Consider the following 57,671-nt stretch of genomic DNA (forward strand, 5'->3'; position numbering starts at 1 on the left):
AATGTGTCATTTGCTACATATCTGCAAAGCCCAACATCTCCTCTCAATGCTGCAAAACATTTATTATAGTATGCAATAAGACCAAAACCTGTCGTGCTTGTAGCTCCCTCAGGACATCCAAAAACACATTCATACCAGTGTCCACCAGCAGTTTGTTTAAATACAATAAAAGCCGTAACTTTATTTGTTGCTGAGAAAACAATTGCATTAGTTGCTAATTCGTCATCTGTTCCATCAAATCTAATAATAGGTTTGTTATTTAAAACACTATTAACAAATATAGGTTGCTTGTTACTTGTAGATTGAGTGGCATTATTGCCATTTTCGCTTAAGTCGTTCCATTGTGTAACATTTGAGCCGCTTAAAACAACTCCGGCATCGGCAGCTAACCATAACTTTAATCCGCTTAAAATTTTAGGATTAAATGTAGTAAGTTTATAATCATTTGTCCAGCTTGTATAAGCACTACCGTCGTATGCCCGGACATGCCAATAATAAATATTGCCCGAATGGAGAACCGGGAGTTGGGAGTTGGGAGAAACAAGCCCCGTGAAATTCTGAACATCCGAAGTAAACAAAATATCTGCAGCAACCTGTAAATCGTAACTCACTGCACCGGGATTTGTATTCCACTGAAAATTTATAACTGTGTCGGATACAATGGCGTTATTATGCGGATAAATATGAGAAAGAGGTTGAGCGGATAGTGAATAATTAATAATTAATAATGAATAAAATATTATCCTTTTAAATCTCATAATTTTTATTGAATTGAAAGAACAAATATACGAAAATATTGTATAATACCCAAAATAATCAGTAGAAACTTTTTTTATAATTAGAGTTTGTCCAGAATGTCCGATTTCTTCGTTATTCTCGTTTTAAAAATCAGTCATTTACTTTAGTAAACTCCTGATTTTTAAAACTTCGAAAGCCTCGAACTCGGACATTCTAAACCAAACTCTCGACTTTATGAACAGGCATTAATTAAGTTTGTTTATAAACTAATTTTTCCGCAAATATCGAAGATTATTGCTGAAATAAACTCTGCGAGTATCAGCGTAATCTGCGGGAAATAAAATTTTCATATTTTCGACTTTATGGACAGATACTAATTAGAGTTTGTCTATAAAGTCCTACTTCTTTGTTATTCTCGTTTTAAAAACCAGAGGTTGTCAAAAGTGCTCTGTGTAACTCTGTACAGAATCTCTGTGGCTCTCTGTGTGATTTTTTATATCAATACGATAATTCACAAAACTCATTTTGTAAATTATCGGGTTAAAATCTAAATTGATTTTTAATTTAACACGATAATTTTTATAACCATAAATTTGCAAAAGCCATAAATTCCGCGAACTTTGTACTCTTTTATTGAAAAATGAGGGTGTCTCAAAAGGCAAAATTTGTGATTTTTTTCTTTGTGCTAATTTGCGCCTTACTTTGTGTTCCTTTGTGGTTGAATGTTTTATATTAACCGTCCGTCAATTGACGGACACGAAGTTTTTCGCAAAGGCACTCAAAGGACTTTTGAGACAACCTCGGATTATTAATTTGAATTTTTCGCAAAAAATAAAAATCAAGAAAACAAAAGTTATTTTTAAACCTTTTTACGAAATTATTTGACGTAATCTATACACTTGCAATAATTACAAATTTTAGTACTTTTGTATTTGCATTTTTTTATACTGAAAATTGGATGAAGTCGTAAATTTAGAAAATTTTTATTTGTGAAGCTGAGCTTTCAGGAAATTGGAGATGGCTTTTGGGGAGAGTTGAGTTATTTAAAACAAAAAATTCCCACAATTAGTTTTACAAATGTAGGGAAAGATGTTGAAGATTTATTAAAAGCAATTTATGAATTAATAAAAAGCAAACCATGGATTACCATTCCTGAAATGTCTCACGAGCTTGATATTAATTCAAGAACAGCAGAGCGATATATTGCAAAATTAAAATTAATGAAAATTATTGAAAGAAACGGAGGCAAAAAAGCCGGAAATTGGAAAATAAAAAAACAATTTTTAAAATAAAAACTTAAAAAATAAATTAATTTTAAAAATCAATCATAGATGCAAACAATTATCTACGAACCAAATTCGCGACAAAGAACAAATTTTATAAAAATTTATTTCACATTATTTAAAAATATAATAAATAATAAGGAATTAATATTTCAGTTATTTAAACGCGATTTTTTAATGTCATACAAGAAATCATTTTTGGGAATGGGCTGGCTTATATTTACACCGGTTTTAGGAATACTTTCTTGGGTTTTTATGAATTTTTCGGGAATACTTGCACCAGGTGATGTGGGGACTTCGTATACAGCTTATGTATTAATAGGTACATCTCTCTGGGGATTATTCATGAACATTTATAACGGCACATCACAGGCATTAAATTCTGCATCGGGTTTCATCATGCAGGTAAAATTTCCTCATGATATTCTGGTTATTAAGGAATCCTTACAGCAACTATGTAATTTTGCAATTATGTTCATAATAAATATAATTGTACTTTTTTTAGTTGGTGTCATTCCAAGTTGGAAAATTATTTTTTTACCGATATTACTTATTCCGATATTTCTTGCAGGAGCATCTATCGGATTATTTGTTTCCATGCTAAGCATTATTGCAGTTGACCTTCAAAAATTTTTTTCTTTTATGATGAGCTTGCTTATGTTCTTAACTCCCATAATATATTCAGATAAACTTGAACTTAAATCTTATGACACGCTGCATAAAATTGTTGCATTGAACCCGATGACGTATTTAATTTGTGAAGTAAGAAATATTATAATTCACGGTAAAATTGAACATTTAGCTATGTATTTTTATTCGGTATTGTTTATATTCATTGTTTTCTTATTATCCTGGCGTGCATTTTATATTTCGGAAGAAAAAGTTATTGAAAAAATGATTTGAATATTGTGAATATGAAAAAGTTGTTATTTATATATCCAACAATGATAACAGAGGCTCCAATGACTTTGGCAATGTTATCATCGGTAGCCAAACAAGAGGGGTGGAATACTAAAGCATGTATTAATACTTTCAAAAGGCCACTTACAATAGAAGATTTTGTATTTTCTGCCAAGAAGTATGGTGCGGATTTAGTTGGTATTTCAATGATAACTTTTGAAGTTTTATTTGTTTATAAACTTGTAAAATCGCTTAAAGATGCAGGATTTAAAGTCATTATTGGTGGTTCTCATCCAACAGATGTGCCTGAAGAGTGCATAAAATATGGTGCAGATGTAGTAATTGTTGGGGAAGGGGAATATGTATTAAGGGATATTTTAAAGGAATGGCCTGATGTTAAAACAGGCATAAGAGAACGAAAACCTTATATTAAGAATTTGGATGATTTATCTTTGCCGGATTTAGATATTTTTGATATTAATGATTTTGGAGATAAAAATGGCTTTATTAAGGGATTTCATCGAATATATACCAGCAGAGGATGTCCTTCTTTTTGTACCTTTTGTGATTGGCAAGTTTTTAAACAAGAATGGAGAGTTCTGTCCGTTAAGAAAATTATTGAGGACATAAGAAGGCGCAGTGAAAAATATGATTTAAATTCATTTGCTATTGCTGATGATTGTTTCACTGTTGACCATAAAAGAGTTTATGAGTTTTGTAATGAAATTGTTAAAATTACTCCGAAAATAGAATGGCGAGCTAGTTCTAGAGCAAATTTGGTGAATGCCGAACTTTTAAAGGCAATGAGAGAAGCAAATTGTTTTTCAATTGCTTTTGGCTTGGAAAGTGGGGATGCCGAAACCTTAAAAAAAACAGCCAAAAGTGTTACTCTGGAAGAAAACATTCGCGGACCATGGTTAGCTCATGAAGCAGGTTTGGAAGTTTATGGATGTTTGATGACTGGATTTCCTTGGGAAACGACGCAAAGCATTCAAAATCAGATAGACCTTATTCATAAAACATGGGATGCAGTTTCATTATTTCAGGTATCAGGAAGTTTAATGCCATTTCCAGGTACTGCTATTTATAAAAAATATGCGAAAGAGTATGGTTTTGAAAAATATTGGTTGAACCCGAAATACCAACAATATGGAATTCAGGTTTATCAGAATGCATTAAATCCATTAAAAAGCAGCAACTTTTACCAGCGTTATTTATTTGATGATACCTACATAAAAGAAGAAACATTTTTTAAATATTCTCCAGAATATAAAAATAAAATTAAGGAATTAGTTATTGAAATAGGACGACACAATTTGCTATTTATGTTTCCTAACCAAAAGATTAAACAAAAGTATTTTTTTCAGTTGTCAAAAGCATCTATGTTATTTTCCAATATTTTTCCTGGTTTAGAAAAAAAAATTGGAGGTTTCATATTTGATATTCTTAGCAAGAATAAAAGAACTTCAATTGAAAATTTAAGAGATAATCGTAGAGGAATTGTAAAAAAAAGAAAACCTCAGAAAAAGGAAATTGATATTAAAGCAAAAAATGTTTAAAAGAGTTACATATAAATAAAAATTGTAATTTACATGGTTTTATATAAACATAATAAAATGCAAAAAAATGGAATTTATATTTAATTGTACATTAGTAGTATTATATAAATAAATATATGATTGTATTATTGAAATATTAATTTTTTATCAAGATTTTTTACAAATTTATTTATCATTAATTCATGTATTGTAAGTTTTTAATTCAGGCGAGAATTGGTTCGACACGATTTCCTCAGAAAATATTAACTGATATTTATAATAATTTAAATTTAATTGATATTGTCTATAATCGTTTATTGGTATCTAAAAAAGTTAATACTTCAGATATTGTTGTTTTAACTACAAATAATGAGAAAGATAATATATTAGTAAATTATCTAAAAAATAATAATATCGAATATTATAGGGGAGACGAAAAAAATGTACATGGGCGATTTTATAAGTATTTACTACAATTAAATCCGAAACCACAATTTTTTTTTAGAATATGTGCAGATAATCCATTTATTGAACCATTATTCATTGATGAAATGTTTGATTTTATTAAAAAAGATAAAAATAACAATATAGATTATATTTCATACCATACAAAAGAAAAACTTCCTGCTATACTAACCCATTATGGTTTTTTTTGTGAGATGATTAAATATGATTCTTTTATTGATTCGTTAAAATTTGTTAATGAATATTGTGTAAATAATAATTGTAATGATTATAAAGAGCATGTAACACCTGCATTTTATAAAACAAAATATTTCAATTCGACTTTTCTTGAAATGCCAGAAGTTTTAAACAAAAAGAATTTAAGATTAACTTTTGATTCTGCTGGTGATTATGAGGTTGTAAAACTAATCTATAATAAATTAAATACATTAAATTTTAATTACCTAGATGTTTTGAAAATTATTGATGGTGATAAAAAATTGATTGGTAAAATGAAAAAAAATATTATACAAAATACAAAACAAATAAATTAAGGTTTAATGTTAAAAGCAATATTATATGATTTAGGTGATGTTTTTTTTGAAGCGCATTACTGGAGAAAATGGAATTTCGAGCAATTAACTTCTATGTCTTATTTTAAAGGTAAATTTAAAGAATTCTATGAGCTTTATGAATCTTTTCTTGAACCTGTTTATAAAGGCGAAATAAAATATAAACAAGCATTCATGAAATTTTTAGATCACTTAAATGTTCCAGATAGTAATGAATTCTATAAAGTTTCATTTGAAAAGAAATTGTTTTTTGAGCAAAATAGAATTTTATTTAACGGCGTTAAAGAAACACTTTGCGAATTAAAAAAAAAGTCAATTTTAAATATTGTAATTACAGATAATGAGTCAAGTGAAATTCAAATACGAAAAGACATAATTGAAAAGTTTAAAATCAATCAATACATTGATAAAGTAATTTCATCAAAAGATTTGAGAATTAGCAAAACGAACCCCATTATATACAAAATTACTTTGGATTTATTTGAATTAAATTATGATGAAGTTTTATTTATTGCACATGATAAAAATGAAATTGATGGAGCCATTCAAGTAGGTATTAAGGTTGTTGAATTTAATAATTATTTGCAAGAATCAACAGATGCTGAATATAAAATTGAAAAATTTTGTGAGATTATTGAAATTATTAGAAATTCTAATTCAAAATAATTGAAAATATATTTTTAAAATTTATATATAAATAAAAATTGTAAATTTTGTAGTTTTAGATAAACATAAAATAAAATGCAAAAAATATATAAACAATTATTTGATTTAAATCGCTCTTTGGTCGGAAAGGATAATGATAAAGCTTTGGAAATTATTAATTCAAATATTTCATTAAAACTATATAAATTTAAATCCGGTACAAAGTGTTTTGATTGGACTATACCAAAAGAGTGGAAATTAAATAGAGCTGTTTTAAAAAATTTAAAAGGAAATATTATTATTAATTCCAATGATAATATTTTACATGTTTTAAATTATAGTACTTCATTTAAAGGTATTGTAAAAAAAGAGGATTTACTAAAACATTTACATACAAATCCCAAACTTCCGGATTCGATACCTTATAGAACTTCATATTATGATAAAAGCTGGGGATTTTGTTTGTCACATAATCAATATCTTAAATTAAAAGACAAAGAATATTTTGTAGATATAGATTCGGAATTTATGAATAGCCATTTAAGCATAGGTGAAGCTACAATTAATGAAGGATGTAAAAAAACTATTATTTTATCATCTTATATTTGTCATCCTCAACAAGCAAACGATGGACTATCTGGCGTTATTTTATTATTATATCTTTACAAACTACTGTTAAAAGAAAAAAAATTAAAATTTACATACAAATTTTATTTTCTTCCTGAAACAATCGGGACAATTGTTTTATTGTCAAAAAAAATCATTAATCCAAAAAACATCGAATATGCAATTGTTTCGACATGTGTTGGCCATGGTAAAAAAATAACATACAAAAAAACATTTATAGGTAATCATAGCATTGATAATATATCAAAATTTGTTTTAAAAAAATATGATAATAGAATTGCTGATTATACTCCGGTTGGAAGTGATGAAAGGCAATATAGCAGCCCAAACATTGAAATCCCATGCGCATCAATTATGAGAACTCCTTATTACGAATTTGACGAATATCACACATCTTTTGATAATCTGAATTTCGTATCTTTAGATTTAATAAAAAAAACAGCTGATATTTATAAAAAAATTATACTGTTGTATGAAAAAAACAAAAAAATAGTTTCGAAAATACAAGGTTGCGAGCCATTTTTATCAAAATGCAATTTATATAGAAAAATAAGTGTACCCGGGCATAATGATGAATCCATATTAAGAAACTGGATATTGCACCTTTCAAATGGCAACAATAACGCGATAGACATATGTGAAAAATCTGGGTATTCTTTAGATAAAGTGGGAAAAAACATAAAAATATTAATTGGGAAAAAATTAATAAAATATTTATTTTAGTAAGTTGAAGATGATTTTATAAAGATTAATTATAAAATATATTTATTATGATTTTAAAAGAAAAAACAGAAAATAATAATTTTTATTTTATAGCAGAAATAGGTCAAAACCATCAGGGGAAAATAGATATTGCAAAAAAAATGGTTGACGAAATAAAAACTATTGGTGGTGTATCTGCAATCAAAACGGCAAAAAGAAACTTAGATGTGTGTTTGACTGAAGAAATGAAAAGGATGCCTTATATAAATCAAAATTCTTTTGGGAAAACTTATTATGAGCATAGAAAAAAATTAGAACTTAGCGATGAAAACTTTTCCGAACTAAAGAATTATATTGAAAAAAATGGATTTGATTTTATTAGCAGCTTCACTGATATTCCAAGTTTACATTTTTTAATTGATTTGGGTGTTAAAATTTTAAAAATTGCTTCACAAAGAGCTACAGATATAGAGTTATTAAAAGAAACCGCTAAAACAAAATCTGCAATTATTTTATCAACAGGAATGTGTAATTTAAGTAATGTTGATAAAGCTGTAGATGTATTAAAAGATAATGAATTATATGTTTTGCAATCTACTAGTTCATATCCTTGTTCTGACTATGATTTGAATTTAAATATAATCTCATTATATAAAGATAGGTATTCTGGTATTATTGATGGTGTTGGTTTTAGTGGGCACCATACTGGTATTGCCCCAGACATTGCTGCATATATGCTTGGCGCTAGAATATTTGAAAGGCATTTTACTTTAGATAGAGCAATGAAAGGTACAGATCATGCAGCTTCTTTGGAAGGAAGAGGTTTGGAACTTGTTACAAAATATTTGAATCAGGTAAAAATATCTATAGGTTCTTCTGAAAAAAGAATATTACCTTGTGAAGTTGATTCTATTAGAAAACTCAGATGTGATTTTATGTAAATAATAATTAGTTTTTTGATTTCAACAATAAGTTTTTTTTAAAATTATTTGTAAATGCTAAATGTCAATAGTATGAATGAGCTGCATGCAATAGAAGTAAAAGGATTATATAAGAAATTTTGCAGAACCCTGAGAAGTAGCATGAGGTATGGAGTAATAGATACATCTAAGGGAATACTTGGTTTACCCACAAATTCTCATAAGTTAAGAAAAGATGAATTTTGGGCATTGGAAAATATTAATTTTAGTCTTAAAAAAAATGAATCTCTTGGTATTATTGGTTTGAATGGTTCCGGAAAAACAACATTACTTAGATTATTAACAGGTATTTTTCCTCCTGATAATGGAACTATTGAAGTTCGCGGAAAAGTTGCTTCTATGATTGCAGTAGGCGCAGGGTTTCATCCACACATGACAGGGAAGGAAAATATATACTTAAATGGCTCTATAATAGGAATGACTAATAAGGAAATAAAAGAAAAATATGATGAGATTGTAGCTTTTGCTGAACTTGAAGAATTTATTAATTCTCCGGTATCTACTTATTCATCGGGAATGTATGTAAGGTTGGGATTTGCAATTGCGGTTCATACTGAACCAGATATTTTGTTGTTAGATGAAATATTAGCTGTTGGTGATTTATCTTTTATCAATAAAGCATATAGGAAAATGGCAGAACTAAAGAAGAAAAGTTCTACTATTTTTATTAGCCACAACATGGATCAGGTTCACAGAATGTCCGATAGAGTGATGTTATTAAATAATGGTAAAATAATAATGGAAGGAGAAACTAAAAAAGTTATTGAAGAGTATCAGAAATCTATTAGAGAAAAGGAAATGATTACTTTAAATAAAGAAAATGCAATTTTAAGTGAAACAGTAAAAACAGAATACATTGATGTGTTGGATTATGGATTAATTGATGGAAACAACAATAAAACAGACAGAATACAAGTGGGCGAGGATTTGATTGTTTTTACCGATTTTGTTTCTAATATTGATATTGAGGATTTTGATTATGGTATCGGAGTATTAAATTCTAAAAGTGAAAATATATTGTATGGCTCCGCTTTTCACTCGAAAGTAAAGTTTGATAAAATATTTGCAGGAAAAAGATATAGAGTTTATTTAAAATTTAAAAAGTGTAATTTAGCATCAGGTATTTATAGTATAAATTTCGGAATGAGAACTTTATCTTCTTTAGAGTTTTTGTGGTGGAATAGAGGTATAACTGACGATACGAAATTTACTATCCTTGCTAATGTTAAAAAGCCAATGATTGTCGAAGGGTTTGAAGAACCTGGTGTTTACATAGAACTTGAAAAAGAATTTAGAATAGATGATTTTAAAAAATGAAAAACTTTGTAATTTCATATCAAAAAGAATTATGGATTGATAGCTTAAGAGATATTTTTATTGCGGACCCTTGCATTTCCTATTTATTAGAAAAAAACAACGAATTAAAAAATTACAATAATATTGAAATTGCAAAATATTCAAGGAATTCAAAAGATGATTTAATTAATGATGCCAATTATGTTGATGAAAAATATGGAAAATATATTCAGATAATTGCACGAAGATTAAATTATATTCATAAAAAAAAACACACTGTTAAATACTGGAAAAAAGCTCTTTCTTTAGGTCTTATAAGATATATTACTGCTTGCTTTGATATTTATACTATTATTAATAAAAATTTTGATTCGGAAAAACATATATGTAATATTTTATCACCAAAATCATTTTACACACCTTATGATTTCGAGGAACAAAGAACGCTATTTCAAAATTCATATTTTGGCTTCGAGCAATTAACAAGTGTTTATATGAACCTTTTTTATGCGGGTTTATTTAAAGAGGTTAAAATAGAATATAAAAAGTCAGAAGAGCATTTAAAGTTTTCAGAAGAAGTAAAAAAATATTTAATAATTTTTTATAATAATTCAAAACCAAAAAACATTTATTCGTTTGTTAATAAGTTATTAAGAGATACTTTTAAGATACTAAAGTCATCGTTACGACCGAATAGAAGCAATTTAATATACACAATATTACGACAACCCTTCCTTGCAACAAAAACATTCAAGAGACTTTTCTTAATAAAGAAAATAAATATTGAAAACAAAGTTAAAGTTGGAATTTTAGATTGTTTTTTTTCTTGGGAAAATCTAATTAATTTGATAAAAAGAGGTGACGGTAAAATAGAAAAAATAGATTGGGAAATTAAATCAATTAAAAAGAGCAAAAAAATATATTTTAATGATAGAAAGTATATTTCCGAGTTTGAAGAAGATTTTGATGACTTTGATAAATTCTTTTTTTCTTCAATGTTTTATGGACTTCCTAAGTTTTTCATTGAGAATTATGATAAAATTGAAAAAGAATATAATAAAAAAGCAGATTGTTACCCCAATATGAACTACATTGTGGGCGAGGGATGGATTAGCAATACGTTCACATCTTTATTTCTTGCCATTTTTCAGGAAAGAAAAGTTAAACATGTAAACAATGAGCATAATAGTTTTATGCATTTTCCGGCAGGAAGTTTAATAAATCATATTATTGAAATGTCTGATATATATGTTACTCTTGGTTGGGAAGATAATTTAAATCCAAAAACAATAAAGGGGGCATCATTATATCAATTTACTTTCAATCAGAAATGTAATATGGAGCATAAAATATTATATTTTAGTGCTCTTATGGTATTCAAAATACCTCATATATCTGCTACTTATGGAAATGACCAAGAAAATGTTTTAAAACATATTAATTTCATAAAATTATTTTTTAACAATTTGAATAAAGAAACTTGTTCGCAGATAAGTTATAGAAAATATCCGGATTCTTATATTAAACATCTTTTGAGTTACAATAAGGAATATCTCCTGAAAGAACAACTGAGAGATGTTAAATTTGCTGATGAAAACGAACAATCAATAATTCAAATGAGAAAGTCAGAGCTAATTATTGTTGACTATCTATCTACAGCTTATATTGAAGCATTATTAATAAACGAACCAACAATTGTATTGTTTAATCAAGATACATATTATATGAATGACGATTATAAAACTTTTTTTGATAAATTAATTGAAGGGGGGATATTTCAGACAAATCCAATAGATGCCGCAAAACTTGTTGAAAAAATAAAAGATAATCCAAATGATTGGTGGTTTAGCAATAAAGTACAAAATGCAAGAAAAGAATTTTTAGATGCTAATATAGGCAAACCTGAAACTATGATTAATTTGCTTTTGGAATTTTCAGAAAAATAAAATTTTAAAAAGTAATAACTTTTTATTTGCAAATCTAATCAATATAACGAATAAAAACACTATTTTTGTCAAACTCTTATTGAAAGTTTAATATAAACTCATGAGAAACAATAAAAAATTTGCTTTAATTACTGCATCAACAAAAGGCATAGGAAAAGAAATTGCAAAAGCTTTAATAAACAAGGATTATTTTGTATTTATTAATTATAATAAAGATGATGAATTTGCAAATAAATTAAATGTTGAATTTAATGATAAAAGGGACTGTTATAGAATAATAAAAGCTGATATGTCAAATACAGATGGAATGGAGTTTCTTTATAAAAACATTATATCAATAACAAAAACATTAGATTGTATTATTCTGAATGTAGGAGCAACTTGTAAAAAATCTTTTTCTGAAATTACAATAGAAGAATGGAATAAAGTATTTAATGTTAATCTGGCAATACCCTTTTTTTTAATTCAAAAATTCAAACAAAATATAAATAATAATGGGAGAATAATTTTTATTAGTTCAGTTTTAGGTTCTATTCCACATGCAATTTCTATTCCTTATTCAGTATCAAAAGCAGGCATAAATATGCTTGCTAAGTCTTTAGTCAGGGAATTTTGCAATAAAAATATTACTGTAAACGCAATTGCTCCTGGCTTTATAGATACTCAATGGCAAAAAGACAAACCTCATGATTTAAGAACTAAAATTGAAAATAAAATTGCACTAAAAAGATTTGGAACACCTATGGAAGTTGCAGCAGTTTGTATGTGTATAATAGAAAATCAATATTTAAATGGAGCTATTATCCATATTGACGGCGGCTATGATTTAATTTAAATAAAGGAGATTAACACGTGGTTAATTTTAGTCAAATAAAAGAAATTTTGAATAAACAAAATTCCTCAATGAATATTTACAAAACATCTTTTGATAAGATTGCATTTGAGGAAAGAGTGAAATTAAAATGTTTTCATTGTAAAAGATATAGTGTAAATTGGACTTGTCCACCTAAAATTATAGGTGTTGATTATAAAAAAATATTATCAGAATATGATAATCTGGCAATAATAGCAAAATCTTTCGAATATAATAATCTGACTAATTTAAACGCATTACGTTTTAAATCAACAAATGAACTTCATAAAGAAATGTTGGAAATAGAAAAAATACTTTTTGGGAAAAATGAAATAATGGCACAATCTTTTATCGGAGGGTCATGCAAACTTTGTAAAAACGGATGTGGAAAAGAAAAATGTAATAACCCCGAAAAAGCAAGAATACCAATAGAAGCATTGGGGATTAACGTCATAAAAACACTTGAAAATATTGGGATTAAGGTTGTGTTTTCTTCAACAAAACATTTTTTTAGAATAGGATTATTAACTTGGTAAATTGGAGGGTTAGATTTATGAGATATATTTTATTAGCTGCTGGTAAAGGAACAAGATTAAATCCATTAGCAAAAAATTGTCCTAAATGCATGTATAACCTTGATAAAAATATGACTGTCATTGAATTTATGATAGGCAGCATAAAAAAATTCGATATGAATGCTGAATTTGTTATTGTTACTGGGTTTATGCAAGAAAAATTAGAAAAACTTATTAAAAATGTTATTTTTATTTATAATCCTTTTTATAAAATAACTAACAGCATTGCATCTCTTTGGTTTGCTAAGGATTATATTGAGGGAGATATTACAATAATTAATGCAGATATCATTGCAGAAAAAAGATTAATTAAAAATATTGTAATTAAAAAGATTGAAGGAGCAAAAGTTTTAATAGATAGTTCTATTAAACAAGATGGTGATTATAATGTTCAAGTAAAAGATAATAATGTTGTTGTAATGAGTAAAGATTTAAAAAAATATTTTGGAGAATATGCCGGAATTACTAAATTAGATAGAAACTCTTCAAAAAAACTTTGTATTGAAATTGAAAAAATGATTAACAACGAAAATTATGACCAATGGTACGAAAACGCACTTGTACAAATGATATTTGAACAAGACTTTAAACTTGAGTTTATTGACATCTCGGATTTTGAATGGACGGAGATAGATACTGTTGATGATTTGTTAAATGCAAAAGAAATATATTTAAAAGAAAGTTGATGGTTTTTTATATAAATTAGAAAGCCTTCAAAACTCCACATTTATTTATCAATGAATATAAAAATCGGTTTTTTTACGATGCTTATTATTGGCTAAAGTTTTTTTTAATGTTTTTTAATTTGTTAATAAATCATCTGAATAATTTAAATTTAATATGAAATATCCCTTTTTAAGAATGTTTAAATCTTCAAAAGAAAAGCCAATTTCATTAAAAGGGGAATTGCTTTGCCGAGAATATATTGAATATAATAAAATCTGCGAAGAGAAACACACAAAGGAAATGATGGAAACAACATTAATAAAAGGATGTGATGTTTTAAAAGAAATAGGCGTAAAATATTGGTTGGGAAAAGGCACTTTACTGGGCTTTCATCGCGAAAATGATTTCCTTTCAACTGATTTAGATATTGACGTTGACATTTATACTGATAAAGATGTTTATAAAATAATTAAGAGCATGCCTTTTGATGTTTTATTCGTTACATCAAATAACAATAATTATATGCAATTAGCATTTTTGGATAAAGAAACAAATGTGATTTTTGATATTTATTTTTGGTATTTATCAAATGATAAAATTATCAATCGTTGTTGTTATGGTTATTTTTGGTTGCCTTTTGATAAGATTGACAATTTAAGTCATATCACGTATAATGGCAAAAATTATCCAGCACCAAACCCGGATTGGTATTGTGAGTTTTGGTATGGAGAAAATTGGAAAACGCCTGTAAAATACGAAAAAGGGTGGCACGAATATTATAAAAATGAATGTAAGGGACTTATATATACGGGAACAAAAAATATAAGATATTTAAAATATTTTAACGAATAACTTTCGTAAATAAATGTTATGCTCAAGAAAGCCCGTTTAATAGCATTTTACCTTCCTCAATTTCATCCAATACCCGAAAATGACAAATGGCATGGGAAAGGATTTACTGAATGGACAAATGTTACAAAAGCAAAACCATTATTTAAAGGACATTATCAACCGATTTTACCTTCAGAGTTAGGTTTTTATGATTTACGTGTGCCCGAAATAAGAATTGCACAGGCAGAATTAGCAAAAGAGTATGGAATAGAAGCATTTTGTTATTGGCATTATTGGTTTGGAAATGGCAAAAGAATTCTTGAACGACCTTTTAACGAAGTAATAGAATCGGGAGAACCTGATTTTCCTTTTTGTTTGGCATGGGCAAATTCCTCGTGGACAGGAATATGGTATGGCATGTCCGACAATACATTGCTCGAACAAACATATCCGGGAGCAGAAGACCACAAATCTCACTTTTATGCAATGTTGAATGCTTTCCGTGATAAAAGATATTTCAAAGTCAATGGTAAACTTTTATTTTTTATTTATGACCCATTGCGGCTTCCAAACTCAAAAAGATTCATGGAATTATGGCAGGAATTAGCAAAGAAAGAAGGGTTGAATGGATTTTATTTTGTTGGCGCCACACATTACAATGAGGTTCTTGAAGATTATGATGCAACAACACATCTCGACCCTTTCGAATCCCCTCCTTTAAAACACAATATTTTTGATAAAATAACTTTAAAGTTATTTGGTAAAGATAGTTACAATGTTAAAAGATTATTTAAAAGAATTCCCCGAAGAGTTCAGCTATATGAAGAATTAGCAAATTATCTTGAAAAAAAACAATTAAAAGAGAATGAATTTCCTCTTATTGCACCAAACTGGGACAATACAGCAAGATGCAAGGAAAATGGTTCAGTATTGCATAATTCAACACCTGAACTTTTTGAAAAAATGCTGCAAAATGCTATAGGAAAAATAGAGCATATAAAAGAACCCGATAAAAGAATTATATTTGTTGAAGCTTGGAATGAGTGGGCTGAAGGAAATTATTTAGAACCTGATATGAAATTCGGCAGAGGTTACCTTGAGGTAATAAAAAGAAATATTTTTATAAAATGAGAAATAAAAATTTTAAATACAAAGTATATAAATACGCATTAAATAAATTCCCTGAAAGAAAACTTTTCTGTTCTCTCCCATTTAAGCACATGGAAATTTTTCCTGACGGACAAACTAATTTGTGCTGCTATATTAAAAAAAGTCCGGGTGTTGTTAAAAATGATAATTTATTGGAAATATATAATTCAAAAGATGCGCATGAAATAAGAGAAAGCATACTTGATGGAACTTTCAAATACTGTGATTTGATTTCATGTCCTCATTTTTCATCAGGAAATCTGCCTTTGCAGGACAGTTGTAAAACCGAACCGTTTAGCAGCTATATAAAAAATCATACAACAAAATTAGATGAACTTAACTTATGGCTTTCTTTTGACAGCAGATGTAATTTAAACTGCATCACATGTAGAAATGATTTGATAAAATATTCAGAAGAAGAAAATTTGAAAGCCGAAAAATTCATGCAAATAGTTAAAAATAATTTAACCGAGATTCATAACCTGGGTATAACCGGCAGTGGAGACCCTTTTGCAAGTCAGGTATTCAGGGATTTTCTTTATAATCTTGATTCTTCTCAATATCCCGATTTGAAGATTTTTATTCTTACCAATGGTTTATTGTTAAATGAAAAAACATGGGAGTTGATGCATAAAGCACACTCAAGCATTGCGTCCATTCAGATTTCAATTGATGCTTCAAAAAAAGAAACTTATGAGAAAATAAGAATTGGCGGCAATTTTGACAAACTGCTCAGCAACGTTAAATTTGTGAGCCAATTAAGAAAGCAGGGAAAGATAAGTGAGTTTATTATTTCATTTGTAGTAAATGCATTAAACTATAAAGAAATGAAAGATTTTATTAATTTAGGAATAGAATTTTCATGCGAGCAGGTTTATTTTTCATTTACGTGCGATTGGGGAGTATTGTCAAAAGATAAATATAATGAATTAGCAATACACCTGCCTGAACATAAAGAACATTATTTATTTTTAGAAGAATTAAAGAATCCGGTTTTCAATAATTCAATTGTTAATCTTGGAAATATAAAATATTTAAAATTAAATCCGCTTTTGCGAAACTCATTATTTTCATGATAAAATTTCAGGAACAATTAACTTTCAGCAATAATAATTTCTCATAAATATTCCGAACCGGAAATTCATTTTAACATAATAATATTCGCAATACTAAAATAACAAATAATCTAAAACCCAATGAAAAAAAAAGCAATATGCCAGATTACAAAAGAAGAGCTTCCGATAAGCGAGCTTGTTCCAGCTTTAATAGTAAGGGAACCATTAGTAAAATTAATTAAAAAGCAATATCCCGGGTGGGATGAAAATGGATATATTTCTTCTAAAGAGTTAAATAAGTTCCGTAATGAATATGTTAAAAACATTGTAGAAGTTGAGAAAGGCGAACTTACAGAAATCGAAAAAGAAGTTATTGAAAGTATAAAAAACGCAGAAATATTATCCAAAAACTTAAGTGAGGATACGCCCGAAATTTCAACTTTTGGTGAAAGAACAGCCGATAAAGTTGCTTCATTTGGCGGCAGCTGGAAATTTATCGGAATATTTGCTTTTGTATTGATAGTTTGGATTACAATAAATACAATTGCATTATTTCAGCAGCCATTTGACCCGTTTCCATATATCTTATTAAACTTAATTTTATCGTGTCTTGCCGCAATTCAAGCACCTGTAATTATGATGAGTCAAAACCGGCAGGAAGCAAGGGACCGTATTCGTGCACAACACGATTATCAGGTTAATTTAAAAGCAGAAATTGAGATACGACAATTGAACGAAAAAATAGACCATCTTATACTTGTCCAGAATCAAAAGGATGCAGAAATTCAGCAAATACAAATAGAATTGCTGAACGACTTAATTGAAAAAGTTGAAAATATTGAAAAGAAAAAGAATTAAAGAGCATTTGATATTACTGAGCAAAGCGATAAGAAATAATTTCACCTGACTCTGCGGAAATAACAAAATGAGGTCCGCCGCCAACCATTCCTTTGTCTTTGAGAAAGTAGTCAATATACCATTTGCCGTCGGTTAATTTTGATTCAATATTATAAATAGATAAATCGCGATATGCTTTTTTTGCATTTTCTTCTGCAATTTTCATTGCTTCTTTTTTGTCAATCATTTGTTTTAAAGTTTAAGTTAAATAGTAAGTAATTCTGTATTTTATATTTCATCAAAACTGCCACATATTGTTGCCTGAGGAGCAATACCGCCTGAAGCTCCGGGTAAACCTCTGTTTCCTGCAAGGTGAAGGCGTGCATTTCCAAATGAATGATTTGAAATATCTGTAAGAGAAGGGAACGCACCTTTCATTAAAATAGGGACTCCGTTTGCAGCTGACCAAGCTTCGTCTTCAGGACTGAAGAATGGTGTGCCCCAACAAACCCCAACATTAGGATGAGTATGATATCCTCCAACAACAACTGAGTCAGCAACTGTTGCCGGATTGTTAAGCGTGAGTCCTGCTTGCGCTCCTCCTGATACTGCTATTGTAGATAGATTTCCTGTAAGGAGATTCATATAAACAAAGCCACCTTCTTCATGTGCTGTTGTTGCGGTTACTGCACCTATAGCCGGGTTACATGCATTTCCAGCATCTGCCGGATCGTCACTATGTGAAGCCCAAATTGTAATTGCAACATTTGAAGCTTCCCAAGCAGTGTTTAAAGCAATTCTCACAGTAAAATTGTCGAGCATTTCATCGCCAGTGGGTGCTCTTCTTCCTAAAAGTTCAATGCACTTAGCCCAGTCGTTCCAAGATAATTTTCCTTTTATATCATTAAGTAATTGTTGATTGTTTAATACAACTCTTTGTTGAAGCATTGTTGTTCCTTGTATTGCGGTTTTATAATCTGCATAAGTGGTATTGTTTGCAGAAACAAGTGTTTGTAATGATGTTTGTAAAATAAATTCGGGAGCTAAATCGCCTTCATTTCCCGGACCTAAATAATTTGCTTCGGCAATAATTTCTCTTGCAAGCATACTTGCAGTGTCGCCTTCTATACGTCCATCAAGAGAAAGACTATAAATAGTTTGATATTCCACCACGGCATTTACAAAAGATTCATCGATTACTGCTGGAGTGGGGTCAAGACCAAGTATGTCTCTCATTAAACTTATTTCTGTCACATCTGTATGTCTTGCCTGATTATAAGCAATTGCATCTTGTATTTGTGTTGCAGTAAGGGCAGTAACTGTTCTGTCTGGGGTTGTTGGTGCAACAGCAAATTCAGCATTAATTACTGTGCTTGTTCCACCTTGTTGAATTGTATGAGTGAGTTCATGCGCAATCAAATGTTTTCCGGTTGAACTTTCAGGATTATATTGTCCGCTGTTAAAATAAATATCGTTTCCATGAGTGAATGCATGAGCTCCTATTTCTTTGTTCATTTGAACTGCATTTGAATCGGTATGAACTTTTACATTGCCAAAGTCCGCTCCTATACGGTTTTCCATAAATGAACGTGTTCCGTCATCTAAAATATTTCCTGAACCTTTTGTGTTATTGATTTGTTCTTCCAACCATGAATTATCACTATCATTAGCTTCCTCTTTTTCTTTTCTCATAATCATTGCCTGCAATTTTTCTTCCTCTTCTTCTTGTCCCACTGCTTGGGGTTCAGACATGCTCATTACTTTTGCCGCAACATTATCGGCTTCCTGTTCATATTGGTCATTTGGCTCGCCAATAGTAAGTTTCGGCTGAATTGTTATTTTTGAATTTGATTTTTCCGAGCCGACATTATTTGCATTCGACTTGGAATTATTTTCGCTTTTCCTATTTGTTGCAGATTTTTTCATAAATGAGTTAATGTTTTTTATTTCTTTTTCTTTGCGTCTTGGCGAGAAACTTTTTTTCTCGCCAAGACGCAAAGTTCTTAAAATACTGATTCTATCCCAACTTTAAACTTTAAACCTCAAACTTTAAACTATTTAAACAGTTCTTCCTTCTTTTATCAATTCTTTTTTTATGCCTTCCTCAATATCCTTTGATGAAACAGTGTTTGAACCTTTATTAATTGTCATTAGAGAAGCATAACGAATTATGTTCATAATTGCTCCTCCCGAAATTTCGTGTTGATTTGATAATGCTTTCAGGTCAAGCTTTTTATCGAGCAAACATGCGGGGGAAAATCCTTGTTCCCATATTTTAATTCTCTCTTCTGGTTTTGGCATCGGAAAATTTATAACCGATTCGAAGCGGCGGACAAATGAATCGTCCATGTTGCTTTTCATGTTTGATGCGAGGATAACTATTCCATCAAAATATTCTATGCGCTGCAAAAGATATGATACTTCCTGATTTGCGTATCGGTCGTGCGCATCTTCAACTTTAGTTCGTTTTCCGAATAACGCATCGGCTTCATCAAAAAACAAAATCCAGTTTTTATGTTCTGCCTGCTCAAAAACTTTCGAAAGATTTTTTTCTGTTTCGCCGATATATTTTGAAACCACCATTGACAAATCAATTTTATAAACACTCTTGTTTGTGTATTTCCCCAGCAAGCAGGCAGTCATTGTTTTTCCTGTACCAGATGGTCCATAAAATAAACTTCTGTGACCGGGACGAAGTTTTAGCTTTAAATTCCAATCATTCATCAAAGTGTTACCGTGATTTATGAATGCTTTTATTTCATCAATTTGTTTTAATGTTGATGAATCAAGAATAAGGTCATTCCATGTGTAATCAGTAGAAATAAGCTTTGCGGGAAAATTAATACTGAAATCAGGTTTGTATTCTTTGCCGGTTGTTAAAAAACTCAGATATTCATTTGAAATTTTTAATGCGTTGCTTAACTGAGTTTCACTTTCAAAAGTTGAATCGAGTTTCAGGATATTATATTTTGCAAAAAAATGCTCTTCACTGAAAAGCTGATATAATGAAAACCGCAATTCTAAATTATTTCCGGCTAAAATATAAATAAGCGTTTCACCTGTTGGAATAAAGCCACCGTGATAAATTCCTTTTAAACCGCCAAATTCAGTGAATCCCCTATCGTATTTTTCATTTTTAATATAAAATTTATCAAGAAGTTGAGGATTAACGTGAGGAGCTAAACTTAATATCAATGCGAGGCGCTCACTGAAATTCATATTGTAATGACTTATGAAATTTGCATATAGCGAACTGTCTGCATCAAAATTATGAGGTGTGATTTCAAATGCGCTTTTGTATTTGCATTCTTTTTTGAGCGTAAGCAAAATCCTTGTATCAATAAGCTTTTCAAGCCAATTTAAATCAAGTTCTATATCTCTTGCGTTATTTTTTAAATTGTTCACCATTCTGTATTTATGTGTTCCTGCATCCACGGTAATTTTACTGTATTTGTTGACCATGGCAGCATATCTAATAATACATCGTAACTGTTGCGTTCAACCACCAGCAGCCAACCGCTTTTGATTTTTGATAATTTCCCTTTTCTATTTAAAAATGATTTTTGTAAACCTTCAATAGATGTGTTTTTCAAAGCTGACCAGTGAGTAATTATGCTTTTTAAAAAATCTTTTATTTCTTTTTTTTCTTTTGCTGAAAAATGAAATTTTCTTTTAACGGGTATTTCTATATTCCATCCGCAAATAATTTTATTAAGCAAAATTCGGTATTCTGGAATTTCGGTTTCTTTGTAAACCATATAATCTGTCAAACCGATTGCCTGCTCTTGCTTGATTTCGCTGATAAATTTATTGTCTTTCGTATATCCGAGATTTTTAAATAATTCGGGAAGAAATTGCCAAAGTATTATTAATCCTGAGTTTTCAATATGAATGCTTTCAATATTGTTTTTCTGTAATTCTATTATGTCTTCCGATAAGTTTAAAGCTTCAGCAGTTTCGCTTTCTTTAAAAATATTTTTTGTGAAATTGTTTTGAATTATTTCTGAAAGTTTTTTTTGCAGCAATTCTGATTTTTTATTGTCGGAAATATTAGCATTTTTATTTTCAATAGAAACAATTTCTCTTTGAATTTCCTTGTAAATGCTTTCATTTTTTAATGTATAACTCTTTTTTTTAGAAAGGTTTTTTAGCAATAAATCAAAAATAATATCCATGTAATTATTTGCTGAAGAAATTCCCAAACTATTAATTGTGCTTAGTAAATTCCTAAAATCGTTGATAATACTGGGAGTTTGAGGATTAATAATTCTTTCTTCAAAATTTATAATCAACCATTCAATAAAATCAGCAGAAAATTGTAAAACAATTCTTTTTCTTAAAACATTGTTTTTGCAATAATTTTCGACAGTTTCAAAAAACTTTTCATGGCTGTTTTTTACCGAATCTTTAATTTGAGTTTCAAGATTGCTGACAGAAATATTTTCTGCCCACCATGGAAATGTTCCGGTTTCAACAAAATTAATAAAAATTAAAAATGGTATTTTGGTTTCATTTAAATCGTTTTCGTTTGATTTTATTCCTGTTTCTTTAAATTCATTTATTTTTTCTTGCAATTTATTTTTAATTGCGTTAACAGAATTTTCAACAAAATCCTTATTTATGTTATTTATTTTTCCGACATTTATTTCTAATTTATCAATTAAATGAAATGAATCGACAGGGGAGAGGAAATCAAAAAAATCTGAAAGCTGAGGTATAACCTGATTTTTGAATAAATCGGAAATCTTTTGCTGTGTTTGAAAAGCATCAACATCCGAATCAATATTTATTTTCAGGATTTGTTTGTTGATTGTATGATGCCCTTTTTCAGTCATAAATTTGGCTATAAATATAATTTGCGTTTAAAATTGCCACAGATTCACAGATTAATTATACGTAATGTTTAAATGTTCTTTGGTGTAATTTATTTTTTTTAAAATAATAATTTTAATCTGTGAATCTGTGGCAATTTTATTTTATCCTTTTATATCATTCATTACAGAAATAAATTTATTTAATGAATTGTTGTAATTTACGATGTAATCATTTTTCATGGAATCATCATCAGGAATTGGCGCAGCCAAATTCATTAACCAATCCTTATATGCGTTTTCGAAATTTGTTAATTTAATGCTGTCAACAAAATGTATGTGTGGAATTATATGTGCAGGTGTTTCCATGAAAACCTGTTTTAAGATGAAATTCTTAAAATCTTCGTCATTAAATTTGTTAACTGTTGAAGGAAAAATCAAACTTATTCTGAATGAATAAGGGTCAATTCCTTCGTCAATGTGATTATTCAAATCATCTTTGTATGGAGTAAGTAAAGAATTTTTAACAGGGTTTCCGTTAATTATTGTGTTGTATTTAGGACGGAGTAAATAATTGTCGACTAAATGAAATCCTTCAATGTTTATTACATCCGAACCGAGAAAATTTACAACAATATTTATTTGTGCTGCTGCATCTTCTTTCGTATCGAATTGCTCAACTCTTTTTGCAATTGTTTTTCCATCATAATCATCAACCAGAAGAAAATAATATTTACCGGTTTTTGTTTTATTTATTTTATAGTTCGATTTATTTTTTCCGTGTAAAACCACTTCATCTCTGCATTTTTCAAGCTCTGTTAAATTTTTAAAATGTTTGGTGCTGCTTAAAAGAATATTTTTATCGGTATCTGTAAGCCGGAAGCGGAGTTCGGATATTCCATCATCGTCCTTTTCTTCATAAACTTCAAAAAATGAATTTATGTCGCTGGTCAGGTTTCTTCTTGTATAGTCCTTTATTCCTAATAATTTGCAAAGACGTTTTTTTAATCCCTCAACATTTTTTGTATCCCACGCATCAGGATTTTTATTTTCATCAAGAGCCATATAATTAAAACCTTTTGCTCTGTCGCTGCTTATGGCAGGGTATTCCGAAAGAAATGAAATTTTGTCCTGAATTAATTTATCTGCTGCAGTTGATTTATTTTTTGAAAAAAGCAAAAGTGAATATTCGGAAAAACTTTCACAAAACCGAGCCATTAAATGTTCTAAAAAGCGGTTTCTCCTTTCCAGATAAACTTTATTATCGGTATTTTCGAAAATTGTTTTAAGAAATTCAATGTATTTATTTGAATCATTGCTTGTGAATTCCTGCCATGCCGTAACAAATGCCTCATCATTTTCTTTTTCTGGATTTTCATCAATAAAATCTTTGAAGAGTGGTGCAATATTCGGAATGTCATATAATGACTGATGGAAATATGTTTTGTCAATATCTTCACGAAGAGAAAATAAATCTTTAACGTGTGCGAGCTGTGATAAATAATTTGCAAGCAGCTGTTCGAAAAATACAAGATACGCTTTAAGTTGTTTTGCCTGCGATTTCCTTAAATCGGAAACTGTTTCGGATAATCCATCTTTTCCTATTCCGTAAGTCAAAGGAAAATTTTCTTCTATTGAAAAATAACTTTCAATATCATAGTTTATTCCCTGAGGTAACCCAATATCTTCAGTCGAATATAGAGTTTGCGTTTGATTTGCGGATTTTAATGTTTTGAAAATTTCTTTTGATTTTATTGCATCAACAGGAATTATTTTTTCTTTTTTTGAAATGTTAATTATTGATTCTTCTGTGCTAAGCTTGGGTTTGTAAATATCGGAATTTTCGAGTTTGATGAAATTCTTTTTATTTTCATTCACAGCCAGACCATCTTTGTAATCGGAGATTCTGAGATTTTTTACAGCAATAACACCTTCTATATCCATAATGATATTTATAAGGTCGGATGTAAAAATGTATTTTTTTGTATTAGTTTCAAATTGTTCATCTTCGATAAAACCGTTTTTCAAAAGTGGTCCTTCAAATATCTGGTCGGGAGTTTTTCCTTTATTTATTAGTTCTTCAAGATTTGTAGCTTTAATTTCAGGACTTATAAAATCGTCGAGGGCAAAATATATGTTTGCCAAAACTTCTTCGGGATTCATTTCGGGAACTATTTCGACGTTCATATTAACGGCAATTTCCTGAATTTTTATTAAATCAATTTTATTGAAGTCCTCACAAATATTTCTGTATGTATTTAATAAAACTCTTGCTTCACTTAAAATTCGGGTAATTTCAATTATTTTATCATTGAAAAAAGTTATTATGCTTTTATTTTCTTCGGTATCTCCGGTTAATATGAAACTTTCGTTTATTGCCTTTTCTATTGATGTTACAATTGTTGTATTTTTTAAATCAAGAGAAGGAAGAAATGTGATTTTTATTTTTAAAGATTCGGTTATTGTATTATTTTCTGCTGAGATTTTTAGTTCTGCTTCGTAATAATTTGGCTGCTTTTTATAGGATGTAATAATTGTGTCATCAGTAGGGATGGTTTTTTTTATGAGAGAAACAATTGTTACTTCATTAATTGTTATTTTTTTTCTCCAGCATTTATTCAATTTATTATAAGAAGGAAAAATGACTTCAATATTTACTTTTTTATTTTCTGGAATATTTGTATTTAATTCCCATTCTACTATCTCACTGTTTAAATCGCCTAATTTTTCTTGTTCGTTAAGTTCGATACAAACATCATAAAGTCCTTTTAAATTAACAGGAATGCTTCCCGTATAATCAAGAATTTTATAATCATTATCACAAAACAATGCCTGTTCCTGAAAGTTTGAAATTTCGAGCCACGCATTGCGGATATCTTTGTTGTCAATCAGAATTTTCCTGAAATCATTTATCGTTAAAGGGTTGCATGGGAGTATTTCGGCAGCAGTGAATAAATCTTTACGAAAAGTTGAGTCATCATTATTTTTGTTGGCAAGAATATCTTTAATGTCAAGGTTTGTTCTATAACCTAAATCTGTAATAGCATAGCAAAGCATTTCCAGAATGGTAACTCCGGGGTCGTGAACATTATAATCAGTCCATATTTTACCCGATAGTTTCTGTAAATGCTCAATACCCATTTTCCTCAACGCATCATAATCCATGCTTTCGTGAGGTGGCTTTTGCTTTGAAATTACAACTTCATTCATTAATGTTTTATTCAATGTGTTTTTTGTTTAATAAAAAAATAGAACACTGATAACACAGATAATACAGATTAACACTGAAAAATATGTATCTTTTTTATCTGCGAAAATCAGTTTTATCTGTGTCGTCTGTGTGCAAATAATCTTAGTTAAAAAAAAGAGTCAGGGATGCCTTATTTCAATTACACTTGAAAAACAAGAACCTTGCTATACACAAGCAACCTTCGCTTTTTTACCTACAAAGGATGCCTTATTGCAATTTACTAATCACGAATTGAACTATTTCGAAACTTTGCAACCTTATTCTTGTCTAAGGATGCCTTATTTCAATTATACGAGTACCAAATTTGACAAGCTAAAAGCAATGATTGATGAAAACCTGAAGAACAATAAAACGCCCACAAGAACCCAACGCACATAAACCCCTTACCTATCATACCTGACTTCCCCGAAGCTCCAACCCGGACTCCTATCACCATTCCCGGCAACAACATCTCGTCGTGGAGATATGAAACCTTTTGAGAACAGCGAATTTCCTTAATATTTCAAACAACTTTATTGTAATATTTTATTTTCTGTACATTCCTTTTCCCGGTTGAACAAGTTCAAATACCGGTTTGTATTTTATTGTTTTTGCATCATGATAATATTTTCTTCTGCATCCTAAAGAAAACACATCGGAGAATGGACCGAAATAATTTTTCCCGTTGTAATTAATTACGATTCTTAATTGAAAATATTCAAATCTTCTGTTAAAATATTTTTTATCAATTGAAGGAGTTGGGTCAACGCCTTGTCCTTTTGGAATTAAATATGACTCCTTGTCATTAGGATTTACTCTTAGCCATTGTTCCGGAACAATATTTAATTTTTTCTTTTCAAAAGCATTTTCAGGTATTAAAAATTCAGTGTCCCTTTGATTTTTATGCAAAGCATTTTTTTGCTGATTCAATGGATGTGCCCATTTTTTTGGTATTACCTTGGATTTGCCAGGTTTGTTTTTAAATGTTTTCTTTATTCTGCTTTTATAGCGATACAACCAGAATTTCGGCTGATAGCTTTTAAATCGAGTGTCATTGCATGTTTCCCAGTATGCATAAATGCCATCCGGTTTGCATTCAATTCTTGGAACGGGAATGGAAATTTCCTTGTTTACGTCATCGATTTTTGTGAGAGAAATCCATTTGCTGCCATCGAAACCCTCGAAATCGGAGCCAGTCCACCTTATTGTTCCTGCCGCTGGTGCATAATTGTCTTTTGATATTTTAATGCTTCCTTTTACATCAAGCTTGCTTTTCGGCGTCTTTTCACCTATACCAACATTTTTGTTTGAAGGATTTATTGTAATATCATCATCAATCTTATTGATGAATGAATCAATAAACTGGCTGAACTGTTCTTCTGTCGGTCTGTCGCCTGTTTCGAAATATTTTTTTATTATTTCACGTGTTTGTTCGTCCATAGTATTGTTTTTTTTATGACGATTATTTTTTTGTTTAAAAATTATGTGCTTACTGCTAAACATTCTTCAGGTTTCAAAACATAAATATCGTGTTGTTGTTCCGAAACCAAAATTACTCTTGCATTATTTGCAGTTGCTACTTCAACATCGGGCAATTCATAAGGGTCGCCAACAACAAAATCTTCATATTTATATTCTTCGGTATTTTTATTTCTTATATACATGTAACCTATTCCTAAACTTCTTGTAATATGGCTTAGCCGGAAATCGAGGACATAATCAACATATTCTCTTTCTTCAATAAAATCAAGTATTGCAGATTTATAAATTTTCCCGCCGAAAACAATATCCTGTCCTTCCTTATATGCCCATGGTGATAAAAACTTTTTTATATCTTCATTTAATTGAGTGCCATAATACCCGTCATCGTAGCCCTGCATGAATTTTACTTTGCAATGAACTTTCACTTTTTCATAAACCGGATTTTGTACTTCTAAATTTACAAAAGGAGAAATGTAATTTTCGAGATAATCTTTTATGTTAGAAAGGGTATCTGCACTTGCTTTTGGTTCAAGCGGATTAACGGCATTTTTATTATAAAGATTTTCGATGACAATTAACGTGATGTAACCGGGTTGAAGTTCGGAAATATTGCTTGTGCTGCGTAAACATTTTGTCTTGTAAATTGCCGGAAAATTTTCCAGAACCAAACGTTCAATATCCCAAATTGTGATTGCACGTTTTTTATGTCTTAGCCGTTCGCTTATTCTTCTGTATAATTCATCATCCTGCTCAATCGGCTTGCCATTTGCAGAAGTGTATGGTTGCGAAACTGTTTTAATTGATGAAATTTTATTCTGCAATTTAGAAATACTGTTTGCTACCAACACTTCTTTTAAATAATCAGGGTCGTTCCCGTTATCAGCAAAACATGCAGCAACAGCTTGCGTTTTTATATCTATTAATTGGCAAACTCCTGTTGAATTTTCTTCAATTGATATTCTTAGCCAGAAAAGTTCGTCAGGCATTAATGTATTTTCATTGTTTATATCGTCAGGAACAGATATTGAAATTATTCCTGATGTTCTGAAATTGTTTGTTGTATCAGAAATAATGCTGAGTTTATTAAATTCTTTCCAGTTATTATTACTTAAATAATGCCATTTTATTTTGTTGTCGTCAACTTCTGTTTCAGGGTCAGCAGTGCCTTCCGCAACCTGAAACAAAAGTGAAATATTTTGAGGTGGCACTAAGCCATTTATTCCTATATATAATTGTCCTTCACTTTCATAAACAGGAAGTAAATTTACAGGATGCAAAACAGGTATTAACTTTTGTCCGAATGGCTCGATATAAAAATATTGTTCCGCTTCGGAAGCAAGATGCCTGATAAAAAATATTTCTTCTTCCGATGAATAATTTATGCTTAATGATTTTATCAGCGGTGTATATGGCTGATTTGGCAAGACCGGAGCGTCACTGACATCACCTGTATATTTGCTTAGTTCAATAGCTTTACCTGCATATAATTTTGGATATATGCTATGACCAAAATCAATAGGTACTAATGATAATTTCAGAAATCCTGTATTAACTGAATTATCGAGAGCTTGTACGGGGCTATCTGTAATGCTTCTCGAAGTGTTTATTTTACTTATGCTTATTTTGCGGTTAATATCGTTGTCGTTAAAAAGTTGGATTTTCTGGTTATTTGTTATCCATTTTTTATTTTGTAAATAACTTACCAATGCTTTGAAATTTTCTTTTACATAAGGGTAACCGTAAGAATTATAATAGTTGGTTATATCGTCAGGTAATCCGCTCCATTCAATATTTAATTTCAGGGTATCTAATTTTTTGTTTGTAAATTCTTCATGTCCGATATAAAATGCTGAACCCACAACAGGAACACTTCCGAACGGATTAAATGGTTTATTAGGGTCAAGTTTTGACTGGTCGTTTTGAAGTATTAAATTTTTTGCTCCTTCTACATTTACCTTTATAGAAACTTTATTTATTAATAATTTTTTAATGTAATTGTATAAGAATGGTTTTTTATTATTGTTAAGCAAAATTTTGATTAATGGATATTTTGTGTTGAAGTTACTTCCGTGAAAGGTGCTGTTATATGCCAGTATTGACGGGTTGCTTTCTTCAATTGAAATTTCAAGAATGAGCTTTTTTGTTACGGCTCTTACATTTACCGTATAAGGACCAAGCCATTCTTTTTCTCCTGTAAAGTACGCAGTAAAGGCATTATCAAAATCGAGTTTTAATATTTTATTTAATTTTTCATGCTCGTTAAATGTAAAAGATAACAAAACATTTCTGTTCCCTTCTTTAAGCAATAAAAGAGGGGAAGCAAATGCAAATCCAATTTCAGCATCCTGCATGCTGCGGCTGTCTGTGGATTTTCCGAACTGACTTTCCCCGAATGCATGCCATCTTCCATCGCTTGCAGTTATTTTTTTACCTGCTCCATCTTCTGAATTTGCTGCGGGTGCAGCAAATAATCTTCCTTCGTAATTATTGTCAAGAAATACAGTTTTTAAACTATCTGCATTTGCTTTATTTAAAACAATATCTTCGGTTGTCTTATAAATTATTTCAACTCCTGTTTTATCTTTCCCCGCCGATAATGCTGTTTCTGCAGGTAGTAAATAAGTATTTATATTTTTTGCAAGTTCAAAAAGAATGCTGACTTTATCGGGAACCGCAGGATTTTCTTTGAATCCCAAAACGTCGCGGAAATAAAAATCAAGATGTTCTTTTGTTAAAGTGTTAATGTGTTCTTGTGCTTTTTTGAATAATTCAAGGAATGTCAGAAATAAAGCAAAGTGTGGCTCATCTGCTTTGCTTATATTATTGAAAAAAACTTTCCAGTCGCCGTCTGCTTTATTTTCTTTGTTATAGTATTGAATGTGTTCGGAAAAATTTTTCGCAAAATTAATCAGAGCATCAATATTACGTTCATCAATTTTAATATAATCAGGAGACAATGCTTCGGGCATGCGTTCTTTCTGGCTTGTGCCTTCTCTGAATAATTTGCTCTTTATGTTACTGCCGTGACTCATTAATTTATTTCTTTGTAATTGTTCCTTCGTTTAAATAAAAAGGATAAACGTAATTTGCTCTTGAATTAGTTGTTTTTACTGTATAATCAATATTTATATAAATAACTCCTTCATATTGCATACTTGTATCTGATTTTATTTCGTTAAGTTGTATTCTCGGTTCGTATCTCAAAATAGCTTGTCTCAAAAGCTCTACAATATATGTTTCATTATTTGTTGTAAGTGGTTCGAAAATCATTTTGCTAAGATTGCTTCCATATTTTGGTTGCATTATTCTTTCACCAACACTTGTAGAAAGAAGTATTTCCAAGCTTTTATTAATATCTTCAACATCCGATGTAAGTTCAACTCCTTTTTTTTCTTTTGGAAAAGTAGGAGGGAAGCACCACCCGGTGCCTAAAAACGAATTATTTTGAAAATCCGAACTCATTAATTTTTCTATTATCTATTTATAAACTCTAAACTGAAAACTCCAAACTCTAAACTGTTTTCATCCCCCAATCATAACCGTTGGGCAACCTAAAATTATTGAACCACCGTGTGCTGTCGAATCGCCCATTCGTGCAGCTTGTTTTCCGCCAATCATAACTGTTGCCGAACCCAATATTATTGAGTCGGGTGGTCCGGTGCAAGTACACATATCACCAACGCAGGCAGCAGGCATTCCTCCAATCAATACTGTCGGACATCCCGGCGGCAAAACCGGTCCTCCGACATGAGGAACGGTTCCTGTAACCATTGGACAAACGTGCATATCTCCTGCTCTTGCTGCTGACGCCATAAATCAGTTTTTTAGTTTAGAGTTTTCAGTTTATAGTTTTTTGTTGGTTACTTTATATTTTATTTATTGCTTGCGACGCTAAACATGTTGCTATTTCTTTCCCCCGTGCTAAAGCACGGAGCTATTAATATTTAAACCCTACGGGTTTTTCTAACAAATTAACTTTATTTTCAAACTCTATATTTAATAATTTCAAACCTCAAACTTCAAAACCCGAAACTGAAAACTCTAAACTTCAAACTAATTTATCTGCACCATAGCACCTTTTACTGTATTTGTTCCCGATGCTTTTAATTCCATTGCTGCATTTGCTTCTGCTTTAAGCTCTGCACTTGCTTTTAAATTAATATTCACTCCTTCAATTTTCACATCACCGCTTGCTTTAATTATAACATCTTTTCCGCTTTCTATATTAATGCCGTTGGAATCCATAGTTATTTTATTATTGTTCTCATCGCTTATAACAATACTTCCTTTATCTTCACTTATCACTATTGATTTTCCGGCTGGTGTTTGTATATTTATATCTTTTTTATCATCGTTGAAAATTAATTTCATTTCACTGCGGGTAACAAAACCTTTTTCGTGATTGTCGTCACTTGCTACTATTGGTGCGGGTTTTGCGCTGCTGTTAAGCATACCCAGCACAACAGCATTTCGTGGGTCGTCATTTAAAAAACCAACCAGAACTTCATCACCAATTTCGGGACGAAAAAATGAACCGCGATTATTTCCCGCATCAAGCGAAGAAATGCGAGCCCACACGCCATCATCATCTTTATTAATTATTGGTAATTTTATTTGTATTCTTTCTTCTCCTTTCGGGTCACTTTCGAGTTTTGTTACTATGCCGGTTTGGAGTCCGTTAACTCCGGATAAAAGATTAGACGCAGGTTTTGAATGAATGTCAACATCTTCAGTAAACCATTTTTCTGATAAACCAAATTGTAAATCAGTATGCCAATTGCCATTTCCCAATTCATGGCGAACTCCGGTAACAAAAGCATTCCCGTTGAATCTATCACCTACACCCTGCAACGCAACAATGTCTCCGGGATTAATATCTGCATATCCCATTGATTTTACTTTTCCTTCAATTTTTGATAATTTAGATTTTAGCATCTGTGCATTTGCCCATGCTTTAAGTTCCGTGTCAGGTATGTTTCCGGAATGTTGGAGTTCGTAATTTTCAAGTCCGATTACTGAAGATAAATCTGATGACTGCAGATTTCCTTGCGAATATTCGGCTATGGTATCGCTTTCCTGTTCCAATACTTCCTGATTTGCAATATCCCATGAATAACTTTTAACTTTTTCAATCTGATTTCTTGAATCCATTTCTGCATCAAATTCAAGAATTGTAGAACCATATTGTAATGATAATTTTGGTGAAGAAGTTAAATTGGGTTTCGCGATTTTTATTTTTTCATCGTTTGTTAAAACGAGCATGCCATTTGCTTCTGCACGACTTACAAGGTAATCCCAGTCACTCGAATAATATTTTACAATATCACCGTGATTAATCTGAGTTTGTTCAATATCTTTCTGAATGGCATAATTGGAAATTATATTTTCAAAAACATCACTGTCTTTTAAATCATGCGATATGGAACTGCTCTTTCCGACAGAAGTTTTAACAGATTCGTGTTTGCATTCAACCTGAAGAAAAGAAGAATTTTGCCTCACTTTTAAACCATGTTTAATAACAATGCCTTTGAAAATTGTATCTTCCGTAGAGTCGTATCCTGCTTTTATTTCAATTTGTTTACCTGGTAAAAATAAATCGGTATTGCTAAGTTCAAAATCATTTGTTGACGGGTCGCCGTCAATTAAGCTCAGTTTTGCTGATGAAATTTTATTTACCATTTTAGTAATTACAACCGATACGACACTGTAATTACCTCGCATAGGTGTATTATCAATCAAAATGGTGAATGTAGGATTGCCCGAAGGTATTTGTGTTGATATGTTTGGAACTACCGGCATTATTTATTTTTCTAAAGGAGGAAAATATATTTTCTCTCCAGGTTTTAAATTTCTGAAATCTTTGATATTATTAACTTTTGCTAACTCAATGTAATATTTCGGGTCGCCGTATATTTCATTTGATAGATTTGGTAAAGTGTCGCCATCTTTTATAACCCTAACATGAGTCAAATCGGGAGAACTGTTGTTTGCTTCAAGTGCGCTTGTTTCGCTGTCGATATGTTCCGAAAAACTTACTGTAACATTTGCTCTGAGCGGAATACCGCATGGCTTAAATAATTTGTAAGTGATTGAAATCTTCTTTACAACACATCTTGAAATAAAAGTTCCCCAAACAAGCATCAAATATCTTGGGCGATGAATACTTCCGGAATACCCGACTGTAGCCATAAACAATTGAATCATGGCATAAACATCTATCTTCATTCCGGCTGTTCCGGTACCGTCGAACACAAGAGTAAGGTCATACTCCTGAGGTTTGATGCGGTTAAATACAGCCGGTCCGCCCGAAGCACCTGCCGGACGAGGTTCATTGTATTCAACTTCAAATACTCTTGTATATTCCTGTGGATTGAAATAGGCAATAAAAGGTATAGGAAAGCTCATATAATCAGGCGTATCAAACGCCAGAATAGTTAACTTTTCTAATATGCCACCCGGAAAATCAGACATTATCTTTCTTCTTTATTTTTTAATATTTCTAAAACCTGCTCAACGCACTCCTGAATTATTGCTTTTTTATCAATTAAATTATTTCCACTATCTGAATTTTCATTATTCGAATGTTCAGCAGTAACAGTGGTGTTTACCACAAGTTCATTTATTTGTATTGGCATATTTTATAATCTTCTGAAATAATTATAAGCAAGTTCAATTGTTTCTATTACCACCGAATTATCCTGTGCTTTCAAGTCGGATACCATCCATTTAACAGGCCATGCATTTACAAAACTCCATGCCACCAATGGTTCGTGATTTTCATTAAGTAATGTTACAATCACTTCTGCCGGCTCGAAACTAAAATTTTCGATTGCATCTTTAAACCAGCTGATAAGCCCGGAGTTGGTAAGCATTCCTCTTTTCAGAATGAGGTTACCATAATTTGCTTTTACGGGTAATTTATGAGTGTAACGATTTTCGCCACCTTCAGCAAGTGTTTCAGTTGCAATTTCTGCGGTTAATCCCGTTACTTCCTGAAACTTTGCATCGTTATCCGTTACACCATTTACCTTAAACTCAATCCTGAAATGAAATCCGACAGGCGGATAGTATGCAGCCATTTATTAACTGTTTTCAACTGTTACGCCTTCATGTGCAAGCTCCATTGATTCAATGGCTACTTCGTTTCCCGTTGCTTTTAAGCCAGGTCCTTCAACTTTTACAGGGAAAGCATTGTGAACTTTCCACGTCATCACCGGTTCGTGATTTTCATTCAGCAAGCTGATGATAACATCTCTTCTCTCGATTTTATTGAGTTTAACGGTATTCAGCCATGCGAAAAATTCGTTGTCGCCTTTGTTTATTCCGCGTTTTAAAACAATATTATTGTACTTTCTTAATCCCGGCATTTTCATGCTGGAATAAGTCGGACTTGTACCTTCTCTATATTCTATTGCCTGAATCTCTTGTGTTAGCCCTGAAACTTCAGAGAATCCTAAGCTTGTACCACCCCAGCTTACCTGAAAGTGAAATACCGGTATTGGATAATTTGCCATATTTTATTTTTTTTAAATTCTTTTATTAATATTTATGATTGTTGTAATTTATGTGAAAATTTCAAAACTATGAACTCAGCAGGTCTTGCAACTGCCATGCCTATTTCAACGTTCATTATGCCATTGAGAATATCATCTGCAGTCATAGTTACGCCTAATCCTACTTTAACAAAAAATGCTTCATCGGGCTTTGCACCTACTAAGGCACCATCTTTCCATTTGAGAGTAAGATAATTTTCAATCATAGATTTTACCTTCATCCATGTGTTTGCTGAGTTTGGTTCAAATACAGCCCAATAAGTTGATTTCTTAACTGACTCTTCAACCATGTTAAAAAACCTTCTAACCGGTACATATCGCCATTCATTATCATTGCCGGCAAGTGTTCTTGCTCCCCAAACCAATGTTCCTTTACCAACAAATGAACGTATTGCATTTATTGATTTTCCTGTTGATGCGTCAACATTAAGTTCATCCTGATTAGAATTGTTAACTTTAACAATTGGTCCGACAACTGTATTAATACTTACATTTGCAGGTGCTTTCCAGACACCGCGTGAAGAATCAACACTTGCATAAATTCCTGCAACCGCTCCGCTTGGTGGAAGTGTAGCATATATTTCCGTTAGTTTCTTTTTAATGCTGTTGTAATTTGCAGTATTGAATTTTGAATTTAAAGAATCGTTAAGATTTGCGAGTGTTCCTCCATTAAGCGGACCAGGATTTGTGTCGGAATCTGTAGCTTCATCAGGTTGACTAATGGCAATAGTTGATTCGCTGTAAATATAATTCAAACCCGATTTGATAAACGGATAATAAGAGGCACCATATTTAAGATTATTAATTCCCAGCAATCCTCTGTATGTATTGATGTCGGCTGAGCTATAAGCTGATTGTGCTTTTGTTACATCCATTATTGCAAAACGGTCTTTTAGCGAACCGCATTGTGTTAATACTGCCTGCATCAAGGTTGAATAATTTGAATCGCCAAGCAGCACTGCATCAGGTATAACAATTAATGTAGGTTCATCTTCTTTTGCAATAGCATTCAATCCGCATTGTAATCCTGAACTGTCATCACCTATTGCTACGGTTGCTGATAAATCTCCGACTGTAACAATATAGCAGTTTCCTCCGCCATTTTCAAAAAACATACGGACAGAATAATACAAATAATGAGTCAGCGTTGGCTCTGTAATTGATTTGATTGGATAAATGCCGCTGCTGTCTGCTGTTTCGGAGATTGTAACTGTGATAATTTCGTTATTAGCTTTACCGAAAATGCTTTCGTATTCTAATAAAGAACTTATTTTTACAGCTTTGTATTGCTTGTCAGCAGGACAGAGCTGAGTGTAGCCAATAAAGGCGGGTATGGCTGTTTCTACTTCTGCCACGGAAGGTGGAAATACTGATATTTCTTCCACATAAACGTCTGGTGTTTTATAAGTCATAAATTTTAAAATTTAAATTATTAAATATATATATACATTTCTGGTTTTACTTTGTCAATTGACGGATTTGGGAGATTTTTAATTAAAACTTCAGGTGGCTCCAATCCTACTTTCCTTGATAACTGAATATTTTGTTTTGGTTTTTCTCTGAATTCTACTGGTGTTGTGGAAGCGCAACACAAAACTTTTTTTGCTTTTTTGCTTAATAATTCCTTGTTGCTGTCATCGGCTGGCATATCTGTTAATGGTGTAAAAAGTATCTTGTTGCTTGTGTTTTCATCAGTAATTGATAATGTCCAGCTTAGGTAATCATTGTTTATTCCATTATCAGTTATTATTAAATAATATTTCCATAAAGCGGATTTAATAGAAAAATGAACTTTGAATTTTTTTAGTGAAGTATAAAAATCACTGTTGAAATTAATATCGATAATACAAAAAATATTTTCTCCAAGCAATGATTCATCGTAATATAATTTGCTTGTAATTACACCATTTTCCTCAACAGAATATAAACCTTTTGTATATTGTGAAAAAACAAACTGATGCGGTTCCGGTGCTGTACTGGCTGCAAAAGTTTTTTCTTCAACAACATTTCCGTTTGAATTTATAAGTTTTAAATTAATATCAGCACTTTTATCGGATTGAAAAATATAGTTATAAATTGAAGGCACAATAATTAATTTGTCTGTAGTTAACTCAATAAAACCATCGCTGCCTGCTGCATTTGAGGTGTTGGTAAAATAATATGTTGTGTTATTTTGAATGTTGGAATAATTATAAAAAGAAATGTTTTTTACTTTTAATAAAAAGGAAAAAGTAGTCCCATTACCAATTGAAATCAATGGAGCCGGTGAACTTTCGTTTTTTTCGTAATAAATATTTGCTGAATTTTCTGTGCATTTAAAAATAGATTTATGGTTTCTTAATAATTGAGAGCATGCAGATGTTGGTTCAACAATAAAATCATTACAAATTTTATCATCGAAAAATTCGTGAAAAATATTTAATTTAAATAATATGTCGAAAATAATATTCATCCTTTTATATTACTGAAATTTTCTTTAATCGTTGTTATTGCAGGACTTATTTCGTTAATAATTTCTTCTTTTATAAATAATGTTTTCACTTTGTATAATACGGAAGGCATATATTTTGAACCAAGTGAAGACCAGAGTTGATTTTGTTCATCAAGGGACAAAGAATATAAATCAACGAGAAGCTTTTCTATTCCGTCATTTAGCTGAGGATAATTTTTTTTAGTAAAAACACTTCTGCTTTGAAAAAATAAAATTATATATGATATGAATTTGAGCGACTCGGTGTAAGTGGAAAAATTTGCGGAAAATAAAATGTATAAATTTATTTTTATTTCAGGGTTGGAATTTTCTGTTCCTTTGTTATCATGAACCTGATTTTTTAAAGCTCTTTCTTCTTCAACATTAATAAGGGAAAGTCCTATTGTATCTTTATCAATAACAACATTGCCGGTATCATCAACAACACCTGATAGAACAATTTTGTTATTTACACCTGTTTTTAATTTCAGATAGTTATTGATTTCATCTTTTAAAAACAGCAGGGCTTTATCAATCATTATTTTATATTGCTTTGATTTTGAAAATAAATGGGCTGCGAATTAAAAGAGAAAAAAAAAATAAAAAAAATTTAATATGGAATAATTACTAACAGGTAAATTTTTTGTTGATGTTTCATTTAGCCGTATTTTATTGACTATTTAGAACTTTTAATATGTTTTGAGTTTAACTTTAATCAAAAACATTTTGATAAATTAGCAATTTTAAATTGTTAAAGATTTTTTTGTGTTTTCATTTGACTTTGGTTTTAGAGTTAGTAAATAAAAATCTTAATTTAAAGTTACAAAACAAAAAAACCGAAGTAAAGCGGGAATCAGTTAACGGTGGGTCTGATTAAGTGAAATGAATATTTGAATAAGTTAATTTGAAATTTACTTTTTTTTGTTTACCAATTTATTCTATTTTTGTGAATACATAAAATAATATTTTTTTTAATAACTTCGATATTCGACATTCAGTGTTCGGTGTTCGATATTTTTAAATCATAAATTCAAAATAAAAAATAATGAATATCGAATAACGAACATCGAATTACGAAGAAATCGGATATTATAGACAAACTCTAAATAATGACTTAATCTTTGAACTAACAATAAAACACAAACCTATATGATAAACTTCACTTACAACGTTCCGACCAGAATATATTTTGGAAAAGAACAAATAAAAAATCTTGAAAAGGAAATTAAAAATTACAAAAGTATTTTGCTTGCTTATGGAGCAGGAAGTATTAAGAAATGCGGATTGTATCAAAAAGTTGTTGATATATTAAAAGCGAACAATATTTCTTTTTGCGAACTTTCGGGAATAAAACCGAACCCGCGTTTGACAAGTGTTAAGCAAGGCATTGAATTATGCAGAAAAAATAAAGTTGATTTTATTTTAGCTGTCGGTGCTGGAAGTACGATAGATTGTGCAAAGGCAGTTGCATTTGGTTATTATTATGAAGGTGATGTTTGGGATTTTTTTAAAGGAAAATCTCAGATAAAAAATGCACTCCTACTTGGAACGATACTTACATTGGCTGCTACCGGTTCTGAAATGAACGGAAACACTGTTGTAAGCAATGAGGAATTGCAGGAAAAACTTTCTGTCGGGAGCGATTTACTTCGTCCTGTATTTTCAATTCTCGACCCTGTTTATACAATGACACTTCCAAAAGAACAGACAGCAGCGGGAGTTGCCGACATCATGGCGCATGTTTACGAACAATATTTTAGTTCAGTCGGCGATGCGTATTTGCAAAACCGCCTTGCAGAAGCAATTTTAAAAACATGTATAGAATTCGGACCTGTGGCAATAAATGAACCCGACAATTATGAAGCACGTGCAAATATAATGTGGGCAGGAAGTCTGGCTTTAAACGGACTTTTAACTTATGGCAAAACAGGCGACTGGGCTGTTCACGGAATTGAACATGAAATAAGTGCAATATACGATTTAACCCATGGAACAGGGCTTGCGATAATTTATCCCAACTGGATGGATTATGTTTTGAACGAAAAAACCGTTGACAAATTTTCTGAATATGCTAAAAATGTTTTTGGAATAAATGGCTCTGATAAATTTCAAATTGCAAAAGAAGGAATAAAAAAAACAAGAGATTTTTTTAATTTACTCGGCTTGCCTTCTACATTGTCACAAGTAAAAATAGGAATTGAAAATATAAACAAGATGGCAGAAAAAGCAATAATAAATAACGGAGGCGAAATTGGAAAGTATGTTAAACTTGGGGCGAAAGATGTTCTTTCAGTTTTGCAGGCATGCTTGTGATTTGAAAAAAAATAGAACAAAAAAAGAATAATCGAACATTCGAACAAATGAACAATCGAAATAAAAAAATAATGAACATCGAACGCAGAATTTCGAATAACGAAGTTTAACTAAAAAATGTAAACTGAAAGCTGACTTTTTCTTGCGACTTACGACTGAATACTTACGACTACAAAAATGAATTATAAAAAAACAAACAATACCTCCGGATGGCTTGTTTTTGCTGTTGCATTTTTGGTTTATTTGCTTACTCTTGAGCCAACTGCAAGTTGGTGGGATTGCGGCGAATTTATTGCTTCGGCTTTTAAGTTGCAGGTTAACCATCCTCCCGGTGCTCCTTTATTTTTGCTCATTGGAAGATTGTTCTCATTTTTATCTTTTGGAAATAAAGAACATATTGCCTTTTGTATAAACTTACTTTCAGCTATTGCCAGTGCCTTTACAATTCTTTTTTTATTCTGGACAATCACAGCAATTGCAAAAAAGATAGTTTTAAGCGGCGGTGAAATTTTAGATTCGAAATTATATGCAATTATCGGCAGCGGTTTTGTGGGTGCAATGGCATTTGCTTTTTCAGATTCGTTCTGGTTTTCGGCTGTCGAAGCTGAAGTTTATGCAACTTCAGCTTTTTTTACTGCTGCTACTTTCTGGGCTGCACTGAAATGGGAAAATTGCGACGATGAAAAATATTCAGATAAATGGCTTGTACTTATTGCATTTCTGTTTGGGCTTTCAATTGGCGTGCATTTATTGAATTTACTGGTTATTCCACCAGTTGTTTTTATTGTTTATTTTAAAAAATATAAAATTTCCGTTAAAGGAATTATTCTGACTTTGCTCATTTCATTTGTTATATTGGCATTTGTGCAATTTGGAATAATTGTTAAAATGCTTCGTATAGCTGCATCATTTGAATTATTGTTTGTAAATGAGTTTGGCTTGTTTTTTAATTCGGGTTTGTTGGTATTTTTTGTTTTACTTGCATTATTGCTCGTTGCGGGAATTTTATTTTCAATAAAAAAAAGAAAACGAATTTTGAATATTGCTGTTCTGTGCTTCGCTTTTTTTCTTATAGGGTTTTCTTCATACTTAATTATTCCTATTCGTTCAAATGCAAATCCACCTTTAAACGAAAATCAGCCCGATAATATTTTTAGTTTTATTTCATATCTGACACGCGAGCAATATGGTGATACATATTTGCTCTATGGTCCATACTATGATGCGAAATATTTAAGAAGCGAAAAAGGTGCTGCTATTTATATCAAAGGAGAAAATAAATATAATAAAGTGGGAAACCGCGATATTTATATATTCGATGAAAAAAGATGCACATATTTTCCGAGAATATACGGACATGAAAGAAATGATATAATTGCATACAAATCATGGGCAGGAGTTGGTAATAATGAGAAACCTGACTTTATTCATAATTTAAAATTCTTTTTTAAGTATCAGGTTGGCTTTATGTATTTCCGGTATTTTTTATGGAATTTTGCCGGAAGACAAAACGATGCACAGGGTTATGGAGCAGTGAACGAAGGCAACTGGCTCAGCGGTATTCCTTTTATTGACGGACTTTTTCTTGATAACCAAAGTAAATTACCCGATAGTATAAAAAACAGCAAAAGCAATAATAAGTTTTTTCTTTTTCCTTTATTACTCGGTCTTATAGGTTTTTATTTTCATTTCAAAAAAAATAATAAAGATGCTTTTGTTGTGTTGTTGCTTTTTTTTATGACCGGAATTGCCATAATTGTTTTTTTAAATCAAACTCCTTATCAACCGCGGGAAAGAGATTATGCTTATACGGGTTCGTTTTATGCTTTTGCAATATGGCTCGGACTCGGTGTTTTATATTTAATTGAAAAAATAAAAAATAATAAAATAATAATTTCAATAATTCTTTTATGCTTTTTGCTTGTACCTGCTATTATGGCGAAAAACGGATGGCAGTCTCATAATCGTTCCGGTAAAACTTCTACAAGAGATTATGCTGCTGATTATCTTAATTCATGCGGAAAAAATGCTGTCCTCTTCACATGCGGAGACAACGATACTTTTTCTCTTTGGTATGCTCAGGAAGTTGAGGGAATAAGAACTGATGTAAGGGTTATAAACCTCGACCTGCTTGCTACCGACTGGTGCATTAAACAAATAAAAAGAAAAGTTTATGATTCGCCACCAATTCCATTATCATTATCGGAAAAAGATTATAAGCTTCTGACTAATGATTATGTTTCATTGTTTGATGACTCTACATATATTGAGTTAGCAAATGTTTTGAAATGTATTGACTATAAGAATCCGACAACAAAATATTCGGGTGGTGATGGAAGCACTTATAGTTATGTGCCTTCAAATAAATTCAGTTTTTCATTTGATGCAGCTGAGTTAACTACTCTGCCTGATTTTTACAAAGACAAAAAAATCGAAAGGGATATTAAGTGGAAAGTCAACAGCAGTTATCTTATGAAAAATGGATTAGCATTACTCGACTTTATTTATACTAATAACTGGAAACGTCCTGTTTATTTTACTTCACCCGGAAGTGTAAGCGACTTTCTCAATTTAAAAGGCTCTTTCTGGCAGGAAGGTTTGACAAGCCGTTTGCTTCCTATTAAAGGCGATACAATAAATGAAAATAAAAATATTGCAACTTCTGTTATGTACGACAATTTGATGCACAAATTTCAATGGGGCGGACTTGATAAAAAAAATATTTTTGCCGATGAAGAAACAAAACAAACTTCATATTCTTTAAGAAGAATTTTTGCAAACCTCGCTGATGCATTAATTAATGAAAATAAAAAAGATTCGGCAATTGCCGTGCTCGACCTTTGCATTAAAATTGTTCCCGACAGAAATGTTCCATACAATAAATATATTTTGCCGATTGCTGAAGCATATTGCAAATGCGGTGCATATAAAAAAGCAAATAGCATTCTCAAACATATTTTCGATGTTTACGAAAAAGAAATGATTTATTATCTTTCGATTGACATGCAAAGTCGCATTTCTGTGAGTGTGGATTATAATAATGCAAAAAATATTTTAATTAAATGCAGAAATTTAGCTTCGCAGTACAAACAATTAAATTTGAAAAATGATTTTACAAATAGATTGTTGAAACTGAAAGTAGTGTAGTTAGTTGAAAGATTTATCCTTTGTGAACTTTGTAAATACCTTAGTGCGACTTTGTGGTTAATAAAATTTTACCACAAAGGACTCAAAGTACAACACAAAGGAACACAAAGAAAAAGAATAGCACTACCAAATTTTTGCTCTTTTTTCAGGAGGTCTGAATCCCTTGTCAGTTAGCTTGATGTCAAATGCCTTATAAAATTCCGGCATGTTAATAACAGTAGCATTAACACGTGCAATACCCGGTGAATGTGGGTCTTCCTTTATTCTTTTTATTGCTTCTTCTTTCCGTATTTGCTGACGCCATATCTGAGCGTATGCCAGGAATAACCTTTGTTCAGGAGTGAGTCCGTCAATTTTTTTTGTTTTACCTTTTAACTGGTTTTGCAAAGCGTAGTATGAAACTGTCAATCCGCCCAAATCCGAAATGTTTTCACCAAGAGTTAATTTGCCGTTGACATGCATTGTGTCAGTAATTATAAAATTATTGAATTGTTTTATGAGTGTGTCGGTGGCTTTAACGAATTTTTTTGCGTCTTCTGCTGTCCACCAATCTTCGAGGTTTCCTTCTTTATTGTATTTTCTGCCTTGGTCGTCAAAACCGTGTGTGATTTCATGACCAATGACTGCTCCGATTGCTCCGTAATTTACAGCGTCATCACCATCAGGAAAGAAAAACGGCGGTTGCAATATTGCTGCCGGAAAAACGATTTCGTTCATGGTGGGATTGAAATAAGCATTTACTATTTGCGGATACATTTGCCATTCAGTTCGGTCAACAGGTTTGTTTATTTTATTCATGTCCCGTTTAAAATTAAAATTGTTTGCTCTTAAAAAGTTCAGAACATAAGCATCGGCTTTTACTAAAAGATTAGAATAACCAATCCACTTAACAGGATAACCAATTTTGAAATTCATCGCATCAAGTTTTTCAAGAGCTTTTTTCTTGGTGTTTTCACCCATCCATTCGAGATTTTTTATTCTTGTTTTATAAGCAATTTTAAGGTTTTTTACCATTTCAATTATTCTGTCTTTCGCTTTCGGAGGGAAATATTCTTTTACAAACAGTTTTCCTATTTCTTCGCCCATTGCATTGTTTGCGGCGTTTATAACTCTTTCCCATCGCGGTTTCATTTCTTTTGTGCCTGATAATATTGTTGAATAAAATCTGAAGTTTTCTTTTTCAAAATCAGAACTTAAATAAGAAGCACTTCTTCTTATTAAATTCCATGTAAGGTAAGTTTTCCAATCATCAATGCAAACTGAAGTTATTAACTTACTTATTCCTTCGAAAAATTTTGGTTGATTAACATTTATGTTGCCTGTAGTTTTTATTCCTATTGTTGTAAAGTATGTATTCCAGTCAATAGAAGGTGCAAGTTTTTTTAATTCATTAAAAGTTTTTTTATTATATGTTTTATTGGGGTCTCTTCTGTCAATTTTATTCATTGAAACAGTAGCAAGCTTTGTTTCAATTTTCATAATTGTATTAGCGTCAGTTTTTGATTCTTTCTCTTTTTTACCGAGCAGTATGAATATTTTAGCAACATGATTCAAATATTCATTGCGAATATTTTTCGAATGCTCATCTTTTGCCGAATAATAATCTCTATCGCCAAGTCCCAAGCCACCTTGTGATAGTTGCAAGATAACCATATTACTGTTTTTCTCGTCCTGGTCGGCATAAATGCTGAATAGTGCATTTATTTTTATTGTATGCAGATAAGCAATTTCATTCTGTAAATCACTTTGCGTTTTTATATTATTTATTTTATCGAATTCTTCTTTTAATGGATTTATTCCGTCTTTATTTATTTTTATGGTATCCATGCCTGTGTTATAAAAAGCCCCGATTTTATAAATATCTCCTTTATTAAATTCTTTGGCTTTCTTTGAAGCTTCATCAAAGATTTTTTTTAGTTTTTTTAGATTGTCTTCCTGAAGTATGTCAAAAGAGCCGTATCTGCCGTAATTGGCAGGTACGGGGTTGTTTTTAAGCCATCCTCCGTTTGCATATTGAAAAAAGTTTTCAGATGGTTTTACCGATAAATCCATGTTTTTTGAGTCAATAGCTTTTGCTTTCATCTCTTCTTTTTTATTTGTTGAACAACTTAAATACAGCGAAACTGCAATAATAAATACAAGTGTTTTTAAAGCAGGGTTTGTTTTAATGGGTTTCATGTTATATCTAAATTTGTGAACTGCAAATATATATAAAGATTTAATAATGAAAATCTCTGCGAAACTTTGCGTAAAACTCTACGTTATTCTGCGAGAAAAATAAAAGCAAAAAAATGCGATAAATTAATTTCAAAACACAGAGATATATTACTGTTAGGGGTGCTTTACGAGAAACAATTAATTAAAATTTACAAATTAAATATTCGTTTATATTCAGCCCGTATCATCTCATCCAAATGTTTATAATAAATTTGAATTTCGTTTTCAGCCATTCCGCTTTTTCTCCATTTGCTCATCATGTTTTCGGTTTCTTCAAATATTTTATCTTCAAGCGGACTTAGCTTTTGTAAAATTCCGGTATTGTTTTTATTGAGCAATGCATTTCTGTTGATATATTTTTTTTCTACAATTCTTGTTATTGGAAAACATTTACTTTTCAATTGCAGGGACATATTGCAAATTGGTGCAATACCTGATGTGTCAGCTGCTGCGAGTAAAGATGGTAATTTTTCTCCTCCGCTTACCCATACAGGTATAACAACAGAACATAAAGGAAAGCCAAGTACTGTCCACATAGTAGTGAATTCGGGTGATGTTCCCTTTTTTACTCCTTGTATTACTATTGAGGAGAGGGATGAGTATCGCGGAATATAGTCCTCAAAATACACATAATCGGGGTCTTCGGGGTTATCCGATAAATTTCGTGACAAATCAGTTTTTGTTAATGAATGTTTTAAACAACGAGCCACATATTTGAAAATATATTTTACTGTCAAGTCATTTGTTGCAGCAGCATTAGAAAAAAGTTCATCGGCGGTTGCAAAACGTATGTATCCATTATCAATATTACGTCTGCCGGTAAATGAATAATTAGTGCGTACAATATAACCAAGCGGACTTATTTTTGGGTCATTCGCATCAAATTTAGCAACGGAAAAATTGTTCACTTCGTAAAAAGCTGCACCTCCCTGTGCATCAATAACACCAAAATTCGCCTCAACACGAAGTGGCTTAGTCATAGTGTCGAGCATAGTTTCAAAATCTTTTAAAGATGCACATGTCTTTAATGCTTTTTTAATAAATAGTCCTTCTAAATCCATGATTTTAGTGGTGTCATTTATATCTTTCAGATTATATGAAGCAGCATTCATAATTGCAAAACCTTTACTGTTCGTGCCACACCATATTTCCTTTCCTGTTTTATCAATAGAATTAACCAATCCTGTATAATTGTATTTGCCATCAGTAAAATACATGATTTTATTCTGAAACTTATCTCCATCCCTGTTTTTCCATAATAAAGGATTTCCGTCAGGAGTATATTTACCTGAAATTATAACGGTAGTGCAAGCTGTTAGCTCATTTAAAGTCAAACATAAAATAAATGATGCGATAAGAATAGTTTTCATTTGTTGAAAGTTTAAAATATTAATAATTAGTTTTTGTATATAAAGAAAAATAAGCCACAAATTTAAAGTATAATTTTAGTTTAATTCAATTGCCTGTACAGCTTTTGTTTTGTGGAGAGCTATATCAATAACATCAATCATATCGGTAATGTAATGGAATTTCAGTCCTTTGCGGTATATTTCATTTATATCGTTAATGTTTATTTTATTTTCTGATGAGAGAACAATATCAGTTATACCTGCTCTTTTCGCAGCAAGAATTTTTTCTTTTATTCCGCCAACGGGAAGTACCTTGCCGCGAAGTGTTATTTCGCCTGTCATTGCGAGTTTTGCCTTAACTTTCCTGCCTGTAAAAGCTGAAGCTAATGAAGTGAACATTGTAATTCCTGCTGAGGGTCCGTCTTTTGGTGTTGCCCCTTCGGGAACGTGAATATGAACATTCCATTTTTCAAAAATATCGTCGGGAATATTTAATTTTTTTGCATGTGCTTTCAGATATTCATAAGCAATAGTTGCCGATTCTTTCATTACATCGCCGAGATTTCCGGTGAGTGTGAGGTTGCCTTTTCCTTTGCTTAAACTTGTTTCTACAAAAAGTATTTCACCTCCGAATGCAGTCCACGCCAATCCTGTAACTACTCCTGCGACTTCATTTTTAATGAATTTATCTTTCTGGAAAATGGGGATACCAAGTAGCTCCGGCAGATGTTTTACATCAATAGTAGTATTCGGTTTATTATTTGATACAATGTCTTTTGCTTTTTTTCTTAAGATAGCGGCAATTTTCTTTTCCAGTTCACGAACTCCCGATTCTCTTGTGTAGTCCTCAATGATTTTTGTAATTGCATTATCACTGAATTTTATTTTTTCATTATCCAAACCGTGTTCGGTAATTTGTTTCGGAACTATATGTCGTTTTGCGATTTGAAGCTTTTCTTCGATTATGTATCCGTTGATTTCAATTATTTCCATTCGGTCTTTTAATGCAGGCAGGACAGTATTTATATTATTTGCTGTAGCAATAAACAGAACATTTGATAAATCATAATCTATTTCAAGGTAATTGTCGTAAAAGGAATTATTCTGCTCGGGGTCGAGAGCTTCAAGCAAGGCAGACGAAGGGTCGCCGTGAAAAGGATTGTTTCCTACTTTGTCAATTTCATCGAGAACGAACACAGGATTTGAGGATTTTGCTTTTTTAATATTCTGAATAATTCTTCCGGGCAATGCTCCAATGTATGTTTTTCTGTGTCCGCGAATTTCCGCTTCATCTCTCAATCCACCAAGTGACATCCTGACATAGTTCCTTCCAAGTGCTGCCGCTATTGATTTTCCAAGTGATGTTTTTCCGACTCCCGGAGGTCCGTATAAACACAATATCGGTGATTTCATGTTTTTCTTAAGCTTGAGAACTGCCAAATGTTCAATAATTCTTTCTTTTACTTTTTCAAGTCCGTAATGGTCTTTATCAAGAACTTCCTGTGCGGTTTTTAAATCAAAATTATCGGTTGTGAACTCGTTCCATGGCAGGTCAAGCATGGTTTCGACATAATTTATCTGTATTGAATATTCTGCGGCTGCAGGGTGCATTCGCTGTAATTTGTTTACTTCCCGCTTGAAAGCTTCATCTACTTGTTTACTCCATTTTTTTGTTTTTGCTTTTTCAAGCATTTCGTTTAATTGCTGTTCATGCGGGTTTCCGCCTAATTCTTCCTGAATTGTTTTTAATTGCTGACCAAGTAAAAAATCTCTTTGCTGCTTATCCAAATCAACTTTTACTTTTGACTGAATCTGATTTTTAAGCTCAAGCATCTGAAGCTCTTTCGACATAAAACCAAGAAGCAAATTTGCTCTTTCTTTTAAATCAAGAGTTTCCAGAATTTTTTGTTTGTCATTTACATTTGTGTTCAGATTTGAAGAAACAAAATTTATGAGAAACGTAGAACTTTCGATATTTTTTATTGCAAAACCGGCTTCTGTTGGTATATGAGGCGATAGCTTTATTATCTGAAGTGCAAGGTCTTTAATTGAATCAATAAGTGCCGTAAAGCTTTCATCTTTTTCGGGAATATGACCTGCTACAAGCTGCTTCACTTTTGCTTTCCAGTATGGTTCTGTTTGAGTGAGTTCAATTATTTCAAATCTGGTTTTACCCTGAATTATTGCAGTTGAGCTACCATCGGGCATTTGTAAAAGCTTTACGATATGCGCAATTGTACCCGTTTTATTAATGTCTTCAAGTTTTGGGTCGTCAATTGATTCATCTTTCTGGGAAACTACACCTATAATTTTATCGGTTTTGTATGCGTCTTTAATCAGATTTATTGATTTATCGCGTCCAACTGTTATTGGCACAAGTATTCCCGGAAATAAAACGGTGTTCTTAAGTGGCAGGATAGGCAGCAACTCGGGAAATTTCGTGGGTTCAATAATTTCTTCTTCTTCCGAAGTTATTATTGGAACAAACTCAGCTTCATCGCTCAATACCGCAAATTCCAATCTGTCTAAATCAATATTTTTTCTCATTTGTTTTTATTATAATGTCAAACTGTCATAATTTGTTTCAATAATATATAAAATAAAACATTAATGTATCTTGTCAATTTCTATACCAAAATTCTTTTTACGTATTACGCATCGTATTGTTACAAATGTTTATTACGGATAAAATAATATCAACAAAAACTATATTCTTCATTAATGTTTCAAAAACCGAAATGCAAATAGTTAATTGAATCTTAATTAAATCTTAATTTCTTCTTAATTATTTGTGCCTTTTGTTAAAGTATTTTTGACAACAAAATTTAAACTAAAAATAAAGTTATGGGAAAAATCGGAAAAGACATCTTAAACATTGATGTGGAAAAATTAATTCAAATGCTTAATGAAGCACTTTGCGAAGAATGGCTCGCATATTATCAATATTGGATTGGCTCACGGCTAATGGAGGGACCGATGAGAAGTGAAATTGAACCGGAACTATTAATTCATGCAAATCAGGAATTAAATCATGCGGTATTAGTTGTTACAAGAATAATACAACTCGGTGGTACACCTGTTTTAAACCCTTCTGACTGGGCTAAATTTGCCCGTTGCAAATACGAAGCACCTGTTGACCCATATATTGAAATTGTTCTTGAACAAAACTTAAAAGGAGAGAGATGTGCTATACAGAGATATAAAGAAATTGCTGATTTCACCAATGGTAAAGACCATACAACGCATCAGATGGCAACAACTATTCTAAATGAAGAATCGGAACATGAGCAGGACATTGAAGAATGGCTTATTGATATTAACAGGATGAAAGATGAATTCAGAAAAATACGTTTGTAATAAAATTAAATTAAAACTAAAAAAAATTATGAAATTTGAATTACCGAAATTACCTTATGAAATGAATGCGTTGGAACCTTTTATTTCAAAAAAAACCCTTGAGTTTCATTATGGAAAACATCATCAGACTTATGTTTCAAATCTTAATAATTTAATTTCCGAAACTAGATTTGAAAGCATGGAACTTGAAACAATAATTAAAGAATCGGAAGGACCTATTTTCAATAATGCTTCACAGTTTTGGAATCACACATTCTATTTTATGAGCTTGAAAAAAGGCGAAGAATGTGCTCCTCAAGATATTCTCGCTGAAGCGATAAAAAAAAGTTTTGGAACATTTGTCGATTTTAAAGATGCTTTTACAAAAGCAGCAGTGAGTTTGTTTGGTTCGGGTTGGGTTTGGCTTGTGAAAAATCAGAGCGGATTATTAGAAATTATACAGGAAAGCAATGCCGGCAACCCTTTACGCAAAGGATTAAAACCAATACTTACATGCGATGTTTGGGAACATGCCTATTATCTCGATTATCAGAACAGACGCACTGAATATGTTAATGCTTACTGGAGTATTATTAACTGGGAAGTAATTGAAAAAAGATTTTAAAAAATAGTTGTTTAATGATTTTTGTAGTTATAAAAAAATGAAAAAGAACTTAACGAAAAGCAAAGTAAATTTAATAGAAACAATGCTCGAAGAAAATGCTTCTTTCGACATTGTGGGAGAAGGAAGTTATGAAGGAAAGCTTGAAAATGGTGTTTTGGTGCCAAACGAAGAATCGATAATTATCAACAACGAACCAGAAATAAACGGAAAAATACCCGGAATAAAAAATATTTGGTTAACAACAAATGACATCGCAAGTAATAATTTTACTATTCACGTTAAAGGCGCTTGTCCTGATTGCAAAGAAAATAATTATCTTGAATTTTATGATGATAATTGGAATATTTACAAAATGAAAATTTATTCTCATGTTGAAGAACAGGTTCATACATTGCATTTCAACAGTAATAATGGAAACATAATAAAAATCACTTGGGACATATAGGGAAAATAATTAATAACTTTCAATATTTAAATAAAAAAACATGAAATCAACTGTAGGTGTTTATGATTCGCACGATACGGCACTTGATGCAATCGAGGTGCTAAAAGATAGAGGTTATCCAATTAATCAATTATCTTTAATGGGACAGGCAAGTATTGTTGACGACAATATGCGGATACAATCAAGAGAACCATTGAAAAATGCAGGTGTGGGTGCCGGTGTTGTTTTAGGTTCAACTTTAGGAGTTTTGTCAGGAGCCGGTGTTTTTGCTATACCCGGATTGGGATTTATTTTCGGCGCAGGTGCGGTTGTTGGAGCACTTGCTGGTTTTGATGTTGGCTTAATTGGAGGAGGAATAGTTTCGATTTTAACAACATTAGGAATAAAAAAAGATAAGGTTATTAAATACAACGAACATCTTAATGAAGGTAAGTTTTTAGTAATAGCACAAGGAAATGAAGAAGAAGTTGAAAAAGCAAAAAGTATTCTTTGCGACTGCGGAAAACATCTTGAACTTTGCATTAATTAGTATCTGTCCATAAAGTCATGAGTTTGGTTCAGAATGTCCGAGTTCAATGCTTTCGGAGTTTTGTAAATCAGGAGTATACTGATGTATTTATTCTACTGATTTGTAAAACGGGAGTAACGCAGAAATCAGACATTAAGGACAAACTCTTCTATTAGCGATATGTAATGTTCGCAATACACTTTTAATTTTCATAGAAAGGTAGCCGTAATCTAATAAGAGCAAATAAATTGTTGTTTATTGCAAGAGTTTGATAACTGTCTATGTCTTGTTTTTATAGACTCTATTTAACAACTGATGTTTCATGTTTTTCCTCTTTTCTTGTGAATACATGTCTTTTGTATTTTTGTCAATACAAAAGACATTTTTTTTATCATGCTTCCATTTATTTGAAAATAATATGTAAATTTGTTGATGTAAAAAATTCTTTCAATGGTAGAAAAGAAGAATATATCTAAAAACACTCTCAAAGAAAAACAAGCAGAAACAAAAGAGATAGAAGATTATGTTGCTGAAGAGCCGAAGCAAAATAAAAAAAATAAATTCACTTTTGACAACAGATTTTTTCGGGTTACGGGGTTGATTTTTATTTTATTGTCAGTATATTTTATTATTGCTTTCAGTTCGTATATTTTCACATGGAGCGTGGATTTTGATAAAGTAAAAGGTTCATGGCTGAATTTAGTTTCTGACAACAACGTGAAAGTGGACAACTGGCTTGGCAAGTTTGGAGCTATAATTTCCCATATTTTTATTTATAATGGTTTTGGTGTCGCATCATACTTGTTTGTTTTGATATTTCTTACAATTGGCTTGAAGCTTTTTATTCAGGTTGCAATGTTTAATTTAAAAAAGCTTCTCGGACTTTCATTCTTTCTTATTATAATGATTTCAGTTATTTTAGGACATTTTTTTGTTAAAGATGAATTTCTGTTTATTGGCGGAGTATTCGGTTATCAATCGAATTTATGGCTTAATGGAGCTCTCGGCAATATAGGAACAACTTTCCTTCTTGTATTTTCTGTTTTTATATTTTTTGTTGTTGTGTTTAACAGCTCTTTCAATTGGCTAAAGTTAATTTTCTCGGTTAAGGAAAAAGCAACACTGGTAGAAAATGATGAAACTGTAGAAAACAAGGAATTAAAAAATGTTTTGATAAAAGATGTTACTGAAGAAGATACCAGAAACGAATCGGAAAATAAAATAGAAATTTCAACAATTGATGAAAATGGATTTGAGAATGTAGAATTGAAAAATGAAAATGAAGTTCCTGTTAAAAATGAAGTAACGACAGACAAAACATCAGATATTGAACTTATAGTTGAGAATCCTGTTCAAAGCAATATTGAAACAATAGAAATAAATACCGAACCAATAGCTCTCGGTGAATACGACCCAACGCTTGATTTACCCAAATATCAACCACCAACAATTGAATTGCTTGAAGAATATGGCACAAATGCAGCAAGTGTTCAGAAAGAAGAACTAGAAGCAAACAAGAACAAAATTATTGAAACGCTTGGTAATTACGGAATACAAATAGCGAAAATAAAAGCAACAATAGGACCTTCGGTTACACTTTACGAAATAATTCCCGAAGCAGGTGTAAGAATTGCGAAAATAAAAAATCTTGAAGACGATATTGCCCTGAGCTTATCTGCTTTAGGAATAAGAATTATTGCACCAATTCCCGGAAGAGGAACAATAGGAATTGAAGTTCCAAATCTTAATCCTGAAATTGTTTCAATGAAGTCAATTTTCATGTCCGATAAATTTCAGAATTCTGGTTTTGATTTACCCATAGGACTTGGAAAAACAATAGCAAATGAAGTGTATGTTGCCGATTTAACAAAAATGCCGCATTTGCTTATGGCTGGTGCAACAGGACAAGGTAAATCCGTTGGTCTTAATGCCATTCTTGCATCATTGCTTTATAAAAAACATCCTTCACAAGTAAAATTTATTCTCATTGACCCCAAAAAAGTTGAATTAACTTTATTTTCTAAAATTGAGCGTCATTTTCTTGCAAAGCTTCCTGACTTTGAAGAAGCAATAATTACAGATACCCGTAAAGTTGTGAGAACATTAAATTCTCTTTGCATTGTTATGGAAAGTCGCTACGATTTGCTTAAAGATGCCGGAGTTAGAAATATAAAAGAGTACAATAAAAAATTTATCGAAAGAAAATTAAATCCTAACGAAGGACATCATTTTTTTCCATATCTCGTTGTAATTATTGATGAATTTGCCGATTTAATAATGACTGCCGGAAAGGAAGTGGAGCTGCCTTTAACAAGATTGGCTCAATTAGCGCGTGCAGTGGGAATTCATCTGATAATTGCTACACAACGACCTTCAGTGAATATAATAACAGGAACTATAAAAGCTAATTTCCCTGCGAGGTTGGCATTTCGGGTAATTTCAAAAATTGATTCTAGAACGATACTTGATATTGGCGGAGCAGACCAATTGGTGGGTAGGGGAGACATGTTGTTATCAACCGGTAGCGATTTAATAAGATTGCAGTGTGCATTTATAGACACGCCTGAAGTAAATAAAATTACCGATTTTATTGGCTCTCAGGAAGGGTATACAAGTGCATTCCTTTTACCCGAATTCAATGATGAAAATTCCGGCGAAAAGGATAATTATGATTCATCTGAAAGAGACCCGATGTTTGAAGAAGCTGCAAGAGTTATCGTTATGCACCAACAGGGCTCAACTTCGTTAATCCAGCGAAAATTAAAATTGGGATATAATCGTGCAGGCAGAATTATTGACCAGCTCGAAGCTGCCGGAATTGTTGGTCCCTTTGAAGGCAGTAAAGCACGCGAAGTAAGAATAAAAGATGAAATGAGCTTGGAACAGTTTTTGAGAGATGTTAATAAGAATTAAAAGATTAAAAAGATAAAGAAATGAAAAAAATATTTTTGATTATTACAATGGGGATTTTTGCTTTTAATACGACGAAAGCGCAGCCACAGGTCGATTTGAAAGCAAAAGCAATCCTGGATGGTGTGTCTGCAAAAACAAAAACATACACATCAATGTCAATTGATTTTAGCTATTCTATTGAAAATAAAACACAAAAAATAAAAGATTCACAGCAGGGAACCCTTATCATTAAGGGAGATAAATATTGCCTCGAAATTGCCAAGCAAAAGGTATTTTCTGATGGTAAAACCGTTTGGACATATCTGAAAGATTCCAAGGAAATTCAAATAAATAACCCATCAAACGATGATGAAGCAATAAATCCGCAATCAATTTTTACACTTTGGGAAAAGGGATTTCGCTACAAACTTATTAAAGAGGAAATGCAGAATAATGTGATGGTGCAGATAGTAGACCTCGTTCCGATAAAAGGAAAATCATATTTCAAAGTGCGCATCATCATTGATAAATTAAAAAAGCAAGTTTTAAAAGCAATAGTTTATGATAAAAATGGAAATATATATACTTATAAAGTAAATAAATTCAATTCTAACATAAATACAAACGATGCCACTTTCACATTTAACAAAGCTAATTACCCTGGAGTTGAAGTTATAGATTTAAGGTGATTTTTTTATGAGAAAAAATAAAATTATAATATTATTATTTTTAATTTCTATTTTGTTATTTGCATCATGCAGCAAAAACAGATACTTCATAAAGACCGAAATCAATTCAAACGGTCTTGATAAACATAAAATTATAAAATAAAAAAATGACTTTTATTAAAAATTTAATATTAAGTGTCGTTTCAATTATAATATTATTATTGGTAATTGGCTCCATTTTCTTTTATCTTTTCATTAAAAATGAATATAAACCCAAATTGCTGGAATCGCTGAAATTTGAAGGAAATGCAATTACCGAAATTGGAAAAGACACCCTTTCGATTTTAACATGGAATATAGGATACTGTGGACTCGGAGCTGAGTCGGATTTTTTTTATGAAGGAGGAAAAGATGTAATTCCAGAAGAAAAATTTTACAAAAAAAATGTAGAATCAATTGCAAACTTTTTTTACAAAATAGATTCAGTTGATTTTATTCTCATGCAGGAAATTGACAAAAATTCTAAAAGAAGTTATTATCTCGACCAATTTGACATGCTTTCGAAAGTACTTTATCATTATGGGCATTCTTTTGCTATTAACTATAATTCATTTTTTGTTCCAGAACCTGTTTCTAATCCTTATGGTAAAGTATTAAGCGGAATTGGAATTTTTTCAAAATACGAACCGTTTATTTCGGCAAAATATAATTTTGGCAATGATGCAGAATGGCCGAAATCATTGTTTTTCCCTGACAGGTGTTTTATGCTGATGCGATACAAACTTCCGAATTGTTGCAGAGATTTGGTTTTGATAAATACTCACAATTCATATTTTGACAGTGCTATAAAACATGAGGAAAAACTTGAAAAACTCAAAAAAGTTATTCTTTCGGAATACAAAAAAGGAAATTACGTTATCGTTGGTGGCGACTGGAATAGTGTGCCCCCTGATTACAATTTGAAGAATAGTTATGTGAAAACAACCGTTCCTAAAGCATTTTCCGATGCGGGATGGAAATGGGAATACGATAAAAATCATCCGACTAACCGTAGTGTTAATATGCCGTACAATTCAAAAAAATCAAAAACTGCGACACTCGATTTTTTTCTCACTTCACCAAATATTGAAACTGTCAGCATCAAATGCATTGACCTTAAATTCCAAAATTCCGACCATCAGCCGGTTCTAATTAAAATAAAAGTAAAATAAGAAAATCAACCTTTCAGATTTTGCATGAATGATGCTGTTTCAATGATATAACGCGTATGTGTTCCGCTTCCTATTTCTCCTTTTTCATCAAATGCATTTACGTTGAATACAAGTTTTTTACCATCAACTTTAGTTAATGATGTTTCACACCAAACCTTCATTCCGAGAGGCGTGGCTTTAAGGTGTTTTACGCTTATTTCAATTCCAACAGTATTATATCCTTCTGGCAGATGCGGCAAAACACTTTTCATTGCAGTACTTTCTATTAATGCAACCATTGCAGGTGTTGCAAAAACATCAACCATGCCCGAACCATATTTTGATGCCGAATCTTTTTCTGTTACTATTTGCTCTAAATAGCCCTTTATGCCTTCTTTTATTTTTAGTTCCATTATAATTTTTTTACAAAAATATAAAAAATCTGATTGCTGTTGACTTTTTTAAATAGTGCTATGATAATAAAATGAAGTGGCATAGAAGTTAGAAAAATAGGAAGTGTCAAGCATCTATCATCCAACTTATGGATTCATTAATACAAAAGAATGATTGAGCTTTAAGTTGACTACGTTTTTTCTTTTTCTTATGTTGGTACGACTATGTGTCCCCAATTTTCTCCTGTCTTAATGCGATATAGTGCCATTTCAGAAACTCCAAATTGTTTTGCAATAATTCTAAGTCGTGTCTTACGGTTGGGATCTAAAAGTTTTTTCTTGATAAACAAAACTTGTGTCGCAGTCAGTTTTGGTCCTTTGGTTTTCATGTTTCCAGAACGATTTTTTCTTGCTTCTATAACAAGAGGACTTTTTTTACTATGTTCCAGCATTTCTGCTTTTGTTGCCCACTGCAAGTTTTCAACGTAGTTATTGTCTCTGCTGTGGTCTAAATGCAATACAAAAATTTTATCATCTGATTTTTTAGGAAGGAAATGCTCCGCAACGAGTCTATGAACAAACAAATGCTTGCGTTTACCTTTTATTAATTTATTATTCTCGTTTTTATACATTGTGTATCGGAATATTTTATATCCTTCAACTGTCCCTATTTTTAGAATTCGTCCGTTTTCAATCTTGTCAGTATAACTGATAACTCGTCCGTAATCTGTAATAGCATATCGTAATGTAGGATCATAGTCGTTTTTTTTGAATTCCGTCCACTTTTCGTTGTGAAAAAGTCGTATCATATTATTTCGTGTTTATTGTTGTTGCAAATGTCTGCAAAAAAATGCATATTACAATAGTATTAATTATACTCGTCCCAGCTTTTTATGGCAATATCATTAATTTTCATTTTACAGAATGCAATAATAAATGCTTTCGCTAGCCGTGCATTTGTAATCAGAGGGATATTATAATCAACGGCGTTTCGCCTTATCAGGTAATCATTATTAAGTTCAGTTGCCGAAAGATTTTTCGGAATATTTATTACAAGGTCAATTTTCTTTTCGCGCAGATAATCGAGTGTGTTTGGTTTTTTATCTTCATCGGGCCAATGCAATGCTGTTGCATCAACTTCATTTTTTGCCAGAAACTCCTGTGTGCCTTTGGTGGCATAAAGTTTATATCCTTTTTCCATGAGCAGTTTAGCGGCATCAAGCATTGATGCTTTGTCTTCAATAGGACCGGTGGAAAGCAATATATTTTTTTCGGGAATGGAATAACCCACCGAAATCATTGATTTTAGTAATGCTTCATAATAATCTTCACCAATGCAGCCCACTTCGCCGGTTGATGACATATCAACTCCGATAACCGGGTCGGCTTTGTGCAAACGTGAGAATG

The 57,671-nt window shown here is 31.4% G+C and carries 49 protein-coding genes (1 of these 49 running past the window's edge); 25 read left to right on the forward strand and 24 right to left on the reverse strand.

Features of this window, described 5'->3' with window-relative positions; all coding sequences use genetic code 11:
* A partial coding sequence (locus WC223_05290; protein MFA6923650.1) for a hypothetical protein occupies positions 1 to 758 on the reverse strand: 758 nt, incomplete at its 3' end.
* Between the two features lie 969 nt (positions 759 to 1,727).
* On the opposite strand from WC223_05290, the gene WC223_05295 reads away from it, so the two are divergent.
* The 16 genes from WC223_05295 (at position 1,728) to WC223_05370 (ending at position 17,658) form a co-directional block, all read left to right on the forward strand.
* Complete coding sequence (locus WC223_05295; protein ID MFA6923651.1) at positions 1,728 to 2,030, forward strand: HTH domain-containing protein; 303 nt, start codon at positions 1,728 to 1,730, stop codon at positions 2,028 to 2,030.
* 39 nt (positions 2,031 to 2,069) lie between these two features.
* Positions 2,070 to 2,924 carry an ABC transporter permease gene (locus WC223_05300; protein MFA6923652.1) on the forward strand — a complete coding sequence of 285 codons (855 nt, stop codon included), beginning with the start codon at positions 2,070 to 2,072 and terminating at the stop codon, positions 2,922 to 2,924.
* A gap of 11 nt (positions 2,925 to 2,935) precedes the next feature.
* A complete protein-coding gene (locus WC223_05305; GenBank protein ID MFA6923653.1) occupies positions 2,936 to 4,480 on the forward strand; it encodes a radical SAM protein in 1,545 nt (514 codons plus the stop codon).
* A 182-nt stretch (positions 4,481 to 4,662) separates the two neighbouring features.
* On the forward strand, positions 4,663 to 5,457 hold the full coding sequence (locus WC223_05310; protein ID MFA6923654.1) for a hypothetical protein: 795 nt from the start codon (positions 4,663 to 4,665) through the stop codon (positions 5,455 to 5,457).
* Between the two features lie 6 nt (positions 5,458 to 5,463).
* Entirely contained in the window at positions 5,464 to 6,141 is a 678-nt protein-coding gene (locus tag WC223_05315) for an HAD family hydrolase (GenBank protein ID MFA6923655.1), read from the forward strand.
* A 75-nt stretch (positions 6,142 to 6,216) separates the two neighbouring features.
* Entirely contained in the window at positions 6,217 to 7,470 is a 1,254-nt protein-coding gene (locus tag WC223_05320) for a DUF4910 domain-containing protein (protein ID MFA6923656.1), read from the forward strand.
* Positions 7,471 to 7,517: 47 nt separating this feature from the next.
* Positions 7,518 to 8,390, forward strand: coding sequence for an N-acetylneuraminate synthase family protein (locus tag WC223_05325; protein MFA6923657.1), 873 nt, complete (start codon positions 7,518 to 7,520; stop codon positions 8,388 to 8,390).
* A 72-nt stretch (positions 8,391 to 8,462) separates the two neighbouring features.
* Positions 8,463 to 9,746, forward strand: coding sequence for an ABC transporter ATP-binding protein (locus WC223_05330; protein MFA6923658.1), 1,284 nt, complete (start codon positions 8,463 to 8,465; stop codon positions 9,744 to 9,746).
* Positions 9,743 to 11,671, forward strand: a complete 1,929-nt coding sequence (locus WC223_05335; GenBank protein ID MFA6923659.1) for an LIC12162 family protein — start codon at positions 9,743 to 9,745, stop codon at positions 11,669 to 11,671. Before WC223_05330 ends, WC223_05335 begins: the two co-directional genes overlap by 4 nt.
* A gap of 100 nt (positions 11,672 to 11,771) precedes the next feature.
* The gene (locus WC223_05340; protein ID MFA6923660.1) at positions 11,772 to 12,506 is read left to right on the forward strand and encodes an SDR family oxidoreductase; all 735 of its coding nucleotides are present in this window, start codon (positions 11,772 to 11,774) and stop codon (positions 12,504 to 12,506) included.
* 68 nt (positions 12,507 to 12,574) lie between these two features.
* A complete protein-coding gene (locus tag WC223_05345; protein ID MFA6923661.1) occupies positions 12,575 to 13,060 on the forward strand; it encodes a DUF2284 domain-containing protein in 486 nt (161 codons plus the stop codon).
* Positions 13,061 to 13,077: 17 nt separating this feature from the next.
* Positions 13,078 to 13,785: a phosphocholine cytidylyltransferase family protein gene (locus tag WC223_05350; protein ID MFA6923662.1), complete on the forward strand. Its 708-nt coding sequence runs from the start codon at positions 13,078 to 13,080 to the stop codon at positions 13,783 to 13,785.
* Between the two features lie 154 nt (positions 13,786 to 13,939).
* Entirely contained in the window at positions 13,940 to 14,617 is a 678-nt protein-coding gene (locus WC223_05355) for a hypothetical protein (protein MFA6923663.1), read from the forward strand.
* An 18-nt stretch (positions 14,618 to 14,635) separates the two neighbouring features.
* Positions 14,636 to 15,727: a glycoside hydrolase family 99-like domain-containing protein gene (locus tag WC223_05360; GenBank protein MFA6923664.1), complete on the forward strand. Its 1,092-nt coding sequence runs from the start codon at positions 14,636 to 14,638 to the stop codon at positions 15,725 to 15,727.
* Positions 15,724 to 16,821, forward strand: a complete 1,098-nt coding sequence (locus WC223_05365) for a radical SAM/SPASM domain-containing protein (protein MFA6923665.1) — start codon at positions 15,724 to 15,726, stop codon at positions 16,819 to 16,821. The genes WC223_05360 and WC223_05365 overlap by 4 nt, the downstream gene beginning before the upstream one ends.
* Before the next feature lie 120 nt (positions 16,822 to 16,941).
* Positions 16,942 to 17,658 (forward strand): DUF1003 domain-containing protein, encoded by a 717-nt coding sequence (locus tag WC223_05370; protein MFA6923666.1) that lies wholly within the window; start codon positions 16,942 to 16,944, stop codon positions 17,656 to 17,658.
* 13 nt (positions 17,659 to 17,671) lie between these two features.
* On the opposite strand, the gene WC223_05375 is transcribed toward WC223_05370, so the two are convergent.
* The 17 genes from WC223_05375 to WC223_05455 all read right to left on the reverse strand — a co-directional run bounded on the left by WC223_05375 (position 17,672) and on the right by WC223_05455 (position 37,721).
* A complete protein-coding gene (locus tag WC223_05375) occupies positions 17,672 to 17,884 on the reverse strand; it encodes a hypothetical protein (GenBank protein ID MFA6923667.1) in 213 nt (70 codons plus the stop codon).
* Positions 17,885 to 17,925: 41 nt separating this feature from the next.
* A complete protein-coding gene (locus tag WC223_05380) occupies positions 17,926 to 19,563 on the reverse strand; it encodes a DUF4157 domain-containing protein (GenBank protein ID MFA6923668.1) in 1,638 nt (545 codons plus the stop codon).
* 132 nt (positions 19,564 to 19,695) lie between these two features.
* Complete coding sequence (locus WC223_05385) at positions 19,696 to 21,099, reverse strand: ATP-binding protein (GenBank protein ID MFA6923669.1); 1,404 nt, start codon at positions 21,097 to 21,099, stop codon at positions 19,696 to 19,698.
* Entirely contained in the window at positions 21,039 to 22,472 is a 1,434-nt protein-coding gene (locus tag WC223_05390) for a contractile injection system tape measure protein (GenBank protein ID MFA6923670.1), read from the reverse strand. Before WC223_05390 ends, WC223_05385 begins: the two co-directional genes overlap by 61 nt.
* A 141-nt stretch (positions 22,473 to 22,613) precedes the next feature.
* On the reverse strand, positions 22,614 to 25,673 hold the full coding sequence (locus tag WC223_05395) for a hypothetical protein (protein ID MFA6923671.1): 3,060 nt from the start codon (positions 25,671 to 25,673) through the stop codon (positions 22,614 to 22,616).
* A 550-nt stretch (positions 25,674 to 26,223) separates the two neighbouring features.
* Entirely contained in the window at positions 26,224 to 27,117 is an 894-nt protein-coding gene (locus tag WC223_05400) for a hypothetical protein (GenBank protein ID MFA6923672.1), read from the reverse strand.
* 41 nt (positions 27,118 to 27,158) lie between these two features.
* The gene (locus WC223_05405; protein MFA6923673.1) at positions 27,159 to 30,191 is read right to left on the reverse strand and encodes a baseplate J/gp47 family protein; all 3,033 of its coding nucleotides are present in this window, start codon (positions 30,189 to 30,191) and stop codon (positions 27,159 to 27,161) included.
* Between the two features lie 4 nt (positions 30,192 to 30,195).
* Positions 30,196 to 30,621: a GPW/gp25 family protein gene (locus WC223_05410; GenBank protein ID MFA6923674.1), complete on the reverse strand. Its 426-nt coding sequence runs from the start codon at positions 30,619 to 30,621 to the stop codon at positions 30,196 to 30,198.
* Positions 30,622 to 30,681: 60 nt separating this feature from the next.
* Complete coding sequence (locus WC223_05415; protein ID MFA6923675.1) at positions 30,682 to 30,972, reverse strand: PAAR domain-containing protein; 291 nt, start codon at positions 30,970 to 30,972, stop codon at positions 30,682 to 30,684.
* A 240-nt stretch (positions 30,973 to 31,212) separates the two neighbouring features.
* Positions 31,213 to 32,958, reverse strand: coding sequence for a type VI secretion system tip protein VgrG (gene vgrG / locus WC223_05420; GenBank protein ID MFA6923676.1), 1,746 nt, complete (start codon positions 32,956 to 32,958; stop codon positions 31,213 to 31,215).
* 3 nt (positions 32,959 to 32,961) lie between these two features.
* Positions 32,962 to 33,630 carry a hypothetical protein gene (locus WC223_05425; protein MFA6923677.1) on the reverse strand — a complete coding sequence of 223 codons (669 nt, stop codon included), beginning with the start codon at positions 33,628 to 33,630 and terminating at the stop codon, positions 32,962 to 32,964.
* Positions 33,630 to 33,794 (reverse strand): DUF5908 family protein, encoded by a 165-nt coding sequence (locus WC223_05430; GenBank protein ID MFA6923678.1) that lies wholly within the window; start codon positions 33,792 to 33,794, stop codon positions 33,630 to 33,632. The genes WC223_05425 and WC223_05430 overlap by 1 nt, the downstream gene beginning before the upstream one ends.
* A gap of 3 nt (positions 33,795 to 33,797) precedes the next feature.
* On the reverse strand, positions 33,798 to 34,238 hold the full coding sequence (locus WC223_05435) for a phage tail protein (protein MFA6923679.1): 441 nt from the start codon (positions 34,236 to 34,238) through the stop codon (positions 33,798 to 33,800).
* A gap of 3 nt (positions 34,239 to 34,241) precedes the next feature.
* On the reverse strand, positions 34,242 to 34,673 hold the full coding sequence (locus tag WC223_05440) for a phage tail protein (GenBank protein ID MFA6923680.1): 432 nt from the start codon (positions 34,671 to 34,673) through the stop codon (positions 34,242 to 34,244).
* A gap of 32 nt (positions 34,674 to 34,705) precedes the next feature.
* Positions 34,706 to 36,124 (reverse strand): phage tail sheath C-terminal domain-containing protein, encoded by a 1,419-nt coding sequence (locus WC223_05445; protein ID MFA6923681.1) that lies wholly within the window; start codon positions 36,122 to 36,124, stop codon positions 34,706 to 34,708.
* Positions 36,125 to 36,144: 20 nt separating this feature from the next.
* Positions 36,145 to 37,164 carry a hypothetical protein gene (locus tag WC223_05450; protein ID MFA6923682.1) on the reverse strand — a complete coding sequence of 340 codons (1,020 nt, stop codon included), beginning with the start codon at positions 37,162 to 37,164 and terminating at the stop codon, positions 36,145 to 36,147.
* Positions 37,161 to 37,721 (reverse strand): DUF4255 domain-containing protein, encoded by a 561-nt coding sequence (locus WC223_05455; GenBank protein ID MFA6923683.1) that lies wholly within the window; start codon positions 37,719 to 37,721, stop codon positions 37,161 to 37,163. Before WC223_05455 ends, WC223_05450 begins: the two co-directional genes overlap by 4 nt.
* A 610-nt stretch (positions 37,722 to 38,331) precedes the next feature.
* On the opposite strand from WC223_05455, the gene WC223_05460 reads away from it, so the two are divergent.
* Both WC223_05460 and WC223_05465 read left to right on the forward strand, forming a co-directional pair.
* Positions 38,332 to 39,495 carry an iron-containing alcohol dehydrogenase gene (locus tag WC223_05460; protein ID MFA6923684.1) on the forward strand — a complete coding sequence of 388 codons (1,164 nt, stop codon included), beginning with the start codon at positions 38,332 to 38,334 and terminating at the stop codon, positions 39,493 to 39,495.
* A gap of 177 nt (positions 39,496 to 39,672) precedes the next feature.
* Entirely contained in the window at positions 39,673 to 42,642 is a 2,970-nt protein-coding gene (locus WC223_05465) for a DUF2723 domain-containing protein (protein ID MFA6923685.1), read from the forward strand.
* A 123-nt stretch (positions 42,643 to 42,765) separates the two neighbouring features.
* On the opposite strand, the gene WC223_05470 is transcribed toward WC223_05465, so the two are convergent.
* The 3 genes from WC223_05470 to lon all read right to left on the reverse strand — a co-directional run bounded on the left by WC223_05470 (position 42,766) and on the right by lon (position 48,755).
* Positions 42,766 to 44,820: a M13 family metallopeptidase gene (locus WC223_05470; GenBank protein ID MFA6923686.1), complete on the reverse strand. Its 2,055-nt coding sequence runs from the start codon at positions 44,818 to 44,820 to the stop codon at positions 42,766 to 42,768.
* Positions 44,821 to 45,008: 188 nt separating this feature from the next.
* Complete coding sequence (locus tag WC223_05475; GenBank protein MFA6923687.1) at positions 45,009 to 46,229, reverse strand: hypothetical protein; 1,221 nt, start codon at positions 46,227 to 46,229, stop codon at positions 45,009 to 45,011.
* A gap of 75 nt (positions 46,230 to 46,304) precedes the next feature.
* Entirely contained in the window at positions 46,305 to 48,755 is a 2,451-nt protein-coding gene (gene lon / locus WC223_05480; protein MFA6923688.1) for an endopeptidase La, read from the reverse strand.
* A 297-nt stretch (positions 48,756 to 49,052) separates the two neighbouring features.
* Here lon and WC223_05485 point away from each other — a divergent pair, with 297 nt between their 5' ends.
* The 7 genes from WC223_05485 to WC223_05515 all read left to right on the forward strand — a co-directional run bounded on the left by WC223_05485 (position 49,053) and on the right by WC223_05515 (position 55,893).
* On the forward strand, positions 49,053 to 49,565 hold the full coding sequence (locus WC223_05485; protein ID MFA6923689.1) for a ferritin-like domain-containing protein: 513 nt from the start codon (positions 49,053 to 49,055) through the stop codon (positions 49,563 to 49,565).
* A gap of 28 nt (positions 49,566 to 49,593) precedes the next feature.
* Positions 49,594 to 50,169, forward strand: coding sequence for a superoxide dismutase (locus tag WC223_05490; protein MFA6923690.1), 576 nt, complete (start codon positions 49,594 to 49,596; stop codon positions 50,167 to 50,169).
* A gap of 37 nt (positions 50,170 to 50,206) precedes the next feature.
* On the forward strand, positions 50,207 to 50,614 hold the full coding sequence (locus tag WC223_05495; protein MFA6923691.1) for a hypothetical protein: 408 nt from the start codon (positions 50,207 to 50,209) through the stop codon (positions 50,612 to 50,614).
* Between the two features lie 40 nt (positions 50,615 to 50,654).
* Entirely contained in the window at positions 50,655 to 51,143 is a 489-nt protein-coding gene (locus WC223_05500; protein MFA6923692.1) for a hypothetical protein, read from the forward strand.
* A 429-nt stretch (positions 51,144 to 51,572) separates the two neighbouring features.
* Complete coding sequence (locus WC223_05505) at positions 51,573 to 54,035, forward strand: DNA translocase FtsK 4TM domain-containing protein (protein ID MFA6923693.1); 2,463 nt, start codon at positions 51,573 to 51,575, stop codon at positions 54,033 to 54,035.
* Between the two features lie 20 nt (positions 54,036 to 54,055).
* Positions 54,056 to 54,703, forward strand: coding sequence for an outer membrane lipoprotein carrier protein LolA (locus tag WC223_05510; protein MFA6923694.1), 648 nt, complete (start codon positions 54,056 to 54,058; stop codon positions 54,701 to 54,703).
* 146 nt (positions 54,704 to 54,849) lie between these two features.
* A complete protein-coding gene (locus WC223_05515; GenBank protein MFA6923695.1) occupies positions 54,850 to 55,893 on the forward strand; it encodes an endonuclease/exonuclease/phosphatase family protein in 1,044 nt (347 codons plus the stop codon).
* 5 nt (positions 55,894 to 55,898) lie between these two features.
* Here the strand turns inward: WC223_05515 and WC223_05520 are convergent, their stop codons facing one another.
* From WC223_05520 to carB, 3 genes are all read right to left on the reverse strand, one after another.
* The gene (locus tag WC223_05520; GenBank protein MFA6923696.1) at positions 55,899 to 56,285 is read right to left on the reverse strand and encodes a thioesterase family protein; all 387 of its coding nucleotides are present in this window, start codon (positions 56,283 to 56,285) and stop codon (positions 55,899 to 55,901) included.
* Between the two features lie 188 nt (positions 56,286 to 56,473).
* Positions 56,474 to 57,073, reverse strand: coding sequence for an HNH endonuclease (locus tag WC223_05525; protein MFA6923697.1), 600 nt, complete (start codon positions 57,071 to 57,073; stop codon positions 56,474 to 56,476).
* A gap of 59 nt (positions 57,074 to 57,132) precedes the next feature.
* A protein-coding gene (gene carB, locus WC223_05530) for a carbamoyl-phosphate synthase (glutamine-hydrolyzing) large subunit (GenBank protein ID MFA6923698.1) crosses the window boundary here: on the reverse strand, positions 57,133 to 57,671 show its end. It continues 2,683 nt past the right edge of the window; only the last 539 of its 3,222 coding nucleotides appear in the window; its start codon lies off the right edge, out of view — the gene reads right to left on this strand; its stop codon occupies positions 57,133 to 57,135.

The organism is Bacteroidales bacterium, from assembly GCA_041671145.1.
In the GTDB taxonomy this organism is placed as follows: Bacteria; Bacteroidota; Bacteroidia; order Bacteroidales; family JAHJDW01; genus JAQUPB01.

Excerpts from the sequence above, each read along its gene's own strand:
- WC223_05445 (MFA6923681.1), bottom strand. The coding sequence starts at position 36,124 with ATGACTTATAAAACACCAGACGTTTATGTGGAAGAAATATCAGTATTT.
- WC223_05440 (MFA6923680.1), bottom strand. The coding sequence starts at position 34,673 with ATGGCAAATTATCCAATACCGGTATTTCACTTTCAGGTAAGCTGGGGT.
- WC223_05340 (MFA6923660.1), top strand. The coding sequence starts at position 11,772 with ATGAGAAACAATAAAAAATTTGCTTTAATTACTGCATCAACAAAAGGC.
- WC223_05305 (MFA6923653.1), top strand. The coding sequence starts at position 2,936 with ATGAAAAAGTTGTTATTTATATATCCAACAATGATAACAGAGGCTCCA.
- WC223_05385 (MFA6923669.1), bottom strand. The coding sequence starts at position 21,099 with ATGGTCAACAAATACAGTAAAATTACCGTGGATGCAGGAACACATAAA.
- WC223_05350 (MFA6923662.1), top strand. The coding sequence starts at position 13,078 with ATGAGATATATTTTATTAGCTGCTGGTAAAGGAACAAGATTAAATCCA.
- WC223_05310 (MFA6923654.1), top strand. The coding sequence starts at position 4,663 with ATGTATTGTAAGTTTTTAATTCAGGCGAGAATTGGTTCGACACGATTT.
- WC223_05495 (MFA6923691.1), top strand. The coding sequence starts at position 50,207 with ATGAAAAAGAACTTAACGAAAAGCAAAGTAAATTTAATAGAAACAATG.
- WC223_05345 (MFA6923661.1), top strand. The coding sequence starts at position 12,575 with ATGAATATTTACAAAACATCTTTTGATAAGATTGCATTTGAGGAAAGA.
- WC223_05430 (MFA6923678.1), bottom strand. The coding sequence starts at position 33,794 with ATGCCAATACAAATAAATGAACTTGTGGTAAACACCACTGTTACTGCT.
- WC223_05365 (MFA6923665.1), top strand. The coding sequence starts at position 15,724 with ATGAGAAATAAAAATTTTAAATACAAAGTATATAAATACGCATTAAAT.
- WC223_05415 (MFA6923675.1), bottom strand. The coding sequence starts at position 30,972 with ATGGCGTCAGCAGCAAGAGCAGGAGATATGCACGTTTGTCCAATGGTT.
- lon (MFA6923688.1), bottom strand. The coding sequence starts at position 48,755 with ATGAGAAAAAATATTGATTTAGACAGATTGGAATTTGCGGTATTGAGC.
- WC223_05435 (MFA6923679.1), bottom strand. The coding sequence starts at position 34,238 with ATGGCTGCATACTATCCGCCTGTCGGATTTCATTTCAGGATTGAGTTT.
- WC223_05330 (MFA6923658.1), top strand. The coding sequence starts at position 8,463 with ATGAATGAGCTGCATGCAATAGAAGTAAAAGGATTATATAAGAAATTT.
- WC223_05375 (MFA6923667.1), bottom strand. The coding sequence starts at position 17,884 with ATGATTGACAAAAAAGAAGCAATGAAAATTGCAGAAGAAAATGCAAAA.
- WC223_05370 (MFA6923666.1), top strand. The coding sequence starts at position 16,942 with ATGAAAAAAAAAGCAATATGCCAGATTACAAAAGAAGAGCTTCCGATA.
- WC223_05410 (MFA6923674.1), bottom strand. The coding sequence starts at position 30,621 with ATGAGTTCGGATTTTCAAAATAATTCGTTTTTAGGCACCGGGTGGTGC.
- WC223_05380 (MFA6923668.1), bottom strand. The coding sequence starts at position 19,563 with ATGAAAAAATCTGCAACAAATAGGAAAAGCGAAAATAATTCCAAGTCG.
- WC223_05520 (MFA6923696.1), bottom strand. The coding sequence starts at position 56,285 with ATGGAACTAAAAATAAAAGAAGGCATAAAGGGCTATTTAGAGCAAATA.
- WC223_05320 (MFA6923656.1), top strand. The coding sequence starts at position 6,217 with ATGCAAAAAATATATAAACAATTATTTGATTTAAATCGCTCTTTGGTC.
- WC223_05400 (MFA6923672.1), bottom strand. The coding sequence starts at position 27,117 with ATGGACGAACAAACACGTGAAATAATAAAAAAATATTTCGAAACAGGC.
- WC223_05470 (MFA6923686.1), bottom strand. The coding sequence starts at position 44,820 with ATGAAACCCATTAAAACAAACCCTGCTTTAAAAACACTTGTATTTATT.
- WC223_05300 (MFA6923652.1), top strand. The coding sequence starts at position 2,070 with ATGCAAACAATTATCTACGAACCAAATTCGCGACAAAGAACAAATTTT.
- WC223_05525 (MFA6923697.1), bottom strand. The coding sequence starts at position 57,073 with ATGATACGACTTTTTCACAACGAAAAGTGGACGGAATTCAAAAAAAAC.
- WC223_05460 (MFA6923684.1), top strand. The coding sequence starts at position 38,332 with ATGATAAACTTCACTTACAACGTTCCGACCAGAATATATTTTGGAAAA.
- WC223_05500 (MFA6923692.1), top strand. The coding sequence starts at position 50,655 with ATGAAATCAACTGTAGGTGTTTATGATTCGCACGATACGGCACTTGAT.
- WC223_05475 (MFA6923687.1), bottom strand. The coding sequence starts at position 46,229 with ATGAAAACTATTCTTATCGCATCATTTATTTTATGTTTGACTTTAAAT.
- WC223_05355 (MFA6923663.1), top strand. The coding sequence starts at position 13,940 with ATGAAATATCCCTTTTTAAGAATGTTTAAATCTTCAAAAGAAAAGCCA.
- WC223_05315 (MFA6923655.1), top strand. The coding sequence starts at position 5,464 with ATGTTAAAAGCAATATTATATGATTTAGGTGATGTTTTTTTTGAAGCG.
- WC223_05335 (MFA6923659.1), top strand. The coding sequence starts at position 9,743 with ATGAAAAACTTTGTAATTTCATATCAAAAAGAATTATGGATTGATAGC.
- WC223_05405 (MFA6923673.1), bottom strand. The coding sequence starts at position 30,191 with ATGAGTCACGGCAGTAACATAAAGAGCAAATTATTCAGAGAAGGCACA.
- WC223_05505 (MFA6923693.1), top strand. The coding sequence starts at position 51,573 with ATGGTAGAAAAGAAGAATATATCTAAAAACACTCTCAAAGAAAAACAA.
- WC223_05490 (MFA6923690.1), top strand. The coding sequence starts at position 49,594 with ATGAAATTTGAATTACCGAAATTACCTTATGAAATGAATGCGTTGGAA.
- WC223_05425 (MFA6923677.1), bottom strand. The coding sequence starts at position 33,630 with ATGTCTGATTTTCCGGGTGGCATATTAGAAAAGTTAACTATTCTGGCG.
- vgrG (MFA6923676.1), bottom strand. The coding sequence starts at position 32,958 with ATGCCGGTAGTTCCAAACATATCAACACAAATACCTTCGGGCAATCCT.
- WC223_05510 (MFA6923694.1), top strand. The coding sequence starts at position 54,056 with ATGAAAAAAATATTTTTGATTATTACAATGGGGATTTTTGCTTTTAAT.
- WC223_05465 (MFA6923685.1), top strand. The coding sequence starts at position 39,673 with ATGAATTATAAAAAAACAAACAATACCTCCGGATGGCTTGTTTTTGCT.
- WC223_05450 (MFA6923682.1), bottom strand. The coding sequence starts at position 37,164 with ATGAATATTATTTTCGACATATTATTTAAATTAAATATTTTTCACGAA.
- WC223_05515 (MFA6923695.1), top strand. The coding sequence starts at position 54,850 with ATGACTTTTATTAAAAATTTAATATTAAGTGTCGTTTCAATTATAATA.
- WC223_05485 (MFA6923689.1), top strand. The coding sequence starts at position 49,053 with ATGGGAAAAATCGGAAAAGACATCTTAAACATTGATGTGGAAAAATTA.
- WC223_05455 (MFA6923683.1), bottom strand. The coding sequence starts at position 37,721 with ATGATTGATAAAGCCCTGCTGTTTTTAAAAGATGAAATCAATAACTAT.
- WC223_05390 (MFA6923670.1), bottom strand. The coding sequence starts at position 22,472 with ATGACTGAAAAAGGGCATCATACAATCAACAAACAAATCCTGAAAATA.
- WC223_05360 (MFA6923664.1), top strand. The coding sequence starts at position 14,636 with ATGCTCAAGAAAGCCCGTTTAATAGCATTTTACCTTCCTCAATTTCAT.
- WC223_05325 (MFA6923657.1), top strand. The coding sequence starts at position 7,518 with ATGATTTTAAAAGAAAAAACAGAAAATAATAATTTTTATTTTATAGCA.